49 protein-coding genes, 1 tRNA gene and 1 other RNA gene (1 of these 51 only partly in view) are annotated in these 52,063 nt (G+C 74.2%); 33 read left to right on the top strand and 18 right to left on the bottom strand.

What is annotated here, in order from left to right; all coding sequences use genetic code 11:
• Positions 1-251: 251 nt before the first annotated feature.
• Positions 252-2,996: a pyruvate dehydrogenase (acetyl-transferring), homodimeric type gene (gene aceE, locus ACFYWL_RS16700; protein WP_386973213.1), complete on the bottom strand. Its 2,745-nt coding sequence runs from the start codon at positions 2,994-2,996 to the stop codon at positions 252-254.
• 157 nt (positions 2,997-3,153) lie between these two features.
• Here aceE and ACFYWL_RS16695 point away from each other — a divergent pair, with 157 nt between their 5' ends.
• On the top strand, positions 3,154-3,474 hold the full coding sequence (locus ACFYWL_RS16695; RefSeq protein ID WP_386973210.1) for a hypothetical protein: 321 nt from the start codon (positions 3,154-3,156) through the stop codon (positions 3,472-3,474).
• A gap of 120 nt (positions 3,475-3,594) precedes the next feature.
• The gene (locus ACFYWL_RS16690) at positions 3,595-3,999 is read left to right on the top strand and encodes a secondary thiamine-phosphate synthase enzyme YjbQ (RefSeq protein ID WP_386973208.1); all 405 of its coding nucleotides are present in this window, start codon (positions 3,595-3,597) and stop codon (positions 3,997-3,999) included.
• A gap of 51 nt (positions 4,000-4,050) precedes the next feature.
• Here the strand turns inward: ACFYWL_RS16690 and ACFYWL_RS16685 are convergent, their stop codons facing one another.
• Positions 4,051-5,712 carry an alkaline phosphatase D family protein gene (locus ACFYWL_RS16685; RefSeq protein WP_386973205.1) on the bottom strand — a complete coding sequence of 554 codons (1,662 nt, stop codon included), beginning with the start codon at positions 5,710-5,712 and terminating at the stop codon, positions 4,051-4,053.
• A 235-nt stretch (positions 5,713-5,947) separates the two neighbouring features.
• On the opposite strand from ACFYWL_RS16685, the gene ACFYWL_RS16680 reads away from it, so the two are divergent.
• From ACFYWL_RS16680 to ACFYWL_RS16660, 5 genes are all read left to right on the top strand, one after another.
• Positions 5,948-8,548 (top strand): thiamine pyrophosphate-dependent enzyme, encoded by a 2,601-nt coding sequence (locus tag ACFYWL_RS16680; RefSeq protein ID WP_386973202.1) that lies wholly within the window; start codon positions 5,948-5,950, stop codon positions 8,546-8,548.
• Between the two features lie 112 nt (positions 8,549-8,660).
• Positions 8,661-9,098, top strand: a complete 438-nt coding sequence (locus tag ACFYWL_RS16675; RefSeq protein WP_074474706.1) for a DUF3052 domain-containing protein — start codon at positions 8,661-8,663, stop codon at positions 9,096-9,098.
• A gap of 100 nt (positions 9,099-9,198) precedes the next feature.
• A complete protein-coding gene (locus ACFYWL_RS16670) occupies positions 9,199-9,666 on the top strand; it encodes a peroxiredoxin (RefSeq protein WP_007072327.1) in 468 nt (155 codons plus the stop codon).
• Between the two features lie 82 nt (positions 9,667-9,748).
• Positions 9,749-9,820: transfer RNA gene (locus ACFYWL_RS16665), tRNA-Val, on the top strand.
• 155 nt (positions 9,821-9,975) lie between these two features.
• Positions 9,976-10,662, top strand: coding sequence for a hypothetical protein (locus ACFYWL_RS16660; protein ID WP_386973199.1), 687 nt, complete (start codon positions 9,976-9,978; stop codon positions 10,660-10,662).
• 48 nt (positions 10,663-10,710) lie between these two features.
• On the opposite strand, the gene ACFYWL_RS16655 is transcribed toward ACFYWL_RS16660, so the two are convergent.
• Positions 10,711-11,379, bottom strand: coding sequence for a TetR/AcrR family transcriptional regulator (locus ACFYWL_RS16655; protein ID WP_386973196.1), 669 nt, complete (start codon positions 11,377-11,379; stop codon positions 10,711-10,713).
• Positions 11,380-11,428: 49 nt separating this feature from the next.
• On the opposite strand from ACFYWL_RS16655, the gene ACFYWL_RS16650 reads away from it, so the two are divergent.
• On the top strand, positions 11,429-12,283 hold the full coding sequence (locus ACFYWL_RS16650; RefSeq protein WP_386973193.1) for an alpha/beta fold hydrolase: 855 nt from the start codon (positions 11,429-11,431) through the stop codon (positions 12,281-12,283).
• Between the two features lie 12 nt (positions 12,284-12,295).
• On the opposite strand, the gene ACFYWL_RS16645 is transcribed toward ACFYWL_RS16650, so the two are convergent.
• Positions 12,296-13,525, bottom strand: coding sequence for a helix-turn-helix domain-containing protein (locus ACFYWL_RS16645; protein WP_386973190.1), 1,230 nt, complete (start codon positions 13,523-13,525; stop codon positions 12,296-12,298).
• 547 nt (positions 13,526-14,072) lie between these two features.
• Here ACFYWL_RS16645 and ACFYWL_RS16640 point away from each other — a divergent pair.
• Positions 14,073-15,293 carry a hypothetical protein gene (locus ACFYWL_RS16640; RefSeq protein WP_386973187.1) on the top strand — a complete coding sequence of 407 codons (1,221 nt, stop codon included), beginning with the start codon at positions 14,073-14,075 and terminating at the stop codon, positions 15,291-15,293.
• Here ACFYWL_RS16640 and ACFYWL_RS16635 read toward each other — a convergent pair.
• The 3 genes from ACFYWL_RS16635 to ACFYWL_RS16625 form a co-directional block, all read right to left on the bottom strand.
• Positions 15,273-16,310, bottom strand: coding sequence for an NAD-dependent epimerase/dehydratase family protein (locus tag ACFYWL_RS16635; RefSeq protein WP_386973185.1), 1,038 nt, complete (start codon positions 16,308-16,310; stop codon positions 15,273-15,275). The two genes, ACFYWL_RS16640 and ACFYWL_RS16635, sit on opposite strands and share 21 nt — an antisense overlap.
• A gap of 62 nt (positions 16,311-16,372) precedes the next feature.
• Entirely contained in the window at positions 16,373-16,705 is a 333-nt protein-coding gene (locus ACFYWL_RS16630; RefSeq protein WP_386973182.1) for a DUF6204 family protein, read from the bottom strand.
• 143 nt (positions 16,706-16,848) lie between these two features.
• Complete coding sequence (locus ACFYWL_RS16625) at positions 16,849-17,721, bottom strand: hypothetical protein (protein ID WP_386973179.1); 873 nt, start codon at positions 17,719-17,721, stop codon at positions 16,849-16,851.
• A gap of 195 nt (positions 17,722-17,916) precedes the next feature.
• Here ACFYWL_RS16625 and ACFYWL_RS16620 point away from each other — a divergent pair, with 195 nt between their 5' ends.
• Positions 17,917-18,714, top strand: coding sequence for an alpha/beta fold hydrolase (locus ACFYWL_RS16620; protein ID WP_386973177.1), 798 nt, complete (start codon positions 17,917-17,919; stop codon positions 18,712-18,714).
• Here ACFYWL_RS16620 and ACFYWL_RS16615 read toward each other — a convergent pair.
• Entirely contained in the window at positions 18,686-19,360 is a 675-nt protein-coding gene (locus ACFYWL_RS16615; protein WP_386973174.1) for a dihydrofolate reductase family protein, read from the bottom strand. The two genes, ACFYWL_RS16620 and ACFYWL_RS16615, sit on opposite strands and share 29 nt — an antisense overlap.
• A gap of 78 nt (positions 19,361-19,438) precedes the next feature.
• Here ACFYWL_RS16615 and ACFYWL_RS16610 point away from each other — a divergent pair, with 78 nt between their 5' ends.
• The 3 genes from ACFYWL_RS16610 (at position 19,439) to ACFYWL_RS16600 (ending at position 21,839) form a co-directional block, all read left to right on the top strand.
• Positions 19,439-20,038 carry a TetR/AcrR family transcriptional regulator gene (locus tag ACFYWL_RS16610; protein WP_386973171.1) on the top strand — a complete coding sequence of 200 codons (600 nt, stop codon included), beginning with the start codon at positions 19,439-19,441 and terminating at the stop codon, positions 20,036-20,038.
• A gap of 86 nt (positions 20,039-20,124) precedes the next feature.
• On the top strand, positions 20,125-20,583 hold the full coding sequence (locus ACFYWL_RS16605) for a GNAT family N-acetyltransferase (RefSeq protein WP_386973168.1): 459 nt from the start codon (positions 20,125-20,127) through the stop codon (positions 20,581-20,583).
• 104 nt (positions 20,584-20,687) lie between these two features.
• Positions 20,688-21,839 (top strand): polysaccharide pyruvyl transferase family protein, encoded by a 1,152-nt coding sequence (locus ACFYWL_RS16600; protein WP_386973165.1) that lies wholly within the window; start codon positions 20,688-20,690, stop codon positions 21,837-21,839.
• A 23-nt stretch (positions 21,840-21,862) separates the two neighbouring features.
• Here ACFYWL_RS16600 and ACFYWL_RS16595 read toward each other — a convergent pair whose 3' ends face one another.
• Positions 21,863-22,069, bottom strand: a complete 207-nt coding sequence (locus ACFYWL_RS16595) for a hypothetical protein (protein ID WP_386973162.1) — start codon at positions 22,067-22,069, stop codon at positions 21,863-21,865.
• 261 nt (positions 22,070-22,330) lie between these two features.
• Positions 22,331-23,203 (bottom strand): carbohydrate kinase family protein, encoded by an 873-nt coding sequence (locus ACFYWL_RS16590; RefSeq protein WP_386973160.1) that lies wholly within the window; start codon positions 23,201-23,203, stop codon positions 22,331-22,333.
• Between the two features lie 85 nt (positions 23,204-23,288).
• Between ACFYWL_RS16590 and ACFYWL_RS16585 the strand changes: the two genes are divergently transcribed.
• Entirely contained in the window at positions 23,289-26,576 is a 3,288-nt protein-coding gene (locus ACFYWL_RS16585) for an SNF2-related protein (RefSeq protein ID WP_386973157.1), read from the top strand.
• Positions 26,573-27,652, top strand: a complete 1,080-nt coding sequence (locus ACFYWL_RS16580) for an SWIM zinc finger family protein (RefSeq protein ID WP_386973155.1) — start codon at positions 26,573-26,575, stop codon at positions 27,650-27,652. Before ACFYWL_RS16585 ends, ACFYWL_RS16580 begins: the two co-directional genes overlap by 4 nt.
• On the opposite strand, the gene ACFYWL_RS16575 is transcribed toward ACFYWL_RS16580, so the two are convergent.
• Complete coding sequence (locus ACFYWL_RS16575) at positions 27,621-27,878, bottom strand: DUF3040 domain-containing protein (protein ID WP_043967006.1); 258 nt, start codon at positions 27,876-27,878, stop codon at positions 27,621-27,623. The two genes, ACFYWL_RS16580 and ACFYWL_RS16575, sit on opposite strands and share 32 nt — an antisense overlap.
• 446 nt (positions 27,879-28,324) lie before the next feature.
• On the opposite strand from ACFYWL_RS16575, the gene ACFYWL_RS16570 reads away from it, so the two are divergent.
• From ACFYWL_RS16570 to ACFYWL_RS16550, 5 genes are read left to right on the top strand one after another with little or no spacing between them, the layout of a single operon-like run.
• Positions 28,325-30,439, top strand: coding sequence for a DUF1800 family protein (locus tag ACFYWL_RS16570; RefSeq protein ID WP_386973152.1), 2,115 nt, complete (start codon positions 28,325-28,327; stop codon positions 30,437-30,439).
• A gap of 20 nt (positions 30,440-30,459) precedes the next feature.
• A complete protein-coding gene (locus ACFYWL_RS16565) occupies positions 30,460-31,854 on the top strand; it encodes a DUF1501 domain-containing protein (protein ID WP_386973149.1) in 1,395 nt (464 codons plus the stop codon).
• Positions 31,851-33,269 carry a ferric reductase-like transmembrane domain-containing protein gene (locus ACFYWL_RS16560; RefSeq protein ID WP_386973146.1) on the top strand — a complete coding sequence of 473 codons (1,419 nt, stop codon included), beginning with the start codon at positions 31,851-31,853 and terminating at the stop codon, positions 33,267-33,269. Before ACFYWL_RS16565 ends, ACFYWL_RS16560 begins: the two co-directional genes overlap by 4 nt.
• Positions 33,270-33,293: 24 nt before the next feature.
• Positions 33,294-33,872 carry an FMN-binding protein gene (locus tag ACFYWL_RS16555; protein ID WP_386973144.1) on the top strand — a complete coding sequence of 193 codons (579 nt, stop codon included), beginning with the start codon at positions 33,294-33,296 and terminating at the stop codon, positions 33,870-33,872.
• Between the two features lie 49 nt (positions 33,873-33,921).
• The gene (locus tag ACFYWL_RS16550) at positions 33,922-34,662 is read left to right on the top strand and encodes an FAD:protein FMN transferase (RefSeq protein WP_386973263.1); all 741 of its coding nucleotides are present in this window, start codon (positions 33,922-33,924) and stop codon (positions 34,660-34,662) included.
• Between the two features lie 462 nt (positions 34,663-35,124).
• Here ACFYWL_RS16550 and ACFYWL_RS16545 read toward each other — a convergent pair whose 3' ends face one another.
• Positions 35,125-35,796: a bifunctional DNA primase/polymerase gene (locus ACFYWL_RS16545; protein ID WP_386973142.1), complete on the bottom strand. Its 672-nt coding sequence runs from the start codon at positions 35,794-35,796 to the stop codon at positions 35,125-35,127.
• Between the two features lie 250 nt (positions 35,797-36,046).
• On the opposite strand from ACFYWL_RS16545, the gene ACFYWL_RS16540 reads away from it, so the two are divergent.
• From ACFYWL_RS16540 to mctP, 7 genes are all read left to right on the top strand, one after another.
• Positions 36,047-37,276, top strand: a complete 1,230-nt coding sequence (locus ACFYWL_RS16540; protein ID WP_386973140.1) for a helix-turn-helix domain-containing protein — start codon at positions 36,047-36,049, stop codon at positions 37,274-37,276.
• Complete coding sequence (locus ACFYWL_RS16535) at positions 37,273-37,875, top strand: flavoprotein (RefSeq protein ID WP_386973137.1); 603 nt, start codon at positions 37,273-37,275, stop codon at positions 37,873-37,875. Before ACFYWL_RS16540 ends, ACFYWL_RS16535 begins: the two co-directional genes overlap by 4 nt.
• Before the next feature lie 108 nt (positions 37,876-37,983).
• Complete coding sequence (locus ACFYWL_RS16530; protein WP_386973135.1) at positions 37,984-38,946, top strand: Nif3-like dinuclear metal center hexameric protein; 963 nt, start codon at positions 37,984-37,986, stop codon at positions 38,944-38,946.
• Complete coding sequence (locus ACFYWL_RS16525) at positions 38,936-39,673, top strand: zinc ribbon domain-containing protein (protein WP_386973133.1); 738 nt, start codon at positions 38,936-38,938, stop codon at positions 39,671-39,673. The genes ACFYWL_RS16530 and ACFYWL_RS16525 overlap by 11 nt, the downstream gene beginning before the upstream one ends.
• Before the next feature lie 5 nt (positions 39,674-39,678).
• Positions 39,679-40,908, top strand: coding sequence for a bifunctional RNase H/acid phosphatase (locus ACFYWL_RS16520; protein WP_386973131.1), 1,230 nt, complete (start codon positions 39,679-39,681; stop codon positions 40,906-40,908).
• A 203-nt stretch (positions 40,909-41,111) separates the two neighbouring features.
• A complete protein-coding gene (locus ACFYWL_RS16515; RefSeq protein ID WP_386973129.1) occupies positions 41,112-41,354 on the top strand; it encodes a DUF3311 domain-containing protein in 243 nt (80 codons plus the stop codon).
• Positions 41,354-43,006 (top strand): monocarboxylate uptake permease MctP, encoded by a 1,653-nt coding sequence (gene mctP, locus ACFYWL_RS16510; RefSeq protein WP_386973260.1) that lies wholly within the window; start codon positions 41,354-41,356, stop codon positions 43,004-43,006. The genes ACFYWL_RS16515 and mctP overlap by 1 nt, the downstream gene beginning before the upstream one ends.
• 91 nt (positions 43,007-43,097) lie before the next feature.
• On the opposite strand, the gene ACFYWL_RS16505 is transcribed toward mctP, so the two are convergent.
• Positions 43,098-43,580, bottom strand: a complete 483-nt coding sequence (locus ACFYWL_RS16505) for a MarR family winged helix-turn-helix transcriptional regulator (RefSeq protein WP_386973127.1) — start codon at positions 43,578-43,580, stop codon at positions 43,098-43,100.
• Between the two features lie 53 nt (positions 43,581-43,633).
• Here ACFYWL_RS16505 and ACFYWL_RS16500 point away from each other — a divergent pair, with 53 nt between their 5' ends.
• Positions 43,634-44,866, top strand: coding sequence for an MFS transporter (locus tag ACFYWL_RS16500; protein WP_386973124.1), 1,233 nt, complete (start codon positions 43,634-43,636; stop codon positions 44,864-44,866).
• Positions 44,867-44,888: 22 nt separating this feature from the next.
• On the opposite strand, the gene ACFYWL_RS16495 is transcribed toward ACFYWL_RS16500, so the two are convergent.
• Positions 44,889-45,650 (bottom strand): sulfite exporter TauE/SafE family protein, encoded by a 762-nt coding sequence (locus ACFYWL_RS16495; RefSeq protein WP_386973121.1) that lies wholly within the window; start codon positions 45,648-45,650, stop codon positions 44,889-44,891.
• Positions 45,651-45,860: 210 nt separating this feature from the next.
• Between ACFYWL_RS16495 and rnpB the strand changes: the two genes are divergently transcribed.
• Positions 45,861-46,277, top strand: an RNA gene (gene rnpB / locus ACFYWL_RS16490) — RNase P RNA component class A.
• Between the two features lie 62 nt (positions 46,278-46,339).
• Here the strand turns inward: rnpB and ACFYWL_RS16485 are convergent.
• Both ACFYWL_RS16485 and ACFYWL_RS16480 read right to left on the bottom strand, forming a co-directional pair.
• Positions 46,340-47,203 (bottom strand): alpha/beta fold hydrolase, encoded by an 864-nt coding sequence (locus tag ACFYWL_RS16485; RefSeq protein ID WP_386973119.1) that lies wholly within the window; start codon positions 47,201-47,203, stop codon positions 46,340-46,342.
• A gap of 303 nt (positions 47,204-47,506) precedes the next feature.
• Complete coding sequence (locus ACFYWL_RS16480) at positions 47,507-47,776, bottom strand: hypothetical protein (protein ID WP_386973116.1); 270 nt, start codon at positions 47,774-47,776, stop codon at positions 47,507-47,509.
• Between the two features lie 37 nt (positions 47,777-47,813).
• Between ACFYWL_RS16480 and ACFYWL_RS16475 the strand changes: the two genes are divergently transcribed.
• Complete coding sequence (locus ACFYWL_RS16475; RefSeq protein WP_386973113.1) at positions 47,814-48,500, top strand: TetR/AcrR family transcriptional regulator; 687 nt, start codon at positions 47,814-47,816, stop codon at positions 48,498-48,500.
• Positions 48,501-48,554: 54 nt separating this feature from the next.
• Here the strand turns inward: ACFYWL_RS16475 and ACFYWL_RS16470 are convergent, their stop codons facing one another.
• Together ACFYWL_RS16470 and ACFYWL_RS16465 are read right to left on the bottom strand one after the other, a co-directional pair.
• Positions 48,555-49,235 (bottom strand): HAD family hydrolase, encoded by a 681-nt coding sequence (locus ACFYWL_RS16470; protein WP_386973110.1) that lies wholly within the window; start codon positions 49,233-49,235, stop codon positions 48,555-48,557.
• Positions 49,232-50,254 carry a DMT family transporter gene (locus ACFYWL_RS16465; RefSeq protein WP_386973107.1) on the bottom strand — a complete coding sequence of 341 codons (1,023 nt, stop codon included), beginning with the start codon at positions 50,252-50,254 and terminating at the stop codon, positions 49,232-49,234. The genes ACFYWL_RS16470 and ACFYWL_RS16465 overlap by 4 nt, the downstream gene beginning before the upstream one ends.
• A 124-nt stretch (positions 50,255-50,378) precedes the next feature.
• On the opposite strand from ACFYWL_RS16465, the gene ACFYWL_RS16460 reads away from it, so the two are divergent.
• The 3 genes from ACFYWL_RS16460 to ACFYWL_RS16450 form a co-directional block, all read left to right on the top strand.
• Positions 50,379-50,912: a YlcI/YnfO family protein gene (locus ACFYWL_RS16460; RefSeq protein WP_386973104.1), complete on the top strand. Its 534-nt coding sequence runs from the start codon at positions 50,379-50,381 to the stop codon at positions 50,910-50,912.
• Between the two features lie 133 nt (positions 50,913-51,045).
• Complete coding sequence (locus tag ACFYWL_RS16455) at positions 51,046-51,885, top strand: DUF4097 domain-containing protein (protein ID WP_386973101.1); 840 nt, start codon at positions 51,046-51,048, stop codon at positions 51,883-51,885.
• Positions 51,886-51,913: 28 nt separating this feature from the next.
• Positions 51,914-52,063, top strand: partial view of an ATP-binding cassette domain-containing protein gene (locus tag ACFYWL_RS16450; RefSeq protein WP_386973099.1) — the 5' end (the start) only. It continues 810 nt past the right edge of the window; 150 of the gene's 960 nt are visible here — the first part of the coding sequence; its start codon is at positions 51,914-51,916; its stop codon lies off the right edge, out of view.

The following is a 52,063-nucleotide window of genomic DNA, read 5'->3' as shown; positions in this document are numbered from 1 at the left end:
CCACCAACGAACCCCCACCAACCCCCCACCCCCCCAACAACCCCCCCCCCCCAAACCCCCCCCCCCCCACCCCCCCAAAAATCCACAACACCACCCCACCCCCCAACCCCACCCCACCCCCCCCCCCCGGCCGGGGTGGGGGGCGGGGTGGGGGGAGGGAGGGGGACTGGGGGGTGGGGGTGGGGAACGGGGGGTGGGGGCAGGAGGGCCCGGCGCGGTTGCGCGCCGGGCCCTCCTGCCGTAGCTCTGGGTTAGCTGTCGCCGCCCGTTTCGCCGACCGGGGCCGCGTTGACGTCGTCGATGGCGTACTTCTTCGCCGCCTCGGCCGGCACCTGCGCCGGCACCGCGCCGCGCAGGGCGAGCTGCCGCAGCGTCGCGACCGTCACCGACTCGGCGTCGACGTGGAAGTGCCGGCGCAGCGCGTGCCGGGTGTCGGACATGCCGAACCCGTCGGTGCCGAGCGAGGTGTAGTCGCCCGGTACCCAGCGGGCGATCAGGTCCGGTACGGCGCGCATCCAGTCGCTGACCGCGACCTTCGGCCCGTCGGCGTCGGCCAGCTTCCGCTGGATGTACGGCACCCGCTGCTCCGCCCCCGGGTTGAGCAGGTTGTGCTCCTCGCACTCCACCGCGTCGCGGCGCAGCTCCGTCCAGGAGGTCACCGACCACACGTCGGCGGCCACCCCCCAGTCCTGGGCGAGCAACTGCTGCGCCTTGAGCGCCCACTGCATGCCCGTGCCGGAGGCCAGGATGTTGGCCCGCGGGCCGTCGCCGTCGATCTTCGGCGCGGGGGAGTAGCGGTAGATGCCCTTGAGCAGCCCCTCGACGTCCACGTCGGACGGCTCGGCCGGCTGGTGGATCGGCTCGTTGTAGACGGTCAGGTAGTAGAAGAGGTTCTCCGGCTGCTCGCCGTACATCCGGTGCAGGCCGTTCTCCATGATGTGCGCCAGCTCGAACGCGAACGCCGCGTCGTAGGCGACCACCGCCGGGTTGGTGGCGGCGAGCAGCAGCGAGTGGCCGTCCTCGTGCTGCAGGCCCTCGCCGTTGAGCGTGGTACGCCCGGCGGTCGCGCCGAGCACGAAGCCCCGCGCCATCTGGTCGGCCGCCGCCCAGAACCCGTCGCCGGTGCGCTGGAAGCCGAACATCGAGTAGAAGATGTACAGCGGGATCATCGGCTCGCCGTGCGTGGCGTACGAGGTGCCGGCGGCCGTGAACGACGCCACCGAGCCCGCCTCGTTGATGCCCTCGTGCAGGATCTGCCCGGTCGTGGCCTCCTTGTACGACAGGAACAGCTCCCGGTCGACCGAGGTGTACCGCTGGCCGTGCGGCGAGTAGATCTTCGCCGTCGGGAAGAGCGAGTCCATGCCGAACGTGCGGGCCTCGTCCGGGATGATCGGCACCCAGCGCCTGCCGAACTCCTTGTCCTTCATGATGTCCTTGAGCAGGCGGACGAAGGCCATCGTGGTGGCCACCTTCTGCTTGCCCGAGCCCCGCTTGACGTCGGAGAACCGCTCGCTGCCGGGGATCGCCAGCGCCCGGCCGGCGGTCCGCCGCGACGGCAGGTAGCCGCCGAGCTGCTCCCGGCGCTCCCGCAGGTAGGCGATCTCCTCGGACTTCTCGCCGGGGGTGAAGTACGGCGGGAGGTAGGGGTTCTCCTCCAGCGTCTTGTCCGAGATGTCCAGGTAGAGCCGGTCGCGGAAGAGCTTCAGGTCCTCCAGCGTCAGCTTCTTCATCTGGTGCGTGGCGTTGCGGCCCTCGAAGTGCGAGCCGAGCGTCCAGCCCTTGATCGTCTTGGCCAGGATGACCGTCGGCTGGCCGGTGTGCTCCATCGCCGCCTTGTACGCCGCGTAGAGCTTGCGGTAGTCGTGCCCGCCCCGCTTGAGGTTCCAGATCTCGTCGTCGGTGAGCCCCTCGACCATCTTGCGGGTGCGCGCGTCGCGGCCGAAGAAGTGCTCCCGCACGTACGCCCCGGACTCCGCCTTGTAGGTCTGGTAGTCGCCGTCGGGCGTGCTGTTCATCAGGTTGACCAGCGCGCCGTCGGTGTCGGCGGCGAGCAGCGGGTCCCACTCGCGGCCCCAGACCACCTTGATGACGTTCCAGCCGGCGCCCCGGAAGAACGCCTCCAGCTCCTGCATGATCTTGCCGTTGCCCCGGACCGGCCCGTCGAGCCGCTGGAGGTTGCAGTTGATCACGAAGGTGAGGTTGTCCAGCTCCTCGCGGGCGGCCACGCCGATCGCGCCGAGCGACTCGACCTCGTCCATCTCGCCGTCGCCGAGGAACGCCCACACGTGCTGCTGCGAGGTGTCCTTGATGCCCCGGTGGTGCAGGTACCGGTTGAACCGGGCCTGGTAGATCGCGTTCAGCGGGCCGAGGCCCATCGAGACGGTCGGGAACTCCCAGAAGTCCGGCATCAGCCGCGGGTGCGGGTACGACGGCAGCCCGCCGCCCGGGTGGGACAGCTCCTGGCGGAACCCGTCGAGCTGGTTCTCGCTGAGCCGCCCCTCCAGGAACGCCCGCGCGTACATGCCCGGCGAGGCGTGGCCCTGGTAGAAGATGTGGTCGCCGCCGCCCGGGTGGTCCTTGCCGCGGAAGAAGTGGTTGAAGCCCACCTCGTAGAGCGACGCGGAGCTGGCGAACGTCGAGATGTGCCCGCCGACGCCGATCTCGGGGCGCTGCGCGCGGTGCACCAGCATCGCCGCGTTCCACCGGATGTACGCCCGGATCCGCCGCTCGATGTGCTCGTCACCCGGGAACCACGGCTCGCGCTCCGGCGGGATGGTGTTGATGTAGTCGGTGGTGGTCAGCGACGGCACCCCCACCTGGCGCTCCCGCGCGCGCTCCAGCAGGCGCAGCATCACGTACCGGGCGCGTTTGGTTCCGCGCTCGTCGATGACACCGTCGAGCGACTCGACCCATTCGCCGGTCTCTTCGGGGTCGATATCCGGAAGCTGGCTCGGCAGACCGGCGGTGATCACCGGGCGCTTGCGTTCCGTGGCCACAGGCGTTCCCTCGGTTGTGTGTGGGATAGGTCTCTAGACGTTCATCCTGCCTTCTGCCGACGGTTTTCGTCACGTCTGGCTCCCCCAGACGCGACGCTCAACACAGGTACCGGCCGGTAACTTCTGGCGGTTTGCGCTCGTCTCCTACCGTCGACCCATGACGATGCTGCGAGCCGTGGCGAGCGCACTCGTGCTGGCCGGAGCGCTCACCCTCCTGCTGTCGGTGCTCGGCCTCGCCGGCGGCCGACTGGACGCCGCCCCGGTGGGTCTGCTCGGCCTGGCCCTGCTCGCCGGGGGCCTGGTGCTGCTCAACCGCGCCGGCGGCCGGGGCGCCCGCTACGGCTACGCCACCACCACGGGCGACCCCGCCGCCTCGTACGGCTCCGGCGCGTACGGCGCGGGCGCGGGCCAGCCCGGGGCCGACTTCCACACCGGCGACGCCGGCGCCGGCTGGTCCGGCGACCCGGGCCCCGGCTGACCAGGCCCGGCCGGCCACCCGGCTGACGCAAGCCTGGCCCGCTACCCGGCTGACGCAGGCCCGGCCGGCGACCCGCGTCCCGGCTGACAGACCCCGGGTCCCGGCGGCAGAATGCGCCATATGCGCACCGAGGTGATCACCGTCCAGACCGGCTCCCGACCGACCGTCCGGGACATCACCGCCGAGGCGGAACGCTTCGTCTCCGGCGTCGGCGACGGCCTGCTGCACGTCTTCGTGCCGCACGCCACCGCCGGCCTCGCCGTCATCGAGACCGGGGCCGGCTCCGACGACGACCTGCTCCGGGCGCTGGACGACCTGCTGCCCACCGACGACCGCTGGCGGCACCGGCACGGCTCGCCCGGCCACGGGCGCGACCACGTGCTGCCCGGCCTCGTCCCCCCGTACGCGACCCTGCCGGTGATCGACGGGCGGCTCGCGCTCGGCACCTGGCAGTCCATCTGCCTGGTCGACACCAACGGCGACAACCCCACCCGCAAGGTCCGCTTCTCGTTCCTGCCCGGCTGAGCGTCGTCCTGCCCGGCTAGGCGCGCCCCGGCCCGCGCGCCGGCCGACCGCTCAGGGCCGCAGGGTCTCCGCCTCCACCGTCTCCCGGCCCAGGTCCGCGCCGGTCTGGGGGGCGGTGCCGCGCCCGGTCGCGGCCGGTGCCGGCGGCCGGTCGTACGTCTGGTGCAGGCCCGGCACCCGGTCCTCGATCACGAACGTCGCTCGGGTGTACGCCGGGGCGTCCGGCCGGCTCACGTACGGCACCACGTCGAAGTCGGCCGCCAGCTGCGCCGGGGTGATCGTCGTGCGGACGTACCCCCGGAGGTTGTTCTGGAAGCGCAGGTGCGGGTTGAACGCGAACCACGGGTGGGAGCCCGTCGGCGAGTCCGCGCCGTCGCCGGTCGAGGTGACCGAGGAGCAGACCAGCTCGCTGCCGACCGTGCGCGACGTGGGGTCGGCGTAGTCCAGCTTCAGGTCGCTGGCCCAGTGGGCGTGCACGTCGCCGGTGAGCACCACCGGGTTGCGCACCCCGGCGGCCAGCCAGCCCCGGGTGATCCGGTCGCGGGAGGCCACGTACCCGTCCCAGGCGTCCATGCTGGTGACCGTGAGCGGCCCCGAGTTGTTGTCCCGCTGCGCGAAGAAGACCTGCTGGCCCAGGATGTCCCAGCGCGCGTCGGAGCGGCGGAACCCGTCGAGCAGCCACGCCTCCTGCTCCGCCCCCGTGATCGACCGGGCCGGGTCGGCCGCCGCCGGGCACTCCTTGTACCCGTCGCCGCACGCCTGGTCGTCGCGGTACTGCCGGGTGTCGAGCATGTGGAACGTGGCCAGCCGGCCCCAGCGCACCCGCCGGTACAGCTGCATGTCGATGCCGCGCGGCAGCGAGGTCCGCCGCAGCGGCATGTTCTCGTAGTACGCCTGGAACGCCGCCGCCCGCCGGGCGAGGAAGTCGGGGTCGGGGGCCTCGGGCACCTCGTCGGCCCAGTTGTTCTCCACCTCGTGATCGTCGAAGACCACCACCCAGGGGGCCACCGCGTGCGCCGCCTGGAGATCCGCGTCCGTCTTGTACTGGGCGTGCCGCTGCCGGTAGTTCGCCAGCGTCCGGGTCTCCGGGCCCTCGTGGTCGCGCGGGTTCCCGCCCGGCACCGTGTACGTGCCCTTCTCGTACTCGTACTGGTAGTCGCCCAGGTGCAGGATCAGCTCCGGCTCGGTCTCGGCCAGCCGCCGGTACGCGGTGAAGTACCCGTGCTCGTACTGCGAGCAGGAGACGAAGCCCATCGCCAGGGCCGACGGCAGGGTCCCCGGGGCCGGCGCGGTGCGGGTGCGCCCGACTTCGGACGCGTACCCCTCGGCCCGGAACCGGTAGAAGTACTCCCGGCCCGGCAGCAGCCCGGCCAGCTCCACGTGCACGCTGTGCGCCGACTCGGGGCGGGCCTGCGCCACGCCGCGCCGCACCACGTGTCGCAGCCCCTCGTCGGCGGCGACCTCCCAGGTCACCGCCACCGGCCGCGCCGGCATGCCGCCCAGGCCGTCCTCCGCGAGGGGCTGCGGGGCCAGCCGCGTCCACAGCACGAAACCCTCGTGGTCCGGGTCGCCGGAGGCCACCCCGAGGGTGAACGGGTCCTGCCGCAGCGGGCGGGCCGCCGCCGCGCCGGCCGCCACGGGCAGCCCGGCCACCGCGCCGGCCGCGCCGACCGCCGCGCCGGAGAGCAGGATCGTACGTCGGGACAGTGTCACGGTTTCCTCCCCAGAGTCCGTGTTGCACGACTCCGGGGAGCGTCGCGCCCGCCGATGGCCGCCAGGTGAAAGGAAGGGCCCCTTGATATCGCCTTTTGTCGAACAAGGGACCCCTGTTAACACCCGCTGGGCGGGGCGGGGAGCGCCCCGCCGTGACGCGCCGCCGGGGCCGGCGGCGACGGTGACCCGTCCGGGCGGGCCGTGTCTGAGTGGGCGACCGGCCGCCGCGTCGGTAATGCTGTCGGACGTGACCACCCCGCAAGATCTCGACGACCGGTTCCGGGAGGCCCTCGCCGGGCTCGCCGCCGCGCCCCGGCGACGTGACCCGGCCGAGCGGGTCCACGACGGCGCGCCGCTGACCGGGGCGCAACTGCTGGACCTCTTCGACGCCCAGGTCACCAGCCGGCAGCTGGACCTCGCCGGGCGGTGGCTGCGCAGCTTCGGCGAGGGCTTCTACACCATCGGCTCCGCCGGCCACGAGGGCAACGCCGCGGTAGCCGCCGCGCTGCATCCCGGCGACCCGGCCCTGCTGCACTACCGTTCGGGCGCGTTCTATTGCCTGCGCGCCGCCCAGGCCGCCGGGGAGGTCGCCTTCCCTGGGCCGGAGGGGGAGACCGCCGACCCGGCTCCCGACGGGGAGGCCGCCGCCGAGGCGGGCACCCCGCCGGGGGAGGGGACGGCGGCCACGCCGAGCGAGGCGGCGGCCACGCCGACCGAGCCCGGGTCCGAGTCCGAAGCCAGGTCAGCGGCCGGGTCCGCGGCCGGGTCCGCGGCCGAGGCCGAAGCCGAAGCCGAAGCCGAGGCTGCGGACGGCGCGGCCGACGGCGCGGCGGCCGGCCGCGACGGCGCGGCCGGCCGGGAGGACGCGTACGCCGGGGCGGCCCGGGACGTGCTGCGCGGGATGGTCGCCTCGGCCCGGGAGCCGATCGCCGGGGGCCGGCACAAGGTCTTCGGCCGGGCCGACCTCGCGATCGTCCCGACCACCTCCACCATCGCCTCGCACCTGCCCCGGGCGGTCGGCGCGGGGCTGGCCCTGGAACGGCTGCGCCGCCGCGACCCGGCCGGGCGGCGGGCCGCGGCGGAGCCCGTCGGCGACGTCGGGCAGCCGCCCCGCTCGCCGTGGCCGCCGGACGCCATCGTGGTCTGCTCGTTCGGCGACGCCTCGGTCAACCACGCGACGGCCACCGCCGCGTTCAACACCGCCGGCTGGTACGACCACACCGGCCTGCGCATCCCGGTGCTCTTCGTGTGCGAGGACAACGGGCTCGGCATCAGCGTCCGCTCCCCGAAGGGCTGGGTGGAGGCGACCCTGCGGTCGAAGCCGGGCATCCGCTACTTCTCCGCCGACGGCACCGACCCGGTGCAGGCGTACGAGGCGGCGGTGGAGGCGGCCGGCTGGGTGCGCCGGCACCGGCGGCCGGCCGTGCTGCACCTGAGCACCGTACGGCTGATGGGGCACGCCGGCGCGGACGCCGAGGCCGCGTACCGCAGCTCCGGAGAGATCGCCGCGGACCTGGACCGGGACCCGGTGCTGGCCACCGCCCGGCTGCTCGTGGCGGCGGGCGTCGCCACGGCCGACGAGCTGCTGGCCCGCTACGACGAGCGCGGCTGGCAGGTACGCCGCATCGCCGAGGAGGTGCTCGGCGAACCGAAACTCGCCTCCGCGGCCGAGGTGGTCGCCGAGACCGCGCCCCGCCGCCCGGCCCGGGTGGCCCGAGCGGTCGCCGACGCGGCGGCCCGGGCCGGCGGACCCGGCGCGGCGGCCCGCGCGGACGTGTTCGGCGGCCGGCTGCCCGAGGCGGCCGGCCCGCTCACCCTGGCGCAGAGCATCAACGCCGCCCTCGCCGACGGCATGCTCGACCACCCCGGGATGGTCGTCTTCGGCGAGGACGTCGCCGCCAGGGGCGGGGTGTACGGGGTGACGAAGGGGCTGCGTGACCGGTACGGAGCGGCCCGGGTCTTCGACACGCTGCTCGACGAGACCTCGATCCTCGGGCTCGGCCTGGGCGCCGGGCTGGCCGGGCTGCTGCCGGTCCCGGAGATCCAGTACCTGGCGTACCTGCACAACGCCGAGGACCAACTGCGCGGCGAGGCGGCGACGATGCGCTTCTTCTCCTCGGGGGCGTTCCGCAACCCGATGGTGGTGCGGGTGCCCGGGCTGGCGTACCAGGAGGGCTTCGGCGGCCACTTCCACAACGACAACTCCCTGGCCGTGCTGCGGGACGTGCCCGGGCTGGTGATCGCGGTGCCGGCGCGGCCGGACGACGCCGCCGCGATGGTGCGTACCTGCCTGGCCAGCGCGGCCGTCGACGGCAGCGTCTGCGTGCTGGTGGAGCCGATCGCGCTCTATCACACCCGCGACCTCTACGCCGAGGGCGACGGCGAGTGGCTGGCCGACTACGCCGAGCCCGGCGCGTGGGCCGCCGGCCACGCGCCGGTCGGCCGGGCCCGGGTGTACGGCGTCGGCTCCGCCGAGGACGTCACGATCGTCACTTTCGGTAACGGCGTGCCGATGTCGCTGCGCGCCGCCGCGGCCCTGGCCGACGAGGGGGTCGGCAGCCGCGTCGTCGACCTGCGCTGGCTCGCCCCGCTGCCGGTCACGGACATCGTCCGGGAGGCGTCGCTGACCGGCCGGGTGCTGGTCGTGGACGAGACCCGCCGCTCCGGCGGAGTCGGCGAGGGGGTGCTTGCGGCGCTGGTCGACGGCGGGTTTGTCGGTGCGGCGCGCCGAGTGGCCGCAGTTGACTCGTTTGTACCATTAGGTCCGGCAGCGCGTGCAGTGCTGGTCACCGAGGAGGCCATCACCCAGGGTGCCCGTACGCTGCTGGCACGGTAAATTCCGTTCCACCCGGTGCGCCACTTGCGCGGGGGGCCGCGAGTGTGTGGACTTTGCCTGACGGCGTCGCAACGACGCCGCGAGCAGGGACGAGATGAGGAGGCACGCGACAGTGAGCGCGACCGCTGGTCAGGCCGCCGACGGGGTACGCAGCCTGGCGGACCGGTTCGGTATCGAGCCGGGGATGGTCGTCATGGAGATGGGGTACGACGAGGACGTCGACCAGGATCTCCGGGACGCCCTGACCGACCGCTGTGGAGAGCTGGTCGACGAGGACACCGACGAGGTGGTCGACGCAGTGCTGGTCTGGTACCGCGACGGCGACGGTGACCTCTTCGAGCTGCTCGTCGACGCCCTCGGCCCGCTGGCCGACAACGGCGTCGTGTGGCTGCTGACCCCCAAGGCCGGGCGGGAGGGCCACGTCGAGCCGAGCGAGATCGCGGAGTCCGCGCCCACCGCCGGCCTGCAACAGACCTCCACGGTCAACGCCGGCCGGGACTGGAGCGGCGCCCGCCTCGTGCTGCGCCGGGGCGCCAAGGGCAAGAAGTAGCCGAATCTGTCCCCGCCCGTGGGGCCGGCCACACCCGGTGGCCCCGGCCCTCGGGTGTGGCAGGCTGATGCCACCTCCAGAATCGACCCAAGGAGCTCGCATGCCGATCGAGGTTGGCGCCGAGGCGCCGGACTTCGTGCTCAAGGACCAGAACAACCAGGAGGTCCGGCTGTCGGACTTCCGCGGCAAGCGCACCGTGCTGCTGGTCTTCTACCCGCTCGCCTTCACCGGCATCTGCCAGGGCGAGCTGTGCGAGGTGCGGGACAACCTCAACGAGTACGTCAACGACGACGTCCAGGTGCTCACCGTGAGCGTGGACTCGGTCTACGCCCACAAGATCTGGGCCGAGAAGGAGGGCTACCAGTTCCCGCTGCTGGCCGACTTCTGGCCGCACGGCGCGGTGGCCCAGGCGTACGGCGTCTTCAACGACGTCGCGGGCATCGCCAACCGGGGCACGTTCGTGATCGACAAGGCCGGCGTCGTCCGGTTCGCCGAGATGAACATGCCGGGCGAGGCGCGCGACCAGCAGGGCTGGCGCAAGGCGCTGGCCGACGCCGTCGCCGCCTGATCCCACCACGGGCACACCGGCGCGGCGGGCCGGATCCGGCAGGGTAAGATTGCCGGACTCCGGCCCGCCGTGCGGGCGTTCGGGGCGCGTAGCTCAGTGGGAGAGCACTCGCCTTACAAGCGAGGGGTCGCAGGTTCGAAACCTGCCGCGCCCACACTCTGAACCGCATTCTGCTCGCCTCAGGGCACGTCGGCGCAAGGCGATGCGGCGGCCTCACCTGCGCCGCCGGTCGCGATCAGCTCACTGTTCGTGGCGGGATGAGTGCGGCAACTCATGTTCTCCCGGCGGTCGGCCAGCATCCTCGTAACCATGACTCCTCGTCGTTGGTTCAGGTTGGCGATCACTGCGATTCTGCTCCTGATGCCCGCTGCCTGCGGATCTGATGAACCCACCCGGGAGGAAGCCAGCCGCGAAGCGCAATCGGCGGCGGCCCGGCAGGCAAGCGCTTCGAGCGCTGAGAAGATCAGCGTCGTGCTCTCCGCCGTGACTCGGGGGGCGCCGCTGCGGCCGGTCGCGACGTCGACGCTCGACATCTGCCATGCCGGAGCCACCAATGGCCTATGGCCGCACGACGAGTTTCGGGTCAGTTGCAGTTTCCGCGAGGTCAGGTACTTCGGGGCAAGCGGCGACCTTCTGAAGGTGCTGCGGGAGGTCGACAAGCGCGCCAAGGCCGCCGGGCTGATGCCGGGCTCGGCCATCGAGGATGTCGAGAGGTACTACGCGGCGGATGGCAAGACCGACGACGGGCTGCTGCTGCCCCTGCCCGGCCTGAGCTATCTCGCACCCGGGCTCGACTCGGGGGTGAACGTGGGGTGGTCGCAGGACAGCACGACGTTGAACGATCCGTCGGTCCCGGACCTCACCTGGCCGGTTGTCTTCGTTGAGGCACACCCCGCTGACCCTGACGCACAGCAGCGTGACCTGCTGCGAAAGCACCAGCATCTTGTCACCATCTCCTCGGGGGCCACGTACTACGAGATCCCGTGGCCTTCCTGACCGACGAGGTGCCCGGCCGACGCTCTCGCTGACGCCCCGCCGGGCGGTTCACCCGGCGTCGCCGAGCAGTCCGCGTAGGACGCCGCGTACGGTCGCGTCGAACAGGTCGCGCTGCGCCGGTGACGCCTGCGGCGCGGTGAGGGCGGCGACCAGGTTCGGGAACGCCGCCAGGTCGATCCCGTCGAAGCGGGCCGGCGGGCCGGCGGACTCGCTGCGCGCGAAGAGCGACACCACGCCGGTCGTCATGGCGATCGCCTCGAACTTGGCGGTGGCCGGGGCCGGCACCGGCCGCAGCACCGCCAGGCAGTGGTCGAAGAAGGCCAGGCTCTCCGGGCCGAAGGCGGTCGGCCGGGGCAGGATCTCCACCAACCACCGGTGCCTGCGGTACAGGTCCAGTTGCCGGCGGGCGATCCGCAGCATCCCGTCGAGCCAGTCGCCGGTGGCCTCCGGGTACGGGCGTAGCTCGCCCGCCGCCCGGTCGGCCATCAGGTCGAGCAGGTCGTCGCGGGAGGACAGGTAGCGGTAGAGCGATCCGGCGCCGGTGTCGAGCGCGGAGGCGACGGCCCGCATCGAGACCGCGCCGATGCCGTCGGCGTCCGCCACCGCGATCGCCGCGGCCACGATCTCGTCCCGGGTGTGCGTCGGTGCCGGGCCCCGTGCCCCCCGGGCCGGGCGGGACCAGATCGACGGCCGCACTGGTTCGGCGGATGAGGTCACCGCTACACTCTAAACTGCGAACGGTGTTCGCGGTTTAGGGGAGGGTGACGTGGAACAGAGTTGGACCGTGCAACGGGTGCCCGCAGCCGACGGGGCCGAGATCGTGCTCTACTCCATTGGCGCCGGGCCGGGCATCGTCGTCGTGCACGGCGGCGGCGTCACCATCGAGATCTACCGACGCCTGGCCACCCGGCTGGCCGACCGCTTCACCGTGCACCTCTACAACCGCCGGGGTCGGGCCGACGCCGCCGCCCGCGCCGAGCCCTACGACGGCGAGCAGGACATCGACGACCTCGCGGCGCTGCTGACCCACACCGGAGCCCGCAACGTCATCGGCCACAGCGGCGGCGGCTTCATCGCCCTGCGCGCCGCCGCGCGGCGGCTGCCAATCGGCCGGCTCGCCCTCTACGACGCGGCGGTCCAGGTCGACGGCCTGTTCCCGGCCGCGTGGCTGCCGGCCGCACGGGACGCGGCGCGGGCCGGCGACCTCGCCCGCGCCATGGCCCTCACCGGTGCCGGCCTCAACACCCAGTCGGCCACGTCGCGCCTACCGCTGGTCTTGCAGGCCGCCATGTGCCGGCTGTTCATCCGTACGCCCATCGGCCGCACCATGGGCGAGCTGCTGCCCACCACCCTCGACGAAACCACGCTGATCTTCCGCCACGACGGCCCGCCGGAGCAGTGGGCGGGCGTCGCCGCCGAGGTGCTGCTCGCCTGCGGCGGGGCGGGGCCGCCCTACTACCGGCCGATCAACGAGGCCCTGGCAGGGGCCCTGCCGCACGCCCGCACCCTGGTGGTGCCGCGCGCCGGCCACGACGCGCTCAACCGTGCCCCGCGCCACCTGGTCGACGCGCTCGCCGAGTTCTTCGCCGCCCCGGTCGCCTCGGAACGGGCGGGCTCGTAAGGCGGGCGGGCCTCAGACAGGCAACCGCAGTGTCTCGGCGAGGCGGGCGATCTCGGGCGCGGATCGAGCGGAGCGGCGTACCAGGATGCGCAGGGCATCTCGGGCGGCCGGGCGATGGCGCACCTCGGACGGCGCGGTCCGATCAGCGAGCAGCAGCGCCCGCCCCGCCTCGGGCAGTTCACCCAGACGCACACACCGGCAGGCCACGTCGATCAGATGAGCCGCTCGGCGCTCCACGGGAAGCCGCTGGAAGGCGACGCTGCCCACCACCTGCCGATGCAGGGCGAGCGCATAGGCGTGGTCCTCCAAATCGAGTGCGGTGGTGATCCGGGTCAGGCTGACCGCGACCGGCCCGAAGGTTGCCCAGTGCTGGCTCCGGTCTTCGCCCATCAGGGTGGCCGCCTCGTCGGCCTGATCGAGGAAGCGGCGTACGGCGTCCTGGTCGCCGCAGCCGGCCGCGCCGGCGGCGGCCTGGAGTAGGAGGGCTCCGTAGCCGGGAAGATGCTCGGGCGGTGTGTCTGGCGGCTCCGGCGGGGCGAGCCGGGTTGCGACGGTGACCGCCACCTCCATGCTGTGCCGGTGGCGCCCTAGGGAGCGCAGTACGCGGGCAAACTGGCCGGCGGCCAACGCGACGAGTGACTCGTCGCCGGCATCTTGGCAGGTCGTCAGGGCCCGGTCGGCGGCTAGCCAGGCCATGCCCGTCTCGCCCACCTTGCCGAGCAGCGCCGAGGTGAGCTGGTGGACCTGCCCGAGCAGGTGGTGCGTCCGTGCACTGTCCGGACGTGCGACCCGGGCCAACTGGGTGTCGTGCAGCAGTCCGGGCAGGATCCGCAGGAGCTGCCGGTAGTCGGCGTGCTGGTACGTCAGCCAGGCGTGCCCGACGCTCCGATCCAGTTCGGCTTCGATCCCGGGTGGGCGGGTGCAATCGGGGCGGGCCATGGTGGCGTCATGCCGGAACATGGCTGCCCGCAGCGCGTCGAGGTCACGGTCGGAGAGCGGTCCGCCCTCTGCCGTGCCTGACCCGGAGGACGCCGGCTCGGTGGAAATCAGGAACTGGACGTCGATCCGGAGGACACCGGCGATCTCCTGGAGGTTGGAGAGCTTGTCCAGCCGGCGTACGCCCCGCTCGACCTTGTCCACCCAGCTCTTCGACTTGCCCAACGTGTCGGCGAGTACCTGTTGAGACATCCTGCGTCGGGTCCGCCAGTACGCGATCCGTCGGCCCACGGGCAGCTCATCCACGGCACCGGTACCCGCGCTGCTGCCGCGTCAGCCGGGGCGCCCGTTGGTGGGCGAGCGGCACGAGTCGGGTCGGCCCGTCGTACCACCGGTGCCGCCCGCCCTCCGGGGTGCCGCGTTGGCGTTCGGCCTCGTCCAGGATCAGCCGCTGCGCGGCCCGGAACTCCGCTTCCTGGCCCGCTTGGCCGACGTCGAGACCGTGATCCCGGCTTGAGTCCCTCCGCGATTGGCCACTCAGAATTCTCCAGACCCGGATCATCGTCGGGCCCACGCGAAATTTCCGGCCGTCTGGTGTTGACCTCATGAAGCTCCTTATGGCTGCGGCGACGACTGAGAATCCCGGCGACAGAGATGGCGATCGTCGGACTTCTCATCTAGGTGACTTTCGAGCGACTTTCGTCAGTCAGCGTCCGTTGTGGCGGCTGGCCAGCCCAGGCAATGGCGGTGCAAGATGAGAGCAAGCTGATGCAATCGACGAGCTGAGGTCGCTGTGGTGGAGGCTCCCCGGTGGACAGGCCGCCGTGCCTGCCTGCTCCAGCGAGCGGCGGCGATGACGAACGAGGGATTCGCGGGCTGGCTCGGGATCGCCGTCAGGACCGTCGCCTACTGGCATAGCCGCCCTGATACGGTGCCCGGGAAACTCAATCAGGAGATCCTGACTGCTGCCCTGAATCGGGTATCCGAAGCGGCCCGGGACGACTTTCTCCGTTCGGCCGTCTACGCCGTCGGTGAGTCCGACGCTGCGTCGTCCGCCGGAACTGCTGTTGTCGACATCGTGAGCGATGCCACGGAATCCGTGGCTGAGGATCCCCTACTGACTCTTGGGTCAGCCATCGACGAATCTATCGAGTCATTGCAGGAGGAGATGGTCCTACTCGCGGGCTCCAGCGGGATGACCGCGTTCGATGTGTTCACGGGCGCGCGTCACCTGCGGAACGAGGCCCGGAAGCTGGTCGAACGCACGCGTCGGCCGGGGGATCTCGCCGACCTGTACGTGATCGTCGGACAGGGGACGGCGCTGATGGCGTCCACCGCGTTCGACCTCGGGCACTGGAACGAGTCGACGGCGCTTGCCCGCGCCTCCACACAGTACGCGGACCTGGCCGGAGACGCCTCGCTCAAGGCGTGGACCTACGGCCTGCGAATGACGTTGGCGAACTGGCGCAACGAACCGGATGCCGCGCTGACTTACTTCGCCCGGGCGATGCGAGAGGCCCCTAAAGGAGAGCCGAGGCTCCGTCTCCGGTACATCGCCTCCCGCTCCCACGCCCTGCTGGCCGATGCCGGCTCGGTCGCGCGGGTGCTGGATGCGGCGCAGCGCGACCGAGAGGTGGCCGCCTCGTCGCCCGACGGACTGAGCCGGTTGGTCGGTGGCGAGTTCGCATTCGGTGCGGCCCGAGCGGCGGCCTGCGCGGCGGCGGCATGGCTGGACCTGGGCAACGGCGAGCAGGCGGCGAAGTACGCCCACGAAGCGTTGCGGTTGCACGAAACCCTGCCGGCGCCCCGGCAGCCGTACTCCCAGATCAATGGGGCCCGGATCGATGTGGCCACCGCGTATCTACACATGGGCGAGCGGGATGCCGCAGCCGATGCGCTGCATGGTGTGCTCGAACTGCCGGCGCACAAGCGGAACGTCTCCCTGACCGGTCGGCTGGCCAAGGCCGGCCGGCTGCTCACCAAGGAACCGTGGGCCAGTGACCCGGAGGCGCAGCGGCTGGCCGAGGGCGTCTCCGTCTGGCTGGCCGAAACGTCAGCCCGCCCACTGTCCTGACGCTTCCCAGGCCGTCAGCACGCGCTGCTCCTTGTCCCGACTGAGCCCGATCTCGACGGCCCGATCATGGAGGCTCGTTTCGCCAGCCTCCGTCAGCCACCGCCAGGTGTCGGCCACGGTCTCGCCCAGCGGCCGACAGCGCAGGCCGGCGCGGCGCGCGCGGGTCGTGTCGACCCGCCACACGCCCTCGTAGGCGCGCCACAGGGGCAGCTCGGACCACTGCCGCACTCCTTCGCCGAGTAGCACGTCGTCCGGCACCCATTCGAACGAGGCCGCCGCCCCGGTGACGTCCGCGCAGGCGGCGAGTAGGTCCCCGAACGTGGCCGCCCCGACCGGTGCGCAGACGTTCAGGGCGCCAGAGATCCCGTCGGCCACGGTGCGCAGGGTGAACGCGGCCAGGTCCCGTACGTCGACCGGCTGGATCGGGCGGTCCGGCGAGCCGGGGGCGAGAATCCGGCCACCGCCGGCCACGCGACGCAGCCACCAGGGCAGCCGGCCGACGTACTCGCGTGGTCCGAGCACCACACCGGGGCGCAGGATCGTCGTCCGGTCCGGCCCGAACGCGGCGACGGCCGCCGCCTCGCAGCCGGACTTCTGGTAGCCGTACCGTGTCGGCCCGTCCTCCGTGTCGGTGCCGTGCTCCGGGCCCGCGTCGGGCGGACAGGGGAGCACCGCAGAGTCCTCGCTGAGCGGCTTCCGGGGCCAGTCGCGGTAGACGCTCACCGTCGACACGAAGACGTACCGGTCGGCGACGGGGGCCAGCGCCCGCGCCACGTCGAGCGTGTTCCTCGGCACGTAGCCAGAGGTGTCCACCACGGCGTCCCACCGCCCGGCATCGGTCAGGGCGGCGACGTCGGCCGGTTTCGTCCGGTCGCCCTGGACGGTGCGGATGCCTTCGAGGCCAGTCCCGGCCGAGGTGCCCCGGTGGAACGTGGTCACCTCCCAGCCGGCGTCGAGGGCCGCGGTGACGATCGCGTGGCCCACGAACCAGGTCCCGCCGAGTACCAACAGGCGCATGCACCAAGCATGCTGGCCGCCGGGGGCGACCGGCGGCCCGCTGTCGTCTCAGTCCTTCGCCGTCAGCGTCCCCGCTGGCGGACCTTGATGCTGTCGAGGTCCGTCGCCACCGACGCGAGGTCGCCGTGGTCGACGCCCAGCCCGCGCACGGCGGCTGCGGCGAGCGCCTCCGCCCGGCCGGTCACCACGTCCTCGGCGTCCTCCGCCGTGGCCCGGACGACGCAGCGGAAGGTGAACCCGAGCAGGGAACGCTCGTAGGTCACCGTGCCCTCCTCGGTGAACCGCGCCGCGAACACGTCGTGCTCGTCGGCCCGGGCGAGCAGCGCGGCCCGCTGCCCGGCGTCGAGCGGCGCGAACCTGCCGCGCACGATGACCTGATACGCCTTGTCCGTCATTGCTGATGCTCCCCGGTTGGTGGACGAACTCACGCGGCGACTCCACGTCATCGTGCCGCGCCCCCGGCGTACGGCAAGCGGTTTACGCCCCGCCGCCACGACGGCGCGGGCCCCCGGGGCGACCGGCGGCCCGCCCGACCGGGTCAGTTCGCGCAGACCGCGTACGCGCGCACCTTCCAGTTGCTGCCGAACCCGGTCTCGTCCTCCATGGCCCGGACGGTGACCGTGGTCGAGGAGGTGGCCCGCATCTCGGTCAGGCGCACCTGGCCGTCGCCGCCGACGATCTCGCCGCCGACGCCGTGCACCCGGGTCCCCGGCGGGCAGGTGGCGACCACCGACTGGACGGCGGCGGAGCTGTAGGCGCTGTCGTCGACGACGCGCTGCTCGCCGGGGAGCGGGTCGGCGCAGATGGCGGTGGCGTCGAGCCACCAGGTGCCGGCGAAGCCGGTGTCGTCCTCGGCGCCGGCCACCACGACGCTGTTCTGCTGGATGCGCAGGTCCTCCAGGATCACCTCGCTGTTCGACGCCCCGACGACGGCGCCGCCGACGCCGATGGCGTGCTTGCCGGCGGGGCAGGACTTCTCGAACCAGTTGGACGTGCCGAGGCTGGGCGCGCTGCTGCCGGAGACGGTGACCAGGCCGCTGGGGGCCGGGGCGCACACCGCGCTCGCGGTGACCGCCCAGTCGCCGGTGACGCCGTTGCCGTCCTCGCGGCCGGTCACCGAGTACGCGTCCCCGCCGACCAGTGGACGCATGATGTCCATGCCGACCTGCCCGAGGCCGGAGCCGGTGATCGCGCCGCCGCCGCCGATGACCGTGGTGCCCGCCGGGCAGGTCGCGCTCTGCGACTTCGCGACGGAGTTGCTGGGGCCGGTGGTCGTCCTGATGCCCAGGCCGGGCACCGCCGCCACGGGCCCGGTGAGGGCCAGCTGGCCGAGCACGAGCGCGCTCAGGGCGGCCCCGCCCACGGTGGCCGTGCGACGCGTCCACCGGCTCCGGTTCGATCCTTCTCGCATGGTGTCTGCCTCTCCAAGGATTGCTCGGCGCGGCGGGTGGCCCGGCCGAGGGTGTGTGTTGCGTTGACACCGGTGGGAGTCGCGAGGGGGCGGGACGCCAACAGAAAACTCCGGAGAAGTTTCCGGGCCGGAATGTCGTACCGCTGGGGTTTGATGCGAAGCGGGACGGTCGGACGGAGCCGGAGGTGGCCAGGGGTGAGCTACGCGGAGGTCAACGGCCTGCGGCTGTGGCACGAGGTGCGCGGCTCGGGCCGGCCGCTGGTGCTGCTGCACGGGGGTTACGGCACGGCGGAGTCGTTCGCCCCGCTCCTGCCGGCGTTCGCCGGCCGGCGGCGGGTGGTGACGGTCGACCTCCAGGGGCACGGCCGCACCGCCGACGTCGACCGCCCCCTGCGGTTCGAGTCGATGGCCGACGACGTGGCCGCGCTGGTCCGCCACCTGGGTCTCGGCGAGGCCGACGTGCTGGGCTATTCGCTGGGCGGCGGGGTGGCGCTGCGGCTGGCGATCCAGCATCCCGCGCTGGTGCGCCGCCTCGTGGTGGTCTCCGCGCCGTGCCGCAGCGGGGGGTGGTATCCGGAGGTGCGGGCCGCGATGGCGGCCCAGGACGCGCCGATGGGGGAGCGGATGCGGGGCACCCCGCCGCACGAGCTGTATGCCCGGGTCGCCCCCCGCCCGCAGGACTGGCCGGCGCTGTGGGCGAAGACGGGGGAGCTGCTGCGCCAAGACTACGACTGGTCGGCGCAGGTGGCCGCCCTGGCGAACCCGACCCTGCTGGTCTTCGCCGACGCCGACTCGGTGCCGACCAGCCACGTGGCGGAGTTCTTCGGGCTGCTGGGCGGCGGCCACCGGGACGCCGGCTGGGACGGCAGCGACCGTCCCGCGTCCCGGCTGGCCGTCCTGCCGGGCCTGACCCACTACGAGATGCTCGACTCGCCCGCGCTGCCCGCCGCCGTGCTGCCGTTCCTCACCGCTCCGGCGCGCCCTCCGCAGTGACGCCCGCCGCCGCCGCCGACACCGACGGGGCCGACACCGACGGGGCCGCTGCGTCGGCCGCCGCCGGCGACGGGGCCGGCGCGGCGGCGTAGTGCAGGAGGACCAGCCCGCTGTCGAACGACCGCGTGCCGGTCAGGGTGAACCGGTGCGCCTCGAAGCCCCGGGCGGCCAGCGGGATGCCGCTGCCGGCCACGATCGGGTGCAGCTTGACCACGAGCTCGTCCACCTCCGGCAGGAGTTGGCCGGCGAGCTGCCCGCCGCCGCAGAGCCAGATGTCGCCCCCGGCCCGCCCCTTCAGCCCGCGGACGAAGGCCACCGGGTCGCCGGCGACGACCTCCAGCCCGGGGTCGGTCGACGGGGGCAGCGACCGGGAGAAGACGTACTGCCGCAGGTGGGCGTACGGGCTGGTGACGCCGACGCGCAGCGCCGGGTCGTAGGTGGCGCGGCCCATCAGCACCGCGTCGAAGCGGCCGGTGGGCCGGTCGATGCCGAGCTGCGGGTGGCTGAACGTGGGGAAGGTCTGCGGCCATCCGGCGGTGAGGTGGGCGGCCACGTCCGGCTCGAGGGGGAAGAAGTCGTAGGACCCGTCGGGGGCGGCGATGAAGCCGTCGAGGGTGCTGGCCACGTAGTACACGAGCTTGCGCAAGGGGGCTCCCGTCAACCACTACTGATGTCGTGGTTGGAACGTACTACACCTGTCGTGGTTGTTGCTACTGTGTTCGGCATGGCCCGGAACCCGCAACGACGCGCCCTGCTCGCCGACGCCGGGCTGCGCGTGCTCGCCGCCGCCGGGGCGCGGGGCCTCACCCACCGCGCCGTCGACGCCGAGGCGGGCGTGCCCACCGGCACCGCCTCCAACTACTTCCCCACCCGCGAGGCGCTCCTCGGCGCGCTCGGCGAGCGGGCCTTCGAGCGGTACGCCCCGGACGAGGCCGTCCTCGCCCGGCTCGCCGCCCGCGACCCGTCGCTCGACCTCACCACCGACTACGTCCGCTACATCGTCGAGCGCACCACCCGCGAGCCGGACGTCACCCGGGCGCTGATCGAGCTGCGGCTGGAGGCGGCCCGCCACCCCGAGCTGGGCCGGGGCCTGGCCGAGGTGCTGCGCCGGGGGTACGCCGACGACGTCGCGTTCCACGCCGCTGCCGGGTTACCGGGTGGCGCGTTCGAGATCGCCCTGCTCCACTATGCGGTGGACGGGTTGCTGCTCGACCTGCTCACCACGTCGATCGACGCCGGCTTCGACGTCGACGAGGTGGTTTCCGCCCTGGTGTCCCGCCTCGTCGGCGACGCCGCCCCGCGACCGGGCGCGGCGCGCCACTGACGGCGGCCCGCCTGCTCGCGGCGGGCGGCGCGACCCGGCCGTCCCGAAGGACCCGAAGGAGTCGCGTGTCGCTCACCCTGGCCCCGATGACCGACGATCAGCTCGCCCGCCTGCGGGTCGGGCTCGAACGGTCGTACGCCGAGAACCTCGCCGAGGCCCGGGGGCTGTCGCCGGAGGCGGCCCGGGTTGAGGCGCTGGCCCAGATCGGCCGGCTGCTGCCCGACGGGGTGGCCAGCCCCGGCGTCCTGCTGCGGGTGGCCGTGGCCGACGGCGAGGAGGTGGGCTGGATCTGGACCACCCTGCCCGACGTCGACCGGCCGACGATGGCCTGGATCCACAACATCGAGGTGCATCCCGCCCACCGGGGGCGGGGGCACGCGCGGCGGATGATCCAGCTCGCCGAGGCCGAACTCGCCCGGCTCGGCGTCGACCGGCTCGGGCTGAACGTGTTCGGGCACAACACCGTGGCGATCCGGCTCTACGACAGCCTCGGCTTCCGGGTCACCGCCCAGCAGATGGTCAAGCCGCTGCCGCCGCCGGGCTGACCCCTCGCAAGGGCGGGCTGACCCCTCGCGAGGCGGGACGTGTGCCCCCGCAGCCAGCGGGAAACCCACCCGGAACGCGCATCCTGCGGGGAGGAGCGAGCTCAATGAGGGACCGCACCGCACCGACGATCGGCGTGCTGGGTTCGTACGGCGGTCGCAACCTCGGCGACGAGGCGATCCTGAGCGGCCTGCTGGCCGACCTGCGCTCGCACGAGCCCGACGCGCGGATCATCGTTTTCTCCCGCAATCCGGCGCATACCGCCCAGGCCCACCCGGACGTCGAGGCGGTGCCGTGGGAGGGGGTGAGTCGGGTCGACTCGGCCGAGGTGCTGGCCGAGCTGGACCTGTTGATCCTCGGCGGCGGCGGCATCCTCTACGACCGGGAGGCCCGCCGCTACCTGCGCGTCGTGCGGGTCGCCCAGGAGCGGGGGCTGCCCCTGCTCACGTACGCGGTCGGGGTGGGGCCGCTCAGCGACGGGGTGGACACCGGCATGGTGCGGGAGACCCTGGCCGGCGCCACCGAGGTCACGGTGCGGGACCAGGAGTCCCGGATGGTGCTGGAGGAGGCCGGGCTGCTCAACCCGATCACGGTGACCGCCGACCCCGCGTTCCTGCTGGAGCCGGAGGAGTTCCCCGAGCACCTCCTGCGCGAGGAGGGCGTGCCGGCCGGCCGGCGGCTGGTGGGGCTCAGCGTGCGGGAGCCGGGCCGGGCCGCCGAGCGGCTCGACGTCGACGGCTACCACCGGCTGATCGCCCAGATCGCCGACTTCCTCGTCCACCGGATCGACGCGCACGTGCTCTTCGTGCCGATGGAACGCGACGACATCCGGCACTCGCACGGCGTGATGTCGCACATGACCGCCGCCGACCGGGGCCGCATCCTGCACGGCGACTACTCGCCCCGGCAGGTGCTGGGGCTGATGCGGCACTTCGACCTCGCCGTCGGCATGCGCCTGCACTTCCTGATCTTCTCGGCGATGGTCGGCACCCCGTTCCTGCCCCTGCCGTACGCCGGGAAGGTCTTCGACCTCGCCCAGCGGCTCGGCGTGCCCGCGCTGCGCGGCGTGGAACGCGAGGTCGAGGGGCCGCTGCTGGCCGAGGTCGACCGCCTGTGGGACGAGCGGCACGCGCGTGCCGCGGAGACCGCCCGCCGGGTGGCGGAGGTCTGCGATCAGGCCCGGGCCACCTCCCGGGTCACGGGGGCGGTGCTGGAGAGCCTCCGCTCGCGGACCCTGACCCGCGCCGGGGCGGCCTGACCCACCACCGTCCCGGGTGGCGGTCAGACGGCCGGCCCCCGCCACCGGTAGAGCCAGCCCTGATCCCCGCCGACGGTCGACTCCAACTCGTAGATCTCGGCCTCGGCCAGCCCGTGCCCGCCGAGGTGGTGGTGGGTCAGCGGCGGCCGGCCGTTGCTGTCCAGCTCCACCCTGACCGTCTCCCCGTCGGCGGTGCCGCCCGCCAGCGGGATCTCTACCGTTGCTGCCATGGGCCCATCCTGCCCCGGCCCCGGACGCCCCGCAGCGCCGTCACCCGGAGATCTTGGCGATTTTCGGCCCCTCCAGGGGCACATTCTTGCCAAGATCTACGCCCGGCGGGGCCGCCGCGCAGGGCAGACGCCGGGGCGGCCCGGCACGCCGGCCACGCCGACATCCTGCGCGAGCTGACCGACGGCTCCACCGGCGCGATCTGACCACGGCCGACGACGTGCCCGGCCAGCCGCCCGGCGACGGGCCGGCGGCGGCGTCGCTCAGCGGGTCGGCAGCAGCCCCGCCGGATACTCCATGCCGTCGTGGGCGCAGGCCGCGGCGGCCACCCGGGCCGCGTACGCCGCCGAGTCGGCCAGCCCCGCGCCGCGCAGCCGGGCCGCGAGCAGGCCGGCGGCGAAGGCGTCCCCGGCGCCGTTGGTGTCCACCACCGGCGCGGGCGCGGCGGCGGCCGGCACCCGCACGGGCGGGGCCCCGCCCGCGAACAGCTCGGCCCCGTCCGCGCCCCGGGTGACCACCGTGGTCCGGGGGGCGAGGGCGGCGGCGAGCGCCCCGGCCCGGTCGCCGAGCCGCACCCCGCTGACGAAGACCAGGTCGGCGGCCTCGGCGAACGGCCGGTGGTAGGGGTTGTCGCCGTCCCAGTCGTGCAGGTCGGTGGAGAGGCCGACGCCGGCGGGGAGCCCGGCGCGCAGGTCGGGCAGCAGCGGCGGCACCCAGTCCATGATCGAGACGTGTACGTGCGCCGCGTCTCGGGCGAGCGCGGCCAGCCGCTGCGGCGCGAACGGCGGCGGCCCCTGCCACGGGCGGGGATCGTAGAGCGACATCCGGCGGCCGGCGGGGTCGACCAGGTTCACCGACCGGCGGGTGCCGCCGGGGCCGACGACCAGCTCGGCGTGCACCCCGGCCCGCTTCAGCGCCCGGCGTGCCACCTCGCCGGCCGGGTCGGCGCCGAGCACGTCGACGACCGCGACCCGCAGGCCCAGCGCGCGGGCGGCCAGCGCCACCCCCGCCCCGGTGTTGCCGATCCGCAGGTCGATCGGGGGCACGGTGAGCGAGTCGGCGGCCGGCAGGGGGAGCTGCGGCACCTGTACCCGCAGATCCACCCCCAGCCCGCCGAGCACCAGAAGATCGAACATCCCCCGACCGTAGCGGCCCGGCCCGGCGCCTCGGCGGCCCTGCCGGGCCCGGCTATCCTCGGGGGTCGTCGGCGGAGGGGGAGCGGTGCTGGTCGTCCACGGGGCGTGGCTGCCCGGCGCGGGGCTCGCCGTCTGGGCGGAGGACAGCGCCCTGCCGCCGCAGGCGCCCCGCCGGCCGGGCCGGGCCCCCCGCGAGCGCCCCCACCCGTTCGCCGCCGACCACGCCGCCCTCACCGCCGCCCTCGCCGCCGGGCCGCCAGCCGCCGAGCCCGGGTCGGTGCTGCTGCGCCTGCCCACCCGGGCCGGCTCGCCGGCCGGCTCCCCGGAGCTGGTCCGCCCGGCCGTCGCCGAACCGGTCCGGGGGCCGGTCACCCTCGCCGGCTGGCGCGCTCCCGCCCTCCGGTACGCCCCGGCGGACGCGCTCGCGCTGCTGCGCGCTGCCGGTGACCGGGCCGGGGTGCCCGGCGCGACGCTGCGGCACCTCGCGGAGCTGGCCGAGTTCGCCGCCGACCTGGTCCGGCGGGGCCGGGTCCTGCCCGGCGTCGCCGGAGCACCCGGGCCCCGATTGACCGCCTTCCGCCCGATCGCCGGTGCCTCCGCCGCGCTGCATGTCGACGGTGCCTCCGCCGCGCCGCAGCTCGCCGGCCGGGCAGCCCGGCGTGTGGGCGTCGGGGCGGGCGCGGCGCGCGCCTCCGGCCCGGCCCGGGCCGGCGAGGTGGGGGCGCGGGCGGTGTGGCGGCCCCTGCTCACGGGCGCCGACGCCGCCTGGGCCCGGTCGCTGGCCCTGGCCCTGCCCCCGGCGGCCCGGGCCGCCGCCGACGCGCCGGCCGGGGAGCTGGTCGCCGACGCCCTCGACGCGCTCACCGACGCCGCCGCGCGGGCGGCCCTGACCCGGACGGTGCTGACCCGGGGTGGCCGCCGCAGCGGCGCGACGCCGGCCTGGCTGGCGGCGTTGACCGCGCCGGACGGCGGGTTCACCGCCGAGCGGGCCGCCCTCGACGCGCTGGCCGCCGAGCTGGACGACTGGCAACGGGACGCGGCCGGGGGCGCGGTCCGGGCCAGCTTCCGGCTGGTGGAGCCGGCCGCCGACCCGATCGCCGACGCCCTGACCGTCGCGCTGGCCCGGGCCGCCGACGACGTGGACGACGCCGACGCGGACGCCGCCGTCGTCGGGACCGGTGCCGTCGACGCCGAGACCGGATCCGTCGACGCGGGGCGCTGGCGGGTGGAGTTCGGGCTCCAGGCCGCCGACGAGCCGGGCCTGGTCGTGGACGCCGGTGACGTCTGGCGGTCCCCGCACGCCCCGCCCGGGCTCGCCGGCCGGCTCGACTCGCCCCAGGAGACCCTGCTCGCCGAGCTGGGCCGGGCCAGCCGGCTCTGGCCGGAGCTGGACGCCGCCCTGCGTACGGCGACGCCGGAGGCGCTGGAGCTGGACGTCGAGGGCGCGCACCGGTTCCTGCGCGAGGGCGCGCCGGTGCTGCACGCCGCCGGGTTCGGGGTGTTGCTGCCCGGCTGGTGGCGGCGGCCGTCGGCGCGGCTGGGCGCGCGGCTCCAGGCGCGCAGCCGCACCGCCCCCGGCACGGTCGCCGCCGCCGACGGCGGGTTCGGCCTGGAGGCCCTGGTCGACTACCGGTGGGAGGTGTCCCTCGGCGACGAGCCGATCTCCGCCGAGGAGCTGGCCGCGCTGGCGGAGCTGAAGACCCCGCTGGTGCGGCTGCGCGGGCGCTGGGTCGAGCTGGACCCGGGGCGGCTGGCGGCCGGGCTGCGGCTGCTGCGGTCGGCGGGCGAGCTGACGGTGGCCGACCTGCTGCGGCTCGGGCTGGCCGAGGCCGACTCCGCCGACGCGCTGCCGGTGCTGGAGGTGGTCGCCGACGGCGCGCTGGGTGACCTGCTCGCCGGGCAGGCCGAGCGCCGGCTCGTTCCGCTGGACCCGCCGCCGGCCTTCGCCGGGACGCTGCGGCCGTACCAGCGGCGCGGGCTGGCCTGGCTGGCGTTCCTCCAGTCGCTGGGCCTGGGCGGGGTGCTCGCCGACGACATGGGGCTGGGCAAGACGGTGCAGCTTCTCGCCCTGCTCGCCGGGGACCCGCCCGACGCCGGCCCGACCCTGCTGGTCTGTCCGATGTCGCTGGTCGGCAACTGGCAGCGGGAGGCCGCCCGGTTCACCCCGAAGCTGCGCGTACACGTGCACCACGGCGCCGAGCGGGCGCGGGGCGACGACTTCGTCGCGGCCGTGCACGCGGCGGACCTGGTCCTCACCACCTACTCGGTGGCCGCCCGCGACGCCGTCGACCTCGCCGGGATCGACTGGCACCGGGTCGTCGTCGACGAGGCCCAGGCGATCAAGAACGCCTCGACCCGGCAGGCGGAGGCCGTGCGGGCGCTGCCGGCCCGGCACCGGATCGCGGTCACCGGCACGCCGGTGGAGAACCGGCTCGCCGACCTGTGGTCCATCATGCAGTTCGCCAACCCCGGCCTGCTCGGCCCGGCCGCCAGCTTCAGGAAGGCGTACGCCGAACCGATCGAGCGGCACGGCGACGCCGAGGCCGCCGAGCGGCTGCGCCGGATGACCGGCCCGTTCGTGCTGCGCCGGCTCAAGACCGACTCCTCCATCATCTCCGACCTGCCGGAGAAGCTGGAGATGGAGGTGCTGTGCAACCTCACCGCCGAGCAGGCGGCGCTGTACCGGGCGGTGGTGGACGACATGCTGGCCCGCATCGAGTCCACCGACGGCATCGAGCGGCGCGGCCTGGTGCTGGCGGCGATGACCCGGCTCAAGCAGGTCTGCAACCATCCCGCCCAGCTCCTGCGCGACGGCTCCGCGCTGCCCGGCCGCTCCGGCAAGCTGGCCCGGCTGGAGGAGATCCTCGACGAGGTGCTCGCGGCGGGGGAGAAGGCCCTGCTGTTCACCCAGTACGCCGAGTTCGGCGGGATGCTGCGCGGCCACCTCTCGGCCCGGTTCGGCCGCGAGGTGCTCTTCCTGCACGGCGGGGTCGGCAAGGCCGACCGGGACGCGATGGTGACCCGGTTCCAGTCCGACGCGGGTCCGCCGCTGTTCGTGCTCTCCCTCAAGGCCGGCGGCACCGGGCTTACCCTCACCGCCGCCAACCACGTCGTGCACGTCGACCGGTGGTGGAACCCGGCGGTGGAGGACCAGGCCACCGACCGGGCGTTCCGCATCGGGCAGCGGCGGCGGGTGCAGGTCCGCAAGTTCGTCTGCGCCGGCACGGTGGAGGAGAAGGTCGCCGCGATGATCGCCGAGAAGCGGAGCCTCGCCGCGTCGGTGGTGGGCGCCGGGGAGCAGTGGGTCACCGAGCTGTCCACCGAACGGCTGCGCGAGCTGTTCGCCCTGGAGGCGGGGGCGGTGGTCGAGTGACCGGCCCGTTCGCCGACTACGGGCCGCCCCGCCGCGTCGAGGGCGGGCTGCGGGCCCGCAGCACCCGGGGCGCGATCGGCCGGTCCTGGTGGTCGCGCCGGTTCCTGGAGGTGCTGGAGTCCTTCGCGCTGGGCACCCGGCTCACCCGTGGCCGGGCGTACGCGCGGGCGGGCCAGGTTCTCGACCTCGATGTCGCCCCCGGCGTGGTGACCGCCCGCGTGCAGGGCTCCCGCCCCCGGCCCTACCAGGTGCGCATCGCGGTGGAGCCGTTCCCGGCGGCGCGGTGGGAACGGGTGGAGGCGGCGCTGGCGGCGCAGGCGTTCTTCAGCGCCCGGCTGCTCGCCGGCGACCTGCCGGCCGAGCTGGAGGAGCTGTTCGCGGCCACCGGCGCGCCGCTGTTCCCGGCCGGCGTCGGCGAGCTGGACCAGCACTGCTCCTGTCCCGACCACGCCGTGCCGTGCAAGCACCTGGCCGCGACGTTCTACCTGCTCGCGGAGGCGTTCGACGCCGACCCGTTCGAGCTGCTGCACTGGCGGGGCCGCCGCCGCGCCGACCTGCTGGACCGGCTGCGGACCCTGCGGGCCGCCACCACCGGCCCCGGAGGAGACCCCACCGGCCCCGGAGGAGACCCCACCGGCCCCGGAGGAGACTCCACCGGCCCCGGGGGAGACCCCGCCGGTCCGGGACGCGACGGCGGCGGGACCGCGCCGGTGTCCACCGGGGACGACCGGGACGCGACGCCCACGCCGGGCGACCCGGGCACGCCGTCCACAGGCGACGGCCGGGCGGTGCCGGCCGTCGGCGCCGCGCGGGCGCTCGCCCCGCTGCCCGCCGCGCCGCTCGCCGACGCGGTCGACCGGTTCTGGGTCCCGCCGGTGCCGCTGCCGGACCGGCCGCCGAGCCTGGCGACCGGGCCCGACCTGCTGTTGCGGCAGCTCGGTGCCCCGCCGGCCGCGCTCGGCGGCCCCGGCCTGACCGAACGGCTGGGCCGGGCGTACCGGGAGTTCGGCCGGTTCCGCCCGGAGGCCGACGGCGACGGGGCGGCTACCACCAGCGGCGGCGGAACCGCCACATGACGGCGGCGTTGGCCAGCAGCACCGCCGCGAAGATCGCCCCGGCCGGTCGGCCGGCCAGGACGGTCGCCGCCGGCAGCGAGGCCCACAGCACGACGGTCAACAGCATCAGGTACCGGCCGCGACGGGCCCGGGCCCGATGGTCCAGGCGGGCGAAGAACTCCGGATCGCTCTCCCGGAGCTGACGGGTGATCTGTTCGAACCTGCGCTGATCCTCTTTGCTGAGCATGGCGGTGCCTTCCCCTCACGCGTTCAGCGGTTCGGAGGCATACCCGCTGCGGCGGCGGCTCACGCGCTTCTGCTGCTGCTACTTTCGACGGACCGGGTGCGCCGCCGGCCCGCGCGGCACCTGAGAGGCCGCTTAGCCCCGCCTTAAGTTTCCCTGTGGCAACCAACGGCGTGAACGACGGCCGGCGGGGGCCGAAATGTCGCGGTCGGGGCCTGTCGGGCGCGCGTCCGCCCTGTTCGGGACACCGTCGCCGGCAGGGCCCGAACCGGACCACCCGGCATCGGTGTTGAGGGCCGTCTTAAGTGCCCTCCCCGGCCCGTGCGCAGCACATTGAAGCCCCTCCACCGGATCGTTAACTTCCTGGGAACTCCTTGGGCAACAGTCGCCGCACCCGCCCCACCCCCGGGCTGGGCCCCGCCGGCGCTCGACGAAAACGGGATTGGTACATGGCCGACCAGAACGTGCCACCGCGCCGACCGCGGGACGACCGTGGCGGGGGCGGGCGACAGCACCCCAGCCCGGACGCCTACCGCGAGCACGGACCATCCACCCCCTACGGCCCCACCGGCCACCAGCCGGGCCAGCCCCCGTACCACCACCAGGCCCCGTACCCGGCCGGCCCGCAGCCGGGTCACCCGCAGGCCGCGTACCCGACGGTCGCCGGCGCGGGCCACGACGCGGCCGGCCGCGGCCCGCGCTGGGTGGGCCCCGACGGCCTCGGCGGGCCCGTGCGCCCCGACGGCCCCGGACTGCCCAACCTGGACGACGACCACGACCCCGGCCGCCGGGTGGGCCGCCGCCGCGCCCTCGCCGCGATCGGCGGCACCGCCGCCGTGGTGGCCGGCGGCGCGGCCCTGGCGATGACCCCGCAGGTACGCGGGCTGCTCGACCTCGGCGACGCCCCGATCGGCGACGCCACCGGCACCACCGTCACCGACGGCAGCTCCGTGCGCCCCGGCGGCCAGCAGCCCAGCACCGTGCGCACCTACACCGAGCAGAACGAGAGCTACATGGGCTCCCGGGCCGGCGCGGCGCTGAAGCGGAACACCCCCGCCGGGGGCCGCACCTTCTCCGGCCCGGCCGCCGCCGCCCAGGCGACCGAGGTGACGGTCAAGACGGTGCTCGCCAAGGACCCGGTGCGGCACCTGGCCAGCCGGGCCACCTTCGGGGCCACGCCGAAGCTGCTGGCCGACATCAGGCGGATGGGCATCGACGCGTGGGTCCGCCAGCAGCTCGAACCCGAGAAGATCGCCCCCAGCGCGGCCGAGCTGAAGCTGTCCGAGCTGCCCACCCTCAAGCTCAGCCCGCAGCAGCTGCGCGACCAGCGCGACGCGCTCAACGAGCGGGGCGCGCAGCCGGAACGCGAGCTGGTCGACGCCACCATCGCCCGGCAGATCTGGTCGGAGCGCCAGCTCTTCGAGGTGATGGTCGACTTCTGGAACGACTTCCTGCACGTCGCCGCCGAATTCGACGGCGGCGAGGTCTACCGGGCCTCCTTCGACACGGACGTGGTGCGCCGGCACGCCCTGGGCAGCTACCCGGAGATGCTGGTCGCCGCGAACAAGCACCCCGCGCTGCTGCTCTACCTCAACCAGAACGACTCCCGGGCCGACGCGGTCAACGAGAACCTGGCCCGGGAGAACCTGGAGCTGTACTCCGTCGGCGTCGACGGCGGCTACACCGAGAAGGACGTGCGGCAGGCCGCCCTGCTCCAGACCGGCCGCGGCGTCAACGACGGCAGGTACGTCTTCCGCCCCGAGCGGCACTACCTGGGCAAGGTGAAGATCCTCGGCTTCACCCACGCCAACAACTCCGACGACCCGAAGAAGGCCGACGCGGCCATCGACGCGTACATCGCGTACATCGCGTTGCACCCGTCGACCGCGAGGTACGTGGCGCAGAGCCTCGCCACCCGGTTCGTCTCGGACACCCCGCCCAAGTCCCTCGTGGACCGGCTCGCCAGGACGTACGCGGCGAACAAGGGCATGATCAAGCCGATGCTGATGACGCTGTTCAGCTCCTCGGAGTTCTGGGCGTCGGTCGGCCAGAAGGTGCGCCGCCCGATGGAGTACCTCGTCGCCACGTACCGCACCCTCGGCGTCTCCCCGCAGGCGTCGCCGGCCTTCCGGCAGGGCGACAACCGGCGCACCGCGTTCGCGCAGGGGCTGCGGCAGGTCCAGGACAAGATGCGCGAGCTGGGCCAGTACCCGATGGGCCAGCCCACCCCGGACGGCTACCCCGACGTCTACGTCGCCTGGACCTCCGCCGGCACGATGGTCAACGGCTGGAACGAGGCCGGTGAGCTGATCGACGGCCGGCGCACCCAGTTCACCTACACCCCGCCCGAGAAGCTGGTCGCGAAGCCGCCGGCCACCGCCGGGGCGTACGTGGACGCGCTGGCCCAGCGCCTCGTGCACCAGAAGCTCAGCGCCCGGGAACGGGAGCTGGTCCTCGACGTCGCCGGGGTCTCCGCTGGCACCCGGGTCGACGCCACGTTCGACGGGGCCGTCGCCGCCGTGGCGCGGGCGATCCTCGCGTCCCCCCAGCACCACCTGCGGTGAGGCACCCGATGGAGAAGCCGGTGAGGCACCCGATGGAGAAGACCGTGCACCCGTTCCCCCTGCACCCCGAATGCCCCGACCTGCGCCGCCTGGCCGACGACCCGGCCGAGGCGCTGCTGCGGGCCGAGGCCGACATCGTCGCCGCCGAGAACGCCGCCGAGGCCGACCGCTACCGCCGGCTGGAGGCGCTGGAGGAGGCCCAGCAGGACGGCCGGGGCGTCACCCGGCGCACCTTCGTCGCCGGGGCCGCCGCCACCGCGACCGCCCTGGCCACCGCCCAGTTCGTCACCACCTCCGCCTCGTTCGCGGCGACGAAGACCGGCACCCTGATCCACGTCTTCCTCTACGGCGGGCTGGACGGGCTGAGCCTGGTGGCCCCGGCCGACGACCCGGTGCTCGCCAAGGCCCGCCCCGACCTGCTGCTCGGCGACGACTCCCTGGCCCTGGGCCGCGGCTTCAAGCTGACCAGCGCGTTCGCCCCGCTGGAGAAGTGGCTCAGGGCCGGGCAGCTCGGCTTCGTGCCGGCGGTCTCCGACGAGCGGCTGTCCCGCAGCCACTTCCAGGCCGCCGACGCCTGCAACCTCGGCGGCCTGCCCAGCGAGACCGGCGGCCGAGGCTGGCTGGACAGCCTCGTCGACAACCTCGGCAAGGGCACCGCGTTCCGCAGCGTCGGCATCGGCAGCACCCTGCCCCGGTCGCTGGTCGGCACCAACGGCGCGCTGGCCATCAACAGCGTCGGCTCGCTGCGACTCAACGGCGAGGACAAGTACCGGGCCGCGACCGAGAAGGCGATCCGGGGCCTGTTCACCGGGATCAACCACCCCGTCCAGGAGGCGGTGCAGGACGGCCTCGGCGCGCTGGCCACCGCGCAGAAGCTCGCGGCGAAGCCGTACCAGCCGGCCGAGGGCGTCAAGTACGAGGGCGTCGGCTACGCGTTCCAGCAGCTCGCCCAGCTCATCAAGGGCGGGGCGAACGTCCGCGTCGCCACCGTCGGGATGGGCGGCTACGACACCCACGAGAACCAGGGCACCCGCCCCGGCGGGCAGCTGCACCGCCGCCTCGGCGAGCTGGCCGCCGCGCTGGCCGCGTTCTTCACCGACCTGGGCGACGCCGCCGCCGACGTCACCGTCATGGTGTCCAGCGAGTTCGGCCGGCGGGTCGCCTCCAACGGCGGCGGCACCGACCACGGCCACGGCGGGGTGGTCACCGTCCTGTCCGGCCGCAAGCTCGCCGGCTCGCTGCTGGGCGCCTGGAACGGCCTGAGCGACCTCGACTCCGGCGACGTGCCCGAGTACAACAACATGTTCGACGTGTACGGCTCCGTGGCGCAGGGCCGCTTCGGGCTCACCACCGCCGAGGTCGACAAGATCTTCCCCCGGCAGAAGTTCACCCCCATGAAGCTGTACGCGGCGTGAGCCACCCGCACACCCACACCGCCGGCCGCCGTACGGGCAACCCCGCCCCGCACGGCGGCCGGTCGGCTGCGCCCGTACCCCCGGCGGCGGTGCCCCGGCGCGGGCCCGGCGGCCGGCGGGCGCTGGTGGGCCTGTTCTGGGCGGGCCTGGTCGCCGCCGTGCTGCCGTGGTGGCTGGACACCCCCGCCGGCTCCCTGGACACCACCGCCGCCGCGCTGACCGCCGCCGGCCGCGTCACCGGCCTCGTCGCCGGATACCTGCTGCTGGTCCAGGTGCTGATGATGAGCCGCCTCGGCGCGTTCGAGCGGTCGGCCGGCGCGGAACGGGTCGCCCGCTGGCACCGCGACGTGGGCGCGACCCTGCTGGTCGCGGTGCTGGCCCACCTGTCGCTGATCGTGGTCGGCTACGCCGCCGAGGGCGGCCGGTCGGTGCTCGGCCAGGCCGGCGAGCTGCTGGCCGACTACGAGGACATGGTGGGCGCGTTCGCCGCGGCCGGCATCCTGGTGCTGCTCGGCCTCACCGGGGTCCGCGGGCTGCGCCGGGCGCTGCCCTACGAGCTGTGGTACCACCTGCACCTGGCCAGCTACCTCGCCGTCGCGCTCGGCTTCGGCCACCAGTTCAGCAACGGCGCGCAGCTCTTTCCGCCGGGCCCGGCGCGCGCCGGCTGGACCGCCGCGTACGCGCTGGTGGCCGCCGCCCTGCTCTGGGGCCGGGTGGTCGCCCCGCTGCGGTTCAACCTGCGGCACCGGCTGCGCGTGGCCGACGTGGTGGCGGAGAGCCGCGACACCGTGTCGATCTACCTGACGGGCCGGCGGCTGCACCGGCTCGACCTGCTCGGCGGGCAGTTCCTGCGCTGGCGGTTCCTCGCGCCGGGCTGCTGGTGGCAGTCGCACCCGTTCTCCGTCTCCGCCGCCGCGAACGGCCGCTGGCTGCGGCTGACCGTCAAGGTGGTCGGCGGACACACCGCCGACCTGCGCGAGGTCGAGCCGGGCACCCGGGTCTGGGCGCAGGGCCCGGCGGGCACGTTCACCGCCGCCCACCGCCGCCGGGACCGGGCCCTGCTGATCGCCGGCGGCAGCGGCATCGCCCCGCTGCGGGCCATGCTGGAGGAGCTGCCGCCGGGCGCGGCGCTGATCTACCGGGCCCGCACCCCCGACGACGTGCTGCTCCAGCGGGAACTGGACTGGCTCGCCCAGGAACGCGGCACCGACGTCTGGTACGTCGTCGGCTCCCGCGACGACCCCGGCCCCCGGCAGGTGCTCAGCGCGCCGGGGCTGCGCAAGCTGGTCCCCGACGTGGCCCGCCGCGACGTCTACCTGTGCGGGCCGCCCGGCCTGGTCGCGCAGTCGGTCCGCGCGCTGCGGGCGGCCGGGGTGCCCCGCCGCCAGATCCGCCTCGCCACCTTCGAGCTGTAGTCCTTCGCCGAGAGGTCCACCGCCATGCGTCGCGCGCTCCTCGCGATCACCGGCCTCGCCGCCGGCACCACCGCCCTGGTGGTGCTCAAGGGCTCCCCGGGCGTCAGCCAGGCCGCCCAGGAGCCGCCGGCCGCCGCCGCCCCGTCGGGCGGGACGACCACCCCGCCGGCCGCCACCGCCACCCTCGGCGCGAAGCCCCGCGCCAGCGCCACCACCCCGGCCGCCACCCGCGCCCCGACGGCCCGGCCCACCGCGGCCCGCGCCAGCACGGCCCGGCCCACCTCGGCCCCGCGCGCCACCACCGCCGCGCCGCGCGCCACGACCCGCCGGGTCACCGGGCCGGTCGTCGAGAACGAGTACGGCAACGTGCAGGTGCAGATCGTCGTCTCCGGCACCCGGATCGTCGACGCCGTGGCCCTGGAGCTGCCGCAGGAGACCGCGCAGTCCGACCGGCGCAGCGACCAGGTCGACGGCCGCTACAGCGGCCCCTCGGGGCAGGTCGTGCAGCGGCAGAGCGCCGAGGTGGACACCGTCTCCGGGGCGACCGCCACCAGCGAGTCCTACCGGCGGTCGCTCCAGGCCGCCATCGACCGGGCCCGCTGAGGTGGCGACGGCACCGACCCGGCCGGGCCTGCGCCGGGTCGAGCAGATCATGGGTACGGCGATCAGCCTCGACCTCGCCGACGACCTGCCCGCCGGGCGGCTGCACGAGCTGGCCGAGGAGACGTTCGCCTGGCTGCGGGAGGCCGACGCCCGGTTCAGCACGTACCGGGCCGACAGCGAGGTGCGCCGCTTCGACAGGGGCGAGGTGCTGCTGTCGGAGGCGTCGGAAGACCTGCGGGCCGTCCTGGCCCGCTGCGCCGACCTGTGGGGCGACACCGACGGCTTCTTCGACGCGTACGCGACCGGGGCGCTGGACCCGTCCGGCTACGTGAAGGGCTGGGCGGCGCAGGTCGCCTCCGACCGGCTGCTCGCCGCCGGCGCGCCGAACCACTGCGTGAACGCGGGCGGCGACGTGCGGGTGCGGGGACTCTCGGCGGGCGGCCGGCCGTGGCGGATCGGCGTGCGGCACCCGTGGGACGAGACCTCGACGTGCCTGGTGCTCACCGGCACCGACCTGGCCGTGGCGACCTCCGGGGTGTACGAGCGCGGCCACCACGTGCTCGATCCGCGCCGGGGCGCCCCGGCCACGGGGCTGCGCTCGGTGACCGTGGTCGGCACGGACCTGGGCGTCGCCGACGCGTACGCCACGGCGGCGGTGGCCATGGGCGTGGCCGGCATCGCATGGCTGGGCCGCCTGACGGGCCACGAGCACGCGATAGTCACCGACGACGCCCGCCTCCTCCACTCCACCGCCCTCCCCACCCTCCCGGCCCTCCCCACGGCCCCCTGACCGCCCATGCCCCCGCGATCTTGCAGTTGCGGCCCCGGGTTCGGGGGCTTCATCCCGTTCTGCCCGGGCCCAAAGTGCAAGATCGCCGGCGGTGATGGCGGTGGGGGCAGCGCCGGCGGTGATGGGGGTGGGGGGCTGGGTGGGGTCAGGCGGTGGGGCGGCGGGTGCCCGCCGGGTGGGAGCCCAGCGGGCGGGGGCGGCCCGGGCGCGAGCCCGGCGGACGGGTGGGCGGCCAGCGTCGTGGCCGGCGGTGGTGCGGCGGCGGCTCCGCCCCGTCGGGTCGGCGCGCCGCGTCATCCCTGGACATCAGACCCCCGATCGGGGCGCTGTCGCGCCCTCGTCCGGGTCAACGAGGCCCGTGGCGGCCGGGACGCTGCCCGCCCGGCGTCCGCTCCCCGACAGTGGCCGTCCCCGGCCGCCTGCCGAAGGCGCAACGCATCAACGGCCCGCCGACAGCGGCCCTCACCAGCCGCGCCGGGGCAGCGGCAGGTGGCCGGGGAGCAGCTCCGCCGGGAGCGACACGCCGGTGGCCCGCAGGGCGTCGACCAGCACGTTCTGCATCAGGTAGGAGTCCGGGAGCTGCCAGCGCGCCTGCTCCGGGGCGACCGCCCAGCGGACCGGGCCCTCCGGCAGCCGGGTCGGCGGGGCGGCGATCCACGAGCCGACGCCGTGCCGGACCACGTAGAAGCAGTGCTCCAGCTCGGGCCGGAGCGGGTCGCCCGGGCGGACCAGGAACATCCAGCGCCCGGTCGGGGTGACCACCACCGGGCCCCGGACCCCCGCCCCGGCCGGGTGCGTCCCGACGGAGTCGAGCACGTGCCGCCCGAGGTGGGCCGGCACCTCCAGGACGTCGAAGGCCCGCCCGGTGGGCAGCAGCACGCCGTGCGGGCGGCTGCGCCACCAGGTCGCCACCCGGGCCGGGTCGGCGGTGGCGGCCCGCTCCCATTCCTGGAGGGCGGGGTGGCAGCCGACGGTGGGGCAGCCGGCCCGGCCGCACACGAAGCGGCTGCGGGCGAGGCAGGCGCCGGGCGTCACCTCCCAGCCGTGCGCGGCGTAGCGCACGGCGACCCTCCGCAGCCGGACCCGTTCCAGCGGCGACAGCTGTGCGACCCGTGGGCCGACGTTCCCCCACATTCCTTCGTACTCCCTCCGCCTGACACCCCGGGCGTCAGGTCACATGTCGAGCGCCGTCACTGCCGTAGGCCGCCGTCGTTGACCTGACGGAACGGTTGATGCAACTTGCACGAAAGCTATGAGGGTCACCCGTACGGCCGACGTACTGGCTGTGCGACCAGCGACAACATGACGACGAACGGACTGCCACGCCACCCGCGTAGGCGGACGCCGGTGACCGGTCGGGCACCGGCAGGGGAGGGATGGGGAGATGGACGAGTTACCCATTGGCCGGCGGGTGGCCTACTGGCGCGGGCGGCGCAAGCTGTCCCAACAGGTCTTCGCCGACCGGCTCGGCAAGTCCAAGAGCTGGGTGGACAAGGTCGAGCGCGGGGTGCGCCGGCTCGACAAGTTCTCCGTCCTCTACGAGATCGCCTACATCCTCGAAGTCGACGTGCAGCTGCTGCTGGGCAAGGACCCGGAACGCCGCGCCGACGCCCTCAACTGCATCGACCAGGTCGAGGTCCAGGAGATCCGGGCCGCCCTGGAGCGGTACGACTCGATGAGCGCCTACTTCGACGCGGCCCCGTTCCCGCCGCCGCTGGTGGACATGCGCAAGGCGGTCAACCACGCCTGGCTGACCTACCAGTACGGCCGTTACGGGATGCTGACCCGGGCGCTGCCGAAGCTGCTGCGCGACGCACAGGCCGCCGACGCCGGCCACGACGGCGACCAGTCCCGGGAGGCCGCCCACCTGCTCGGCCAGGTCTACCAGATCGCCTCCTCGGTGCTGCGCAAGCTCGGCGAGTGCGACCTGGCCTGGCTGGCCGCCGACCGGTCGATGGCCGTGGCCCAGCGGGCCGACGACCCGCTGCTGGCCGGCATCGCCACCACCCGGGTGTGCAACGCGATGGTGGCGATGGGCCGGCCCCGCCCCGCGCTGGAGCTCAACCTCGCCATCGCCAACCGGCTCGCCCCCGGCGGGGACAACGACACCGACCCGGGGCGGCTTTCCGTCTACGGGCTGCTGCTGTTGCAGGGCGCGATGGCCGCCGCCCGGCTCGGCGACTCCGCCACCGTCGACGACCTGATCAACGGCGCCCACGAGGCGGCCCTGGTGCTCGGCAGCGACCAGAACCACTACTGGACGTCGTTCGGCCCGACCAACGTGGAGCTGCACCGGGCCGCCGCCGCCGTGGAGCTGGGCGACGGGGGGCGGGCGGTGGAGGTCCACCGCCAGCGCATCGTCGAGCCGATGTTCAACACCCTGCTGCCCGAGCGCCGCGCCCATCACCTGCTCGACCTGGCCCGGGGTTACGCCCAGATCGGCGACGTGGCCAACGCCGGGGAGATGCTGCTGCGCGGCGACCGGCTCGCCCCCTCGGAGATCCGCTGCCGCCCCATCGCCCACGAGGTGATGTCGGACGTCCTGCGTCGCACAAGGGGTGCGCCGCCTTCGCTGATCGCGGAGTTGGCTGAGCACATGGGAGTGGGAGTATGAGCGCGGCGGGGGTCGGGATCACCGATCCGCACCGCAGCAGCGAGCGCCGCCAGGTGCTCTACGTCATCGCCTGCGGGTCGCCGCTGGCCAGCCACGTCGGCCGGCTCGTGGAACTGGCCCAGCAGGACGGCTGGGACGTGTGCGTGGTCACCACGCCGGACGGCGCGAAGTTCGTCGACCGGCCGGCGCTGGCCCGACAGACCGGTCATCCGGTCCGCAGCCGCTACAAGAACCCGGGCGACCCGGACGTGCTGCCCCCGGCCGACGCGATGGTCGTCTGCCCGGCGACGTCCAACACGGTCAACAAGTGGGCGGCCGGGATCACCGACACCCTCGCCCTCGGCCTGCTGGTCGAGGGGCAGGGCAAGGGGGTGCCGATCGTGGCGGTGCCGTTCACCAACGTCGCGATGGCCGGGCACCCGGCCTTCCGGGCCAGCCTGGCCCGGCTGGCCGAGTGGGGGGTCGACGTGCTCTTCGGCGACCACGTCGTTCCCCTGCATCCGCCCGGCACCGGCGAGCACCACCTGCACGCGTTCCCCTGGGCCGCCGTCCTGGCGGCCGTACGCGGCCTGCGCTGCCCGGTGAGCCCGGCCGCCTGAGCCCAGCCGGGAAGCAGGGGCCCCTTGTCAGCGGATTCCGTCGGCCGAGGGGCCCCTGTCCGCCGCCGAGGCCGTGACGCGCGGCCGACGCCGGTAAGCTGGCCCGCCGTGAGCACAACCGCGACACCGCCGCAGCCGACGACCGTGGCCGACGTGGTGGCGGCGCTCGCGCGCCGCTACCCGATGACCTGGGCCGAGGACTGGGACCGGGTGGGGCTGGTGCTCGGCGAGCCCACCGCCCCGGTGCGCCGGGTGGCCTGCGTGGTCGACGTGGTCCCCGAGACGGTCGCCGAGGCCCTCGCCGCCGACGCCGACATGATCGTGGCCCACCACCCGCTGCTGCTGCGCGGGGTCTCCTCCGTCGCCCCGACGACGTTCAAGGGGCGCATCGTCCACGACCTGATCAAGGCCGACGTGGCGCTGTGCGTCGCGCACACCAACGCCGACGTGGCCGACCCGGGCGTCTCCGACTCCCTCGCGGCCCGCTTCGGGCTGACCGGCCTGCGCCCGCTGCACCCGCCGGCCCCCGACTCCCCGGCCGCGGGCGCGGGGCGGGGCATCGGCCGCATCGGCGAGCTGCCCCGGCCCATGACCCTCGCCGAGCTGACCCGGCACGCCGCCGCCGTGCTGCCCGCCACCGCCTGGGGCGTTCGCGCGGCCGGCGATCCCGGGCGTATGGTTCGTACCCTCGCCGTCAGCGGCGGCTCGGGGGACGCGTTCCTCGGCGCGGCGACCGCGGCCGGCGTCGACGCCTACCTCACCTCCGACCTGCGCCACCACCCCGCCGGAGAACACCTCGCCGCCGGCGGCCCCGCCCTGCTGGACGCCGCACACTGGGCGACCGAGCGGCCCTGGCTCGACGACCTGGCCGCCGTCCTGCGGGCCGAGCTGGGCGTCGAGACCATCGTGTCCGACCTGGACACCGACCCGTGGACGGTGCACGCCGCCGCCCCCACGGCTGCCGGCCCGGCAGCCACCCGCACCGCGCCCGGCGGCACCGCCCCGGGACCCGCCGCCGACCCCGCCGACCCCGCCGCCGCGGACGACAAGGAGCCCCGACGTGAAGGCTGACCCGAAGGTCCAGCGCCGCCTGCTCGACCTCCAGGCGATCGACACCACCCTCGCCCAGCTCGCCCACCGCCGCCGCACCCTGCCCGAGCTGGCCGAGCTGGAGGCCCTCGCCCGGGAGCTGTCCGCGCTGGAGGACGAGCGGGTCCGCGCCCAGGTCGCCGTCGACGACCTGGACCGCGACATCGCCCGCATCGAGAAGGACGTCGAGCAGGTCCGGGCCCGCAAGAGCAAGGACGAGGCGCGGCTGGCCGCCGGCAGCGGCCCGGCCCGGGAGCTGGAGGCGCTCCAGCACGAGCTGGTCTCGCTCAACCGCCGGCAGAGCGACCTGGAGGACGCCGAGCTGGAGCTGATGGAGCAGCGGGAGACCGCCCAGGGCGTACTCGACGGGATCGAGCGGCGGGCGGCCGACGCGCGCGAGCGGCGGGCGGCGGCCGAGCAGCGGCGCGACGACGCCCTCGCCGAGATCGCCAAGGAGGAGGAGTTCAAGCGGCAGTCCCGCGCGCCCCTCGCCGGTGACCTCCCGGCGGAGCTGGTCACCCTCTACGACAAGATCCGCGCCGACACCGGGCTCGGCGCGGCCCTGCTCACCGGCGGGCGCTGCGGCGGCTGCCGGCTGGAGCTCTACGGCGCGGACATGGCCCGCATCCGCAAGGCCGCGCCGGACGACGTGGTGCGCTGCGAGGAGTGTCGCCGCATCATGGTCCGCACCAACGAGTCGGGGCTGTAACTCAGATGGCGGTGCGCGCGGTCGTCGTCGAGGCCGACGGCGGGTCCCGGGGCAACCCCGGCCCGGCCGGCTACGGCGCGGTGGTCCGGGACGCGGAGAGCGGCGAGGTGCTCGCCGAACGCTCCGAGGCGATCGGCACGGCCACCAACAACGTCGCCGAATACCGGGGGCTGATCGCCGGCCTCGCGGCCGCCGCCGAGCTGGGCGCGGTCGAGGTCGACGCCCGGATGGACTCCAAGCTGGTGGTCGAGCAGATGTGCGGTCGCTGGCAGATCAAGCACCCGGGGCTGCGCCCGCTGGCCGCGCAGGCCGCAGCGCTGGTCGGCCGGTTCGCGGCGGTGCGCTTCCAGTGGATCCCCCGGGAGCGCAACCGGCACGCCGACGCCCTGGCCAACGCCGCGATGGACGCGGCGGCCACCGGCGGGAAGGCCCGCGAGGCCGCCGCCGGCCGGGCGGCCCCGGCCGCCGCCGAGCCGCCCCGTGAGGTCGCCGCACCGGACTCGCCCGCCCGGGCCCTCGCCCGGGAGGCCGCCGCCCGCGCCGCCACGAAACGGGCCGGCACCGACCCGGCGACCACCCCCGCCTCCTGGGAGCCGCGCCCCAGCGACACGGCCACCCGGCTGATCCTGGTGCGGCACGGCGAGACCGAGTTCACCGAGCAGCGCCGCTACTCCGGCCGCGGCGACGTGCCGCTGTCCGCCCGGGGCCGGGCCCAGGCGCGGGCCACGGCCGCCCGGGTGGCCGCCCTCGCCCCGGCCGTCGCGGCCGTGGTCAGCTCGCCGCTGTCCCGGTGTACGGCCACCGCGCGGGCGATCGCCGGGGCGCTCCGCCAGCCCGTGCCGGTACGCACCGACGACGACCTCGTCGAGTGCGACTTCGGGGCGTGGGAGGGGCGCACCTTCGCCGAGGTGCGCGCCGGCTGGCAGGGCGAGCTGGACGCCTGGCTCGCCTCGACCCGGGTCGCCCCGCCCGACGGGGAGTCGTTCACCGAGGTCGCCGCCCGGGTGACCCGGGCCACGGACGCGCTGGTCGAGGCGTACCGCGGGGAGACCGTGGTGGTGGTCTCGCACGTCTCGCCGATCAAGCTGGTGCTGCGCGAGGCCCTGGCCGCCGACGACGCGTTCCTGCACCGGCTCTATCTCGACGCGGCCGGCATCTCGGTGCTGGACCGGTGGCCCGACGGCGGCGTCGCGGTGCGTTCGGTCAACGACACCGCCCACCTCGCCGCGCTCTGACCCACCGCGAACAGGCGGCCGTCCCCACGGGGACGGCCGCCTGTCCCGTGTGCCCGCCGCCGGATGGACATCGATGACCGTGCCGTTCGGCGCAGCCGGTGGCCCGCTCGGCGCAGCGCCCCGCGTCGGTCGAACGTGACGCCCGTCACCAGGTCGTAACGTCCGGCCGTCATGGGGAGACAAGACCACCGGAGGTGTGTCAAATGACCGCATCCAAACCGGAGGAGCCGGGCTCGGCGTCGTCCAGGGCGAAGGACCGCAGCCCCTGGAACTGGTTGCTGTTCGTCCCGATCGCAGTGCCGCTGATCCCGGTGTTGTTCAACGCCGACGCGCCGCGGGTGTTCGGGTTCCCGCGCTTCTACTGGCTGCAACTGGCCTACATCCTGCTCGGCGTGTCCACCACCACGCTGGTCTACCGGCTGACCAGGAAGCGGGGCGGTCAGTGATGTGGCGGGACCACCTGACCGAGATCATCGTCTTCACGGCGCTGTTCCTGCTGGTCAGCGTCATGGGTTTCGTGGCGGCCCGGTGGCGGGCGCCGAGGGACATGGCCCACCTCGACGAGTGGGGGCTGGGCGGGCGCAGCTTCGGCGGCTGGATCACCTGGTTCCTCGTCGGCGGCGACCTCTACACGGCCTACACGTTCGTGGCGGTGCCGGCGCTCGTGTTCGGCGCGGGCGCGATGGGCTTTTTCGCGGTGCCGTACACGATCGTGGTCTACCCGATGGTGTTCCTGGTGCTGTGCCGGCTCTGGTCGGTGTCGCACCGGCACGGCTTCGTCACCCCCGCCGACTTCGTCCGCAGCCGGTTCGACTCGCCGGTGCTGGCGCTGGTCGTCGCGGTCACCGGCATCGTCGCCACCATGCCGTACATCGCGTTGCAGCTCGTCGGCATCGAGGCGGTGCTCAAGACCATGGGGGTGACCGGCGAGAGCGCGCTCGCCCGGCACCTGCCGATCATCATCGCGTTCGCGATCCTGGCCGCGTACACGTACCAGTCGGGGCTGCGCGCGCCCGCGCTGATCGCGTTCGTCAAGGACACGCTGATCTACGTGGTGATCCTGGTGGCGGTGCTCTGGCTGCCGCACAAGCTGGGCGGCTGGGGCTCGATCTTCGACGCCGCCGAGGCGAAGTTCCAGGCCACGGCGCAGAACCCCAACGACGGGATCCTGCTCAACGCCAACAACCAGCTCCAGTACGTCACCCTGGCGTTCGGCTCGGCGCTGGCGCTGTTCCTCTACCCGCACAGCATCACCGGCGTGCTGGCCAGCCGGAACCGCGACGTGATCAAGCGGAACATGTCGGCGCTGCCCGCGTACACCCTGGTCCTCGGGCTGATCGCGCTGCTCGGCTACCTGGCCATCGCGGCGGGGGTGAAGCCGCTGCCCGGGTCGACGCCCGGCAGCGCGGACGCGAACACGGTCGTGCCGGTGCTGTTCGACCAGCAGTTCCCCGACTGGTTCGCCGGGGTCGCGTACGCGGCCATCGGCATCGGGGCGCTGGTGCCGGCGGCGATCATGTCGATCGCGGCGGCGAACCTGTTCACCCGCAACATCTACAAGGAGTACCTGAAGCGGGACGCCACCCCGGCCCAGGAGGCGAACGTCTCGAAGATCACCTCGCTGGTGGTGAAGGTCGGCGCGGTGGCCTGCATCGTCTTCCTCGACCCGCAGTTCTCCATCGACCTCCAGCTCATCGGCGGCGTGATCATCCTCCAGACGCTGCCGGCGGTGGCGCTGGGCCTCTACACCCGCTGGTTCCACCGGGGCGCGCTGGTCGCCGGCTGGGCGGCCGGCATGGGGCTGGGCATGTGGATGCTCTACCAGATCCCCAACCCGGCGACGCAGCGCGCCCACTTCGGCGGCTCGGCGTTCCCGCTGAGCGACTTCGGCTTCGACACCAAGAAGACGATCTACGTGGGGATCGTGGCGGTGCTGGTGAACCTGCTGGTCGCCGCCCTGGTGACCCTGGCCCTGCGGGCGGCGAAGGTGGACGCGGGCACCGACGGCACCACGCCGGACGACTACTTCGCCGACGAGGGCGACCCGCACGTCGCCCCGGGGCCGGCCCGCGACGCGGACGCCGCCCCTGTTGTGTAAGGAAGGGCCCCCTGTTAACGCTTTCTGTTGTACAGGGGGCCCCTGCTAACCAAGGCCGGGCCCGGCACCAAGGCCGGGCCCGGCGCGCCGGTCAGTGGCGGGTGCGGGTGCGGGTCTCCAGCGCCTCGTTGAGCCGGCGCAGCATGGTGGCCAGGGTGTCGCGGTCGGCCGGGGCCCAGTCGGCGAGGATGTCGCCGTAGAGCCGGGTGCGGGCCGCCCGGACGGCGGCCATGCGCTGCAGCCCGGCGGGGGTGGGGGAGACCACCGTGCCCCGGCCGTCGCTCGGGTCGGGCGCGCGGGCGATCAGCCCGTCGCGCTGCATGGCGGAGACCTGCCGGGTGACAGTGGAGCCGTCCAGGTTGAGCCGGGCGGCGAGGGCCGAGACGTTCTGCGGGCCGGCGCTGTCGAGGTGCCGCAGGATCACGTACGCCGCGCGGTCCAGCACCCGGTGCTCGGCCGTGCCGGTGGCGCGCCGGGTCGCCTCGCCGAGGCGCATCAGCAGCGCCACCTCCGTCTCGATCCGCCCGAGTGTGACCTCTTCCGCAGTGCCTTCCGCGGTGCCGTCCTCGCTCATGCCTGTAGGATACAAGGAAAATACCTGTACGATACAGCTATCCGGGAGGCGGAGTGGATCGGCGCAACGAACCCCACCGCAGTGCCATCTACGCCACCACGCTGGTGGCGTTCCTCGCCATCGCCGGCATCGCCGTCGTCGACCCCATCCTGCCCGCCATCGGCGAGGCCATCGGCGTCACCGCCTGGCAGGTCGAGCTGCTGTTCACCGCGTACATCGCGGTCATGGCCCTGGGCATGATCCCCGCGACCCTGGCCAGCGGCCGGTTCGGCTTCAAGCCCGTGCTGATCACCGGCGTCTCGGTGGTCGGCCTCGCCGCCATCGGCGCCTCCTTCAGCAACGACATCGTGCAACTGTCGGTGCTGCGCGGCGTGTGGGGGCTGGGCAACGCCATGTTCTTCGCCACCGCCATGGTGGTGCTGGTCAACCTCGCCAACGACCGCGAATGGGTGGTCGGCCTCTTCGAGACCGCGCTCGGCCTCGGCTTCGCCGTCGGCCCGCTGCTCGGCGGCCTGCTCGGCGAGGTGAGCTGGCGGCTGCCGTTCTTCGTCTGCGGCAGCTTCATGGTCCTCGCGCTCGCCGTCGCGTCCCGCCGGCTCCGCGAGCCGGCAAACCCCCAACCTCGGGTACGCCTCGGCGCGATCTTCGCCACCTACCGCCGGCCCGCGTTCGTGGCCCTGTGCGCCGTCACCGCCGCCTACAACTTCGTCTTCTTCGTCGTGCTCGGCTACACGCCGCTCTTCCTCGGCCTCGACGTCATCCCGCTCGGCCTCGCGTTCACCGGCTGGGGCCTCGGCCTCGCCGCCGGCATCCTCGTGGTCGGCCACCGGCTCGCCCACCGCATCGGCGCGGTGCAGACCGTCGGCGTGGCCGTCGCCGGCCTGCTGGCCTGCATGGTCCTGTTCGCCACCTCGACCGGCACCGCCATGTCGCTGGTCGTGCTCGTCGTCGCCGGCCTGTTCATGGGCCTGGCCAACGCCAACCTCACCGACCTGGCCCTCGGCCTCGGCGCCGCCGACCGCCGGGTCGCCACCGGCGCGTTCAACCTGGTCCGCTGGGGCGCCGCCGCGCCCGCCCCGATCATCTCCGGCAAGCTCGCCGAGCGCGGGCTCGCCCTGCCCTTCTGGGTCGGCCTCGGCGTCCTCGCCGCCGGCGCGCTGGTCTACCTCGCCACCGCACACCGGATGGCCGCCGGCCACGGCGAGCGGGTGCTCTGGGCCCGCTGGAACCGGGCCGCCGCCCGCAACGAACACGCCCCGGAGGAGCCGGTCGGCGAGGCGTACTGAGCCGGCCGCTCGGGATGCCCGCTCAGCGCACCGCGCGCCACAGCAGGTACAGGCCGATGCCCGTGCCGAACGCCACGATCAGCGTCTTCAACACCACCTGCGGCAGCCGGCGCACCAGCCGCGCCCCCGCGTACCCGCCGGCCAGGGTCGCCGGGGCCACCACCGCGACGGCCGCCCAGTTCACCGGGCCGAACAGCGCGAACACCACAAGCGTGGTCAGCCCCACCATCGCCGAGAGCAGGTTCTTCACCGCCAGCACCCGGGCCAGCGTCGCCTCCATGACCAGCGCCAGGCCGGCCACCAGCATCACCCCCAGGGCCGCGCCGAAATAGCCGCCGTACACCGCGCCGACCGCGACCATGGCCTGCACGGTGACGGTACGGCGGCGCGGCCCCAGCTCCGCCGGCTGCCCGACGAGGCGGCGCAGCGGATCCTGGAACGCGAGCACGGCGGTGGCCCCCAGCACCAGGAACGGCACCACCAGCTCGAACGCCCGCGCCGGGGTGCCCAGCAACAGCAGGCACCCGGCGACCGTGCCCGCCACCGTGGTCGGCAGCAGCGCCCACAGCGCCCGCCCGTGCGGCAGGTCCGTGCGGCTGCCCGCCACGCTCGCGACGTACCCGGGGAACACCGCCACGGAGTTGCTCACGTTCGCCGGCACCGGCGGCAGGCCCGCCGCGATCAGCGCCGGGAACGTGATCAGCGAGCCGCCCCCGGCCACCGCGTTGACCGTGCCCGCGGCGAGGCCGGCGGTGACCAGCAGCGCGGCGTCGGAGAGTTCCACGCCGCCGAGGCTAACCCGCCCGGCCGCCCCCCACTCCTTGCACCCCGTCGCCCCGCCCGCCCCCGCCCCATGATCATCTCCATGTCGGCGACATGGCGGTATCCCCACGCCCCGGACCCCGCCAGGTCGCCGACATAGCGTCGGCGGCCCAGGCCGGAAGGGCGCGAAATGGGCGCGCCGCTGTGGTCGTTAGGATGAGTGCGCGACGGACGAGTCGACCGGGCGGTCGCGTCGGCGGGCCAGGTGCCCGTCGCCGAGGAACGTCCGGACTCCACAGGGCAGGGTGGTTGCTAACGGCAACCCGGGGCGACCCGCGGGACAGTGCCACAGAAAACAGACCGCCGGCCCCGACGGGGACGGTAAGGGTGAAACGGTGGGGTAAGAGCCCACCAGCATCCCGGGTGACCGGGATGGCTCGGTAAACCCCACCCGGAGCAAGGCCAAAATGGGCCGTCACCGCAAGATGACGACCTGCGCAGACGCTTGAGGGCTGCCCGCCCGATGTCTGCGGGTAGGCCGCTGGAGCCTGCCGGCGACGGCAGGCCTAGATGGATGGCCGCCGCTGGCGCGGGCCCCGCGAGGGGTGCGCGCCGGGCACAGAATCCGGCGTACAGGTCGACTCGTCCGTCGCCCACCAGCTCAGACCCCCGATCAAGGCTCTGAGCTGGTTCTATGTCCGGACACCGATGTCAGGCGAGAAAGTCGTGCAGGGCTGCGGTCAGGTCGTCGGGATTCTCCTCGGCGACGTGGTGGCCGGACTCGATCGGATGGCCACGGAGATCGTCGGCCCACGCGGCCCAGACAGCGAGCGGGTCACCGTACAGGTTCTCCATGTCGTCCCGGCTGGACCAGAGGTAGAGCGTCGGGCAGCCGATGGTACGACCAGCGCGCCGGTCGGCTTCCTCGTGCTCCCGGTCGACTCCGAGGCCGGCGCGGTAGTCCTCCAGCATCGCCCGCACCGTGGATGCGTCGTGAATCGCCCGCCGGAATTCCTGGTGGTTCTCGGCTCCCATGCTCTCGGGCCGTGCCTTGCTTGCGTACCAGGCGTCGGGGTCGGCGTTGATCACCCGTTCCGGTGTGTCGGGTTGGGCGAAGAAGAACCAGTGGTACCAATCGCGGGCGAACTTGGCGTCGCACCGTGCAAGGGCTTCACTGATTGGCACCCCGTCGAGCACAACCAGCCGGCTGACTGCGTGGGGATGGTCCAGTGCCAGGCGTAGCGCGACATAGGAACCGCGATCGTGCCCGACTACGGCGAACCTCGGATGGCCCAGAGCATTCATCAGCCGGACGAGATCCGCTGCGACTGCTCGCTTGGACTGCTGGGAGTGGTCGGGAAGGATGTTCGCCTTCCCCGACTGCCCGTAGCCCCGCATGTCGGGACAGACGACGGTGAACCCGCGTTCAACTAGCTGCGGTGCGACCCGATGCCACGTTGATCCGGTACGCGGATGTCCGTGAACGAGCAGGACCGGACGGCCCTGCCCAGCATGCCGAACCCGTAGCTCAACCTCCCCGACATCGATCCGCTCGTCCGTGAAGTCATCGAACATGGCAGACAGGTGTCCAGATGGCTCGTCGGGCAAACTTCCTCTCGTCGGAGGATCCGCACGTCCGGAGGCGCACTGATGTGCCCCCTAGCTGTATCGCGCGGTGGCGTATCGCGTGGCGGAGATGCGCCGCGCATCGGATGACGGATCACGGTGGGCCTACGCTGCCGGGGGCTTGACGTAGACGCGCCGGCGACCTGGCTCGACGGCTACCAGCTCGACGCCAAGGGCGAGGCGGTGGCACGGCGGGAGTCGAGAAGGCCCAGACTCCAGACGCGGACGTAAGTCCGCCGGTTGGGCGGGCGGTCAGGGCGCGGTGTCGGAGTAGACCTCGACGTCGTAGAGCAACTGCACGTTGCGCCGGCCATTCGTGATGCCGACGAAGACCGGTTCGCCGGCCGGGGTGCGGCCCTGCCGCCACACCGCGTCCCGCGCCGCCTCCCGCGACTCGTGGTGGGTCTTGCCCTCCTGGTGCAGTTGCAGGATGCGCCGGGCGGTGACCTGGTCGCTGTCGAGGTGGACCCGCAGCAGAGGTATGACGCCACCCCCTCCCCGATTCCGAGCCCAACTTACCAACGTTAAGCTGCCTGTCCACCGTACTAGAATGAACTCCATGACCACCACGCCGCCGCCCGTCTGGCTGCGCGCGGAGCCGGCGCGTGCCCGGCGGAAGCCGCCGCTGACCCTCGACCGCATCGTGGGCGCGGCGGTGACCCTGCTCGACGCCGACGGCATCGAGGGCCTGACGATGCGCCGCCTCGCCCAGCGGCTCGACGTGACGGCCACCGCGTTGTACTGGCACGTGAAGACGAAGGACGACGTCCTGGACCTGGCCGTCGACGGGGTCTTCGGCGACGTGCCGATGCCCGAGGTGACCGACGACTGGCGACAGGACGCCCGCGTCCTCGTCCGTGCCTGGCGCGCCGCGATGCTGCGCCATCCCTGGGCGCCGGGGCTGATCGGGCGGCCGATGCTCGGGCCCAACGTCCTGGCCCGCACCGAGTTCCTCCAGGCGGCGCTGGTGCGCGGCGGCTGTGACGGGCTCCGGCTCGCGGTGGCCACGCGGATGCTGGCCAACTACGTCATCGGCGCGTCGCTCACGGAGGCCACCTGGCGGCAGCACGCGGACCCAGGGGCGAGGGCCGCCGCCCGCGAGCACGTCGCCGCGAGTGCCGACGCCTATCCGACCCTCCACGCCTCCGGCCATCTGGACGACACGCGGTGGGACGACGACCTGCTGTTCGAGGAGGGCCTCGACGGCATCCTCCGGGCGGCGGCGCGGGCGGGAGCATCGGGCTGACCGGGCCGGGCGGCGGCACGGGCGGGGGGGCGGCTGGGCTGACCAGCCGCGCAGTCAGTCGACGCCGAGGGCGGCCACCAGCTCGGCCATGCTGTCGATGGTGGCGTCCGCCGCGGCGAGCCGGGCGCGCTTGCCGGGCTTGTTGGCGTACCCGATGGCGGCGATCCCGGCGGCGTGGGCGGCCTCGACGTCGGTGGCCGAGTCGCCGACCAGGACGCAGTCCGCCGGCGCGGCGTCCAGCTCCCGCAGGGCCGCGAGCACCGGGTACGGGTCCGGCTTCATCCGCCCGGGCGCGCCCTCGGGGCGGCCGACGACCGGATGCACGTACGGGGTGAGTCGACCGGCGCTCAGGTAGGCGCGGACGCACGCGGCGGAGTTGTTGGACACCACGGCGACCCGGCGGCCGGTGCGGTGGGCGGCGACGATGACCTGCCGGCCGTACGGGGTCGGGGTGGCGGTGCGGGCCGCGGTGACCTCCGCGCGGGTCAGCGCCTCATCGACGAGGCGGACGACGGCGGGGCGGCCGAGCGTGGCGGTGAAGCGCAGCACGGCGAGCGGGTCGGGCTCGTGCCGGATCCCGGGCAGCAGGGGCACGGCCTGGCCGAGGAGGAGTTGGCGCAGCCCGTCGGCGACGGCCGATGCCGGATGCCGGGCGAAGACGCTGCACACGGGCCCGTCGAAGTCGAGCAGGACCACGCGGGCGCGGGCCACGATGGCGGCGAGGGCGACGGTCATCGTCCGGCGGCGGGGTCAGGCTGCGCCGGATCGGGCTGTGCTGGATCGGGCTGTGCCGGGTCGGGCTGCGCCGTTGCGGGGGCGGCGCGGTCCTGGCCGGCGGGCTGGAGGGCGACGACCGCCGCCAGGATGAGCGCGCCGCCGAGCAGCGCCGGCGCGGTGAGCCGCTCGCCCAGGAGCAGCGCCGCCAGGAGGGCGGCGGAGAGCGGCTCGACGAGGGTCGCCACCGTGGCGGCCGAGCCGGACGTCGTGCGTAGCCCGGCGTAGAGCAGGCCGTACGCCAGGGCCATCGTCGCGACCCCGAGGTACGCCAGCAGGGCGAGCGAGGCGGGGTCGGCCGTGCGCACCGGCTCGCCCGCGGCGAGGGCGATCCCGAGCCAGGGGAGCAGCGCCAGCGTCCCGGCGGCGGTGGCGCACGTGGTCAGGGCCACCGGGTCGACCCGCTGGGCCAGGGCGTGCCCGAGCAGCGTCGTCGCCGCGTAGGTGGCCCCGGACGCGACGGCGAGGGCGATCCCGAGCCCCGGCCGGCCGCCGGGGGCGGGTGAGCCGTGTCCGGCGGTCGCGCTGATCAGCACCAGCCCGGTGAGCGCCGCCGCGAGCACGCCCACCTCGCGCGGCGACGGCCGCGACCGGGCGACGGCGTGTTCCCAGACGGCGGCCAGGACCGGCGCCAGCCCGAGCGAGACGACGGTGGAGACGCTCACGCCGACCAGCAGGACGGAGCCGAAGTAGAGGGCCTGGTAGAGGGCGGTGCCGACACCGACCACGCCGGCCAGCACCGGGTGGGCGCGCAGCGTCGCGAGCACGACGCCCGACCGGCGGGTCGCCACGGCGAAGCCGACCAGGGCGACGGCGGCCAGCGCCATCCGCCACGCGCTGACCGTCATCGCGCCGAAGCCGTCGCGGTCGTGCAGCACGGTGACCACCAGCCCGCCGGTGCCCCACAGGACGCCGGCCGCGCAGACCTGGAGCAGCCCGATCCGGGCGCGTCGGTGCGCGGCCTCCGCTGGCGTCGTCACGGGACCAATCTATGCGGCACGGCGAACTCGTTCGATCCGATTACGCCACGCTGGCGCCAACCGTGGCGTCATCGCTGCGCCATGTTGGCTTGTTCGTGTGCCATCTATGTGCCATAGTGGTGCCATGGACCTGAACTCCTACGTGAGCAACCTCGGGCGCGAGTTCGCCACCCTCGCCGAGGCCGGCGGCGACGAGTCGCGGTTGCTGGTCGAGCGCCTGACCGGTTCGCTGGAATCGGCGATCCGGATGACCCTGCTGGAGGCGCTGTCGGCCGCCGCCGACGAGATCACCCGGGACCTGGCGCCGGGCTCGGTGGAGCTGCGCCTGCGCGGGCGCGACCCGGACTTCGTCGTGACCCCGCCACCCGCCGAGCCGCTTCCGCCCGCCGCGGAGGGCGTCGCGGCGACGACCGGCGGCGCACCGGAAGCCGTACTGCCGATCGCCGAGGACAGCCCCGCCGCGCGGATCAACGTACGCCTGCCCGAGCAGCTCAAGGCCGCGATCGAGGAGGCGGCGGCGAGGGAGGGCCGCTCGGTCAACGCCTGGCTGGTCCGCGCCGCCGCCGCCGCCCTGCAGCGGCCCGACCCCGACCAGCGCCCCGAGCCCCGCGACAGCGGCAAGCGAGCCCGGCAGAGCTTCACCGGCTGGGTGCGCTGACCGCGCCGCACCAGGCAAGCCCCACACCACCCAGCGTCCAGACCACGGACGCACCGCGCCGGGCCGCACCGTGCCCGGCCTCACGTCCCCGACCTGCGGGGACGACTCACCCACCCATGATGCGGAGACAACCATGCCTACTTTCGAGACCCCCGGACCCATCGCCGTCACGCTGGAGCTCGGCGTCGCCCACGTGCGGGTCGCCGCGAGCGACCGAACCGACACCGTCGTCGAGGTCCGGCCCAGCGACGAGACCGACGAGTCCGACGTGCAGGCCGCCGCGCAGGTCCGGGTCGACTGCGCCAACGGCGCGCTCCAGGTCACCGGCCCGAAGCGCACCTTCGACTTCTCCAAGAAGAGCAGGTCGGTGCAGGTCTCCATCGAACTGCCCACCGGTTCCCCGCTCTCCGCCCACCTGGTGATGGGCGACATCCGCTGCACGGGCCGGCTCGGCGAGTGCCGGATCAAGACCACCGGCGACGTACGGATCGAACGGACCGGCCCGCTGCGCCTGCACACCGGGGTCGGTCACCTCACCGTCGACGGCGTCGCGGGCGACGCCGAGATCTCCACCGGCTCCGGCAAGGTCCAGCTCGGCGAGGTCGACGGCGCAGTGTCGGTGAAGAACTCCAACGGCGACACCACCATCGACGCGGTCACCGGCGACGGGCGGGTGCGCGCGGCCAACGGCGACATCCACGTCGAGCGGGCCGGCGCCGGCGTCGACGCGAAGACGTCCAACGGCAGCATCCGGCTCGGCGAGGTGGTTCGCGGCGCGATCGTGCTCGGCACCGCCGCCGGCAACCTGGACGTCGGCATCGCCGAGGGCACCGCCGCCTGGCTGGAGGTCAACACCGGGTACGGGCACGTACGCAACCTGCTGGACAGCGCCGGGCGGCCCGACGGGACCGAGCAGACCGTCGAGGTGCGCGCCGCCACCTCCTACGGCGACATCACCATCCACCGCTCCTGACTTCCTTCGCCCCGAGGAGAGAACAAGCATGTCCAGCACGCGAACCCGCCCGGCGATCGCCGTGACCGGGCTACGGAAGTCGTTCGGCGACCAGGTCGTACTCGACGGCGTCGACCTGCACGTGCCGGCCGGCACGGTCTTCGCGCTGCTCGGCGCGAACGGCGCCGGGAAGACCACC

The organism is Micromonospora sp. NPDC002575, from assembly GCF_042889525.1.
GTDB classification, from domain to species: domain Bacteria; phylum Actinomycetota; class Actinomycetes; order Mycobacteriales; family Micromonosporaceae; genus Micromonospora; species Micromonospora carbonacea.
Note: the sequence above shows the minus strand (reverse complement) of the source record. Positions and strands in the feature narration are given on the sequence as shown.

What these genes read in the sequence shown, in the direction of transcription:
- ACFYWL_RS16695 (WP_386973210.1), top strand. Translation starts at nt 3,154, where the DNA reads ATGACGATGCTGCGAGCCGTGGCGAGCGCACTCGTGCTGGCCGGAGCG.
- ACFYWL_RS16690 (WP_386973208.1), top strand. Translation starts at nt 3,595, where the DNA reads ATGCGCACCGAGGTGATCACCGTCCAGACCGGCTCCCGACCGACCGTC.
- ACFYWL_RS16680 (WP_386973202.1), top strand. Translation starts at nt 5,948, where the DNA reads ATGCTGTCGGACGTGACCACCCCGCAAGATCTCGACGACCGGTTCCGG.
- ACFYWL_RS16670 (WP_007072327.1), top strand. Translation starts at nt 9,199, where the DNA reads ATGCCGATCGAGGTTGGCGCCGAGGCGCCGGACTTCGTGCTCAAGGAC.
- ACFYWL_RS16660 (WP_386973199.1), top strand. Translation starts at nt 9,976, where the DNA reads ATGACTCCTCGTCGTTGGTTCAGGTTGGCGATCACTGCGATTCTGCTC.
- ACFYWL_RS16640 (WP_386973187.1), top strand. Translation starts at nt 14,073, where the DNA reads ATGACGAACGAGGGATTCGCGGGCTGGCTCGGGATCGCCGTCAGGACC.
- ACFYWL_RS16635 (WP_386973185.1), bottom strand. Translation starts at nt 16,310, where the DNA reads ATGCGCCTGTTGGTACTCGGCGGGACCTGGTTCGTGGGCCACGCGATC.
- ACFYWL_RS16630 (WP_386973182.1), bottom strand. Translation starts at nt 16,705, where the DNA reads ATGACGGACAAGGCGTATCAGGTCATCGTGCGCGGCAGGTTCGCGCCG.
- ACFYWL_RS16625 (WP_386973179.1), bottom strand. Translation starts at nt 17,721, where the DNA reads ATGCGAGAAGGATCGAACCGGAGCCGGTGGACGCGTCGCACGGCCACC.
- ACFYWL_RS16610 (WP_386973171.1), top strand. Translation starts at nt 19,439, where the DNA reads ATGGCCCGGAACCCGCAACGACGCGCCCTGCTCGCCGACGCCGGGCTG.
- ACFYWL_RS16605 (WP_386973168.1), top strand. Translation starts at nt 20,125, where the DNA reads ATGACCGACGATCAGCTCGCCCGCCTGCGGGTCGGGCTCGAACGGTCG.
- ACFYWL_RS16600 (WP_386973165.1), top strand. Translation starts at nt 20,688, where the DNA reads ATGAGGGACCGCACCGCACCGACGATCGGCGTGCTGGGTTCGTACGGC.
- ACFYWL_RS16595 (WP_386973162.1), bottom strand. Translation starts at nt 22,069, where the DNA reads ATGGCAGCAACGGTAGAGATCCCGCTGGCGGGCGGCACCGCCGACGGG.
- ACFYWL_RS16590 (WP_386973160.1), bottom strand. Translation starts at nt 23,203, where the DNA reads ATGTTCGATCTTCTGGTGCTCGGCGGGCTGGGGGTGGATCTGCGGGTA.
- ACFYWL_RS16575 (WP_043967006.1), bottom strand. Translation starts at nt 27,878, where the DNA reads ATGCTCAGCAAAGAGGATCAGCGCAGGTTCGAACAGATCACCCGTCAG.
- ACFYWL_RS16570 (WP_386973152.1), top strand. Translation starts at nt 28,325, where the DNA reads ATGGCCGACCAGAACGTGCCACCGCGCCGACCGCGGGACGACCGTGGC.
- ACFYWL_RS16555 (WP_386973144.1), top strand. Translation starts at nt 33,294, where the DNA reads ATGCGTCGCGCGCTCCTCGCGATCACCGGCCTCGCCGCCGGCACCACC.
- ACFYWL_RS16550 (WP_386973263.1), top strand. Translation starts at nt 33,922, where the DNA reads ATGGGTACGGCGATCAGCCTCGACCTCGCCGACGACCTGCCCGCCGGG.
- ACFYWL_RS16545 (WP_386973142.1), bottom strand. Translation starts at nt 35,796, where the DNA reads ATGTGGGGGAACGTCGGCCCACGGGTCGCACAGCTGTCGCCGCTGGAA.
- ACFYWL_RS16540 (WP_386973140.1), top strand. Translation starts at nt 36,047, where the DNA reads ATGGACGAGTTACCCATTGGCCGGCGGGTGGCCTACTGGCGCGGGCGG.
- ACFYWL_RS16535 (WP_386973137.1), top strand. Translation starts at nt 37,273, where the DNA reads ATGAGCGCGGCGGGGGTCGGGATCACCGATCCGCACCGCAGCAGCGAG.
- ACFYWL_RS16520 (WP_386973131.1), top strand. Translation starts at nt 39,679, where the DNA reads ATGGCGGTGCGCGCGGTCGTCGTCGAGGCCGACGGCGGGTCCCGGGGC.
- ACFYWL_RS16515 (WP_386973129.1), top strand. Translation starts at nt 41,112, where the DNA reads ATGACCGCATCCAAACCGGAGGAGCCGGGCTCGGCGTCGTCCAGGGCG.
- mctP (WP_386973260.1), top strand. Translation starts at nt 41,354, where the DNA reads ATGTGGCGGGACCACCTGACCGAGATCATCGTCTTCACGGCGCTGTTC.
- ACFYWL_RS16505 (WP_386973127.1), bottom strand. Translation starts at nt 43,580, where the DNA reads ATGAGCGAGGACGGCACCGCGGAAGGCACTGCGGAAGAGGTCACACTC.
- ACFYWL_RS16485 (WP_386973119.1), bottom strand. Translation starts at nt 47,203, where the DNA reads ATGTTCGATGACTTCACGGACGAGCGGATCGATGTCGGGGAGGTTGAG.
- ACFYWL_RS16475 (WP_386973113.1), top strand. Translation starts at nt 47,814, where the DNA reads ATGACCACCACGCCGCCGCCCGTCTGGCTGCGCGCGGAGCCGGCGCGT.
- ACFYWL_RS16470 (WP_386973110.1), bottom strand. Translation starts at nt 49,235, where the DNA reads ATGACCGTCGCCCTCGCCGCCATCGTGGCCCGCGCCCGCGTGGTCCTG.
- ACFYWL_RS16460 (WP_386973104.1), top strand. Translation starts at nt 50,379, where the DNA reads ATGGACCTGAACTCCTACGTGAGCAACCTCGGGCGCGAGTTCGCCACC.
- ACFYWL_RS16455 (WP_386973101.1), top strand. Translation starts at nt 51,046, where the DNA reads ATGCCTACTTTCGAGACCCCCGGACCCATCGCCGTCACGCTGGAGCTC.